The sequence below is a fragment of the Flavobacterium sp. KBS0721 genome, from assembly GCF_002007065.3.
In the GTDB taxonomy this organism is placed as follows: Bacteria; Bacteroidota; Bacteroidia; order Flavobacteriales; family Flavobacteriaceae; genus Flavobacterium; species Flavobacterium piscis.
In genome coordinates, this window is record NZ_CP042170.1 from 3229445 (window position 1) to 3287115 (window position 57671).

Annotated in this window: 51 protein-coding genes and 1 pseudogene (2 of these 52 running past the window's edge); 28 read left to right on the plus strand and 24 right to left on the minus strand. The window is 33.8% G+C overall.

Annotation, left to right across the window (positions count from 1 at the left end):
- Nucleotides 1-695, plus strand: partial view of a TerC/Alx family metal homeostasis membrane protein gene (locus tag B0M43_RS14100; protein WP_078008758.1) — the 3' portion only. 304 nt of this gene lie to the left of the window's left edge; the window shows 695 of its 999 coding nt (coding positions 305-999); the start codon falls outside the window, past its left edge; the stop codon is at nt 693-695.
- 61 nt (nt 696-756) lie between these two features.
- On the opposite strand, the gene B0M43_RS14105 is transcribed toward B0M43_RS14100, so the two are convergent.
- Together B0M43_RS14105 and mobC are read right to left on the minus strand one after the other, a co-directional pair.
- Nucleotides 757-2007 (minus strand): relaxase/mobilization nuclease domain-containing protein, encoded by a 1251-nt coding sequence (locus B0M43_RS14105; protein ID WP_078008756.1) that lies wholly within the window; start codon nt 2005-2007, stop codon nt 757-759.
- Nucleotides 1995-2384, minus strand: a complete 390-nt coding sequence (mobC, locus tag B0M43_RS14110) for a plasmid mobilization relaxosome protein MobC (protein ID WP_371295969.1) — start codon at nt 2382-2384, stop codon at nt 1995-1997. Before mobC ends, B0M43_RS14105 begins: the two co-directional genes overlap by 13 nt.
- A gap of 545 nt (nt 2385-2929) precedes the next feature.
- On the opposite strand from mobC, the gene B0M43_RS14115 reads away from it, so the two are divergent.
- The 4 genes from B0M43_RS14115 (at nt 2930) to B0M43_RS14130 (ending at nt 6569) form a co-directional block, all read left to right on the plus strand.
- A complete protein-coding gene (locus B0M43_RS14115) occupies nt 2930-3352 on the plus strand; it encodes a single-stranded DNA-binding protein (RefSeq protein ID WP_078008752.1) in 423 nt (140 codons plus the stop codon).
- Nucleotides 3353-3382: 30 nt separating this feature from the next.
- On the plus strand, nt 3383-4444 hold the full coding sequence (locus tag B0M43_RS14120) for a DUF932 domain-containing protein (protein ID WP_078008749.1): 1062 nt from the start codon (nt 3383-3385) through the stop codon (nt 4442-4444).
- A 227-nt stretch (nt 4445-4671) separates the two neighbouring features.
- Complete coding sequence (locus B0M43_RS14125; RefSeq protein ID WP_078008748.1) at nt 4672-6204, plus strand: DoxX family protein; 1533 nt, start codon at nt 4672-4674, stop codon at nt 6202-6204.
- Between the two features lie 89 nt (nt 6205-6293).
- Nucleotides 6294-6569, plus strand: coding sequence for a DUF6520 family protein (locus B0M43_RS14130; protein ID WP_078008747.1), 276 nt, complete (start codon nt 6294-6296; stop codon nt 6567-6569).
- A 64-nt stretch (nt 6570-6633) separates the two neighbouring features.
- Here the strand turns inward: B0M43_RS14130 and B0M43_RS14135 are convergent, their stop codons facing one another.
- On the minus strand, nt 6634-7179 hold the full coding sequence (locus tag B0M43_RS14135; protein WP_078008997.1) for a S9 family peptidase: 546 nt from the start codon (nt 7177-7179) through the stop codon (nt 6634-6636).
- On the opposite strand from B0M43_RS14135, the pseudogene B0M43_RS14140 reads away from it, so the two are divergent.
- The 21 genes and pseudogenes from B0M43_RS14140 to B0M43_RS14250 all read left to right on the plus strand — a co-directional run.
- Nucleotides 7139-7729, plus strand: a pseudogene (locus B0M43_RS14140) (conjugative transposon protein TraJ); the annotation flags it as partial. The gene B0M43_RS14135 and the pseudogene B0M43_RS14140 overlap by 41 nt on opposite strands.
- Before the next feature lie 17 nt (nt 7730-7746).
- On the plus strand, nt 7747-8367 hold the full coding sequence (traK, locus tag B0M43_RS14145; protein WP_078008745.1) for a conjugative transposon protein TraK: 621 nt from the start codon (nt 7747-7749) through the stop codon (nt 8365-8367).
- A gap of 5 nt (nt 8368-8372) precedes the next feature.
- Nucleotides 8373-8639, plus strand: coding sequence for a hypothetical protein (locus B0M43_RS14150; protein ID WP_078008743.1), 267 nt, complete (start codon nt 8373-8375; stop codon nt 8637-8639).
- Between the two features lie 4 nt (nt 8640-8643).
- Entirely contained in the window at nt 8644-9930 is a 1287-nt protein-coding gene (traM, locus tag B0M43_RS14155) for a conjugative transposon protein TraM (RefSeq protein ID WP_078008742.1), read from the plus strand.
- Nucleotides 9931-9942: 12 nt separating this feature from the next.
- Entirely contained in the window at nt 9943-10803 is an 861-nt protein-coding gene (gene traN / locus B0M43_RS14160) for a conjugative transposon protein TraN (RefSeq protein WP_078008740.1), read from the plus strand.
- A 15-nt stretch (nt 10804-10818) separates the two neighbouring features.
- On the plus strand, nt 10819-11958 hold the full coding sequence (locus tag B0M43_RS14165) for a hypothetical protein (RefSeq protein WP_078008738.1): 1140 nt from the start codon (nt 10819-10821) through the stop codon (nt 11956-11958).
- 5 nt (nt 11959-11963) lie between these two features.
- Entirely contained in the window at nt 11964-12284 is a 321-nt protein-coding gene (locus tag B0M43_RS14170) for a hypothetical protein (protein ID WP_078008737.1), read from the plus strand.
- A 1839-nt stretch (nt 12285-14123) separates the two neighbouring features.
- Entirely contained in the window at nt 14124-15212 is a 1089-nt protein-coding gene (locus tag B0M43_RS14185) for a hypothetical protein (protein ID WP_123921850.1), read from the plus strand.
- A 163-nt stretch (nt 15213-15375) separates the two neighbouring features.
- Complete coding sequence (corA, locus tag B0M43_RS14190) at nt 15376-16446, plus strand: magnesium/cobalt transporter CorA (RefSeq protein ID WP_078008735.1); 1071 nt, start codon at nt 15376-15378, stop codon at nt 16444-16446.
- A 48-nt stretch (nt 16447-16494) separates the two neighbouring features.
- On the plus strand, nt 16495-18588 hold the full coding sequence (gene pta / locus B0M43_RS14195; protein WP_078008734.1) for a phosphate acetyltransferase: 2094 nt from the start codon (nt 16495-16497) through the stop codon (nt 18586-18588).
- Between the two features lie 165 nt (nt 18589-18753).
- Nucleotides 18754-19938 (plus strand): acetate/propionate family kinase, encoded by a 1185-nt coding sequence (locus tag B0M43_RS14200; protein ID WP_065450247.1) that lies wholly within the window; start codon nt 18754-18756, stop codon nt 19936-19938.
- A gap of 99 nt (nt 19939-20037) precedes the next feature.
- On the plus strand, nt 20038-22782 hold the full coding sequence (locus B0M43_RS14205) for a LuxR C-terminal-related transcriptional regulator (protein ID WP_078008996.1): 2745 nt from the start codon (nt 20038-20040) through the stop codon (nt 22780-22782).
- Between the two features lie 244 nt (nt 22783-23026).
- Complete coding sequence (locus B0M43_RS14210; RefSeq protein ID WP_078008733.1) at nt 23027-26029, plus strand: SusC/RagA family TonB-linked outer membrane protein; 3003 nt, start codon at nt 23027-23029, stop codon at nt 26027-26029.
- A gap of 4 nt (nt 26030-26033) precedes the next feature.
- Complete coding sequence (locus B0M43_RS14215; protein WP_078008732.1) at nt 26034-27497, plus strand: RagB/SusD family nutrient uptake outer membrane protein; 1464 nt, start codon at nt 26034-26036, stop codon at nt 27495-27497.
- A gap of 69 nt (nt 27498-27566) precedes the next feature.
- Nucleotides 27567-28937, plus strand: a complete 1371-nt coding sequence (locus B0M43_RS14220; RefSeq protein ID WP_078008731.1) for a glucoamylase family protein — start codon at nt 27567-27569, stop codon at nt 28935-28937.
- Nucleotides 28938-28948: 11 nt separating this feature from the next.
- Nucleotides 28949-29662: a prolyl oligopeptidase family serine peptidase gene (locus B0M43_RS14225; RefSeq protein ID WP_078008730.1), complete on the plus strand. Its 714-nt coding sequence runs from the start codon at nt 28949-28951 to the stop codon at nt 29660-29662.
- A 10-nt stretch (nt 29663-29672) separates the two neighbouring features.
- Nucleotides 29673-31973, plus strand: a complete 2301-nt coding sequence (gene bglX, locus B0M43_RS14230) for a beta-glucosidase BglX (RefSeq protein ID WP_078008729.1) — start codon at nt 29673-29675, stop codon at nt 31971-31973.
- 127 nt (nt 31974-32100) lie between these two features.
- The gene (locus tag B0M43_RS14235) at nt 32101-32886 is read left to right on the plus strand and encodes a glycerophosphodiester phosphodiesterase family protein (RefSeq protein ID WP_078008728.1); all 786 of its coding nucleotides are present in this window, start codon (nt 32101-32103) and stop codon (nt 32884-32886) included.
- Between the two features lie 69 nt (nt 32887-32955).
- The gene (locus tag B0M43_RS14240; RefSeq protein WP_078008727.1) at nt 32956-34878 is read left to right on the plus strand and encodes a discoidin domain-containing protein; all 1923 of its coding nucleotides are present in this window, start codon (nt 32956-32958) and stop codon (nt 34876-34878) included.
- Nucleotides 34879-35027: 149 nt separating this feature from the next.
- Nucleotides 35028-36416, plus strand: coding sequence for a M20/M25/M40 family metallo-hydrolase (locus B0M43_RS14245; protein ID WP_078008726.1), 1389 nt, complete (start codon nt 35028-35030; stop codon nt 36414-36416).
- 7 nt (nt 36417-36423) lie between these two features.
- Complete coding sequence (locus tag B0M43_RS14250; protein WP_078008725.1) at nt 36424-37014, plus strand: PsbP-related protein; 591 nt, start codon at nt 36424-36426, stop codon at nt 37012-37014.
- On the opposite strand, the gene B0M43_RS14255 is transcribed toward B0M43_RS14250, so the two are convergent.
- From B0M43_RS14255 to B0M43_RS14325, 15 genes are all read right to left on the minus strand, one after another.
- On the minus strand, nt 37004-38104 hold the full coding sequence (locus tag B0M43_RS14255) for a PAS domain-containing sensor histidine kinase (protein ID WP_078008724.1): 1101 nt from the start codon (nt 38102-38104) through the stop codon (nt 37004-37006). The two genes, B0M43_RS14250 and B0M43_RS14255, sit on opposite strands and share 11 nt — an antisense overlap.
- A 187-nt stretch (nt 38105-38291) precedes the next feature.
- Nucleotides 38292-38975: a YiiX family permuted papain-like enzyme gene (locus B0M43_RS14260; protein WP_078008723.1), complete on the minus strand. Its 684-nt coding sequence runs from the start codon at nt 38973-38975 to the stop codon at nt 38292-38294.
- Nucleotides 38976-39198: 223 nt separating this feature from the next.
- Nucleotides 39199-40101, minus strand: coding sequence for a hypothetical protein (locus tag B0M43_RS14265; RefSeq protein WP_078008722.1), 903 nt, complete (start codon nt 40099-40101; stop codon nt 39199-39201).
- Nucleotides 40102-40120: 19 nt separating this feature from the next.
- Entirely contained in the window at nt 40121-40939 is an 819-nt protein-coding gene (gene kdsA / locus B0M43_RS14270; RefSeq protein WP_065449548.1) for a 3-deoxy-8-phosphooctulonate synthase, read from the minus strand.
- A 683-nt stretch (nt 40940-41622) separates the two neighbouring features.
- Nucleotides 41623-42075: a 2-dehydro-3-deoxyphosphooctonate aldolase gene (locus tag B0M43_RS14275; RefSeq protein WP_065449550.1), complete on the minus strand. Its 453-nt coding sequence runs from the start codon at nt 42073-42075 to the stop codon at nt 41623-41625.
- 247 nt (nt 42076-42322) lie between these two features.
- On the minus strand, nt 42323-43000 hold the full coding sequence (locus B0M43_RS14280) for a lysoplasmalogenase (RefSeq protein WP_065449551.1): 678 nt from the start codon (nt 42998-43000) through the stop codon (nt 42323-42325).
- Nucleotides 43001-43007: 7 nt separating this feature from the next.
- Nucleotides 43008-44279, minus strand: coding sequence for a sterol desaturase family protein (locus B0M43_RS14285; protein WP_078008720.1), 1272 nt, complete (start codon nt 44277-44279; stop codon nt 43008-43010).
- Between the two features lie 134 nt (nt 44280-44413).
- Complete coding sequence (locus B0M43_RS14290; RefSeq protein WP_078008719.1) at nt 44414-45925, minus strand: WG repeat-containing protein; 1512 nt, start codon at nt 45923-45925, stop codon at nt 44414-44416.
- Between the two features lie 85 nt (nt 45926-46010).
- Nucleotides 46011-46286, minus strand: coding sequence for an ATP-dependent Clp protease adaptor ClpS (locus tag B0M43_RS14295; protein WP_078008718.1), 276 nt, complete (start codon nt 46284-46286; stop codon nt 46011-46013).
- A gap of 281 nt (nt 46287-46567) precedes the next feature.
- The gene (gene prmA / locus B0M43_RS14300) at nt 46568-47401 is read right to left on the minus strand and encodes a 50S ribosomal protein L11 methyltransferase (protein WP_065449555.1); all 834 of its coding nucleotides are present in this window, start codon (nt 47399-47401) and stop codon (nt 46568-46570) included.
- 147 nt (nt 47402-47548) lie between these two features.
- Complete coding sequence (gene tpiA, locus B0M43_RS14305; RefSeq protein ID WP_078008717.1) at nt 47549-48301, minus strand: triose-phosphate isomerase; 753 nt, start codon at nt 48299-48301, stop codon at nt 47549-47551.
- A 90-nt stretch (nt 48302-48391) separates the two neighbouring features.
- Nucleotides 48392-48886, minus strand: coding sequence for a TlpA disulfide reductase family protein (locus B0M43_RS14310; protein WP_078008716.1), 495 nt, complete (start codon nt 48884-48886; stop codon nt 48392-48394).
- Between the two features lie 418 nt (nt 48887-49304).
- The gene (locus B0M43_RS14315) at nt 49305-49745 is read right to left on the minus strand and encodes a hypothetical protein (protein WP_078008715.1); all 441 of its coding nucleotides are present in this window, start codon (nt 49743-49745) and stop codon (nt 49305-49307) included.
- 248 nt (nt 49746-49993) lie between these two features.
- The gene (locus B0M43_RS14320) at nt 49994-51094 is read right to left on the minus strand and encodes a BT_3928 family protein (RefSeq protein ID WP_065449559.1); all 1101 of its coding nucleotides are present in this window, start codon (nt 51092-51094) and stop codon (nt 49994-49996) included.
- A gap of 71 nt (nt 51095-51165) precedes the next feature.
- The gene (locus B0M43_RS14325) at nt 51166-51705 is read right to left on the minus strand and encodes a DUF1599 domain-containing protein (RefSeq protein ID WP_078008714.1); all 540 of its coding nucleotides are present in this window, start codon (nt 51703-51705) and stop codon (nt 51166-51168) included.
- A 224-nt stretch (nt 51706-51929) separates the two neighbouring features.
- On the opposite strand from B0M43_RS14325, the gene folP reads away from it, so the two are divergent.
- Both folP and B0M43_RS14335 read left to right on the plus strand, forming a co-directional pair.
- Nucleotides 51930-52754 (plus strand): dihydropteroate synthase, encoded by an 825-nt coding sequence (gene folP / locus B0M43_RS14330; RefSeq protein ID WP_078008713.1) that lies wholly within the window; start codon nt 51930-51932, stop codon nt 52752-52754.
- A gap of 150 nt (nt 52755-52904) precedes the next feature.
- Nucleotides 52905-53537, plus strand: coding sequence for a hypothetical protein (locus B0M43_RS14335; RefSeq protein WP_078008712.1), 633 nt, complete (start codon nt 52905-52907; stop codon nt 53535-53537).
- A gap of 43 nt (nt 53538-53580) precedes the next feature.
- Here the strand turns inward: B0M43_RS14335 and rlmH are convergent, their stop codons facing one another.
- The 6 genes from rlmH to B0M43_RS14365 form a co-directional block, all read right to left on the minus strand.
- A complete protein-coding gene (rlmH, locus tag B0M43_RS14340; protein ID WP_029269532.1) occupies nt 53581-54054 on the minus strand; it encodes a 23S rRNA (pseudouridine(1915)-N(3))-methyltransferase RlmH in 474 nt (157 codons plus the stop codon).
- An 85-nt stretch (nt 54055-54139) separates the two neighbouring features.
- Nucleotides 54140-54442, minus strand: coding sequence for an antibiotic biosynthesis monooxygenase (locus B0M43_RS14345; RefSeq protein WP_078008711.1), 303 nt, complete (start codon nt 54440-54442; stop codon nt 54140-54142).
- Between the two features lie 152 nt (nt 54443-54594).
- Nucleotides 54595-56010: an adenosine deaminase gene (locus tag B0M43_RS14350; protein ID WP_078008710.1), complete on the minus strand. Its 1416-nt coding sequence runs from the start codon at nt 56008-56010 to the stop codon at nt 54595-54597.
- A 232-nt stretch (nt 56011-56242) separates the two neighbouring features.
- Nucleotides 56243-56527 (minus strand): GNAT family N-acetyltransferase, encoded by a 285-nt coding sequence (locus tag B0M43_RS14355; protein WP_078008709.1) that lies wholly within the window; start codon nt 56525-56527, stop codon nt 56243-56245.
- A gap of 6 nt (nt 56528-56533) precedes the next feature.
- Nucleotides 56534-56929, minus strand: a complete 396-nt coding sequence (locus B0M43_RS14360) for an OsmC family protein (RefSeq protein WP_078008708.1) — start codon at nt 56927-56929, stop codon at nt 56534-56536.
- Between the two features lie 3 nt (nt 56930-56932).
- On the minus strand, nt 56933-57671 hold the 3' portion of the coding sequence (locus B0M43_RS14365) for a pirin family protein (RefSeq protein ID WP_078008707.1). 143 nt of this gene lie beyond the right edge of the window; the window shows 739 of its 882 coding nt (coding positions 144-882); its start codon lies off the right edge, out of view — the gene reads right to left on this strand; the stop codon is at nt 56933-56935.

The window sequence follows — 57671 nt, forward strand, 5'->3', positions numbered from 1 at the left end:
CAAATCAAAATAAGCATAAGGTTTTATTTTGGGGAATTATAGGAGCATTGGTTTTGAGAGCAATTTTTATATTTTCAGGAGCATTCTTAATAGAACTTACATATTTAAATAAACTTTTGAATCTTGCTGGATTAGAAGGCTTTAAATATGATATTAATCTGATAATGACTGCATTTGGATTATTTCTAGTATATGCTGGAATCAAATCTTGGTCTGCAGGTGACGATAATGATGAAGAGGATTATAACAATACAAGAGGTGCAAGATTAATAAGAAAGTTTTTTAGTGTTAGCGATAAATATGATGGAGATAAATTCTTTACAATTGAAAACGGAAAAAAATTGGCTACACCACTTTTAGTAGTTGTAGCTGTAATTGAATTTACGGATTTACTGTTTGCTGTTGATTCTATTCCTGCAATTTTTGCGATTTCAAGCGATCCATTTATCCTTTACACATCAAATATTTTTGCCATTTTAGGATTAAGAGCATTGTTCTTTTTATTAGATAATTTTATTCATTTGTTTAGTAAATTACAATATGGACTGGCAATCATTCTTTCGTTTATAGGTGTTAAAATGATTATATCTCCATTCTATCATATTGAGTCTATTTATTCTTTAATCGCTATTGGAGGTATTCTTGCTATTTCTGTATTAGCATCAGTTTTATTACCTGAGCCGAAAGAGGCATAAAAAAAGTGATTGCTTAGCAAAAAAAAGAGATAAAGTTAAGGGTGTATTGTATAATACACCCTTAACTATTTTTTATTCCTTTGTGAATTCTTTTTTTCTTTTTTTGTTTAAACTGTTTCGAAACATAGTCATTTATTTTTTCCCCACGAAGCAAGATGTCTGCAAGATTTTCTTTTGCATACTCTTTTGATTCAAGATCTTGAAAGTTTTCAGAATTTGTTGAAACAGAATTTTGATGCTTTTTTTCAAATGCAAGAATGTTCAATGCACAGCTTTCCTGAATTCCTTTTGCACTGAATTCTTTTCCCAGACTGCTTCCATTAAAAACAGATCTGGTTTTGTGGTCAACGTAAGTTACTCCGTAAATCTGTCCTTTATTACTTTTTCTGAGTATCATATGAATGCTTTCTCTTTCTAATATCTTGGATAATTTTTCTGGAGAAGTTATCATTTGATGAAATAAAGCCTGTTTTATGGCAAGTTTTAAATGTCTTTTAGACGATTCTTTCTCTGTTTCATTAGATTTAAACTTTCCTTCCAGAAATTTTAAGGTAGGTCTACTGTAGAATTCGCTGGCTTTTATCGGCACGCCTATAGGTTTTGAGTTCTGGTCAAGTATCTTGTAAAGAAGTCCGTTGTTTTTTAAAACTCTCGAATCCTCACGTCTGTCAGCATGAACATTATGGAGGTTTAAAACGGCATTGAGTTCAGGCAGGCTGGAATACTTGTAATCAAATAAAACCTTATTCAAAACTGAATTGATCGCCTTTCTGGACTCTGCTTTTCCATAATGGACTCTTCCGACATTTATTGGTTTTAAAGTGAAATCTTCTTTCTGTTTTCTTCCTTCAGCTTGTACCAGTCCGAAAAGCTCTTCAATTTCTTTTCTTGCAGGTTCTGACTTTTTAACGCCTATTAAATGCAGATCAATTCTTTTTCCATCTCTCTGAATATTGTTTTTGACAAGATGTAGATGAGGATGTCCCGCATGATTGCGCTGATAAACTAGATAAGGCTGTTTTCCAAAACCTATCTTCTCCATATAAGTGTCTGCAATTTCAATCAGCTTTTCTTTACAATGATTTTCCGAAGGATCAAAATTGAGAGATATATGAACGCTGTTCCGCTTTACATTTTCATTCAATGAAGACAATTTTAAAAAACGGTTGAGCTTCTGGGTAAAGTTTAATTTCTCTAATTCAAGAGGGTAGTTCACGACACTAATGCACTCAGTAATTCCTTCCTTAACTTTATTTTCGTTATAATTCAGAATGCTGGTTATTGAATGGCTGGTTTTTATTACTGCAACCATTGTTCCGATATTTTCTGGGTGTGACTGCTGATTGCTTCTAATTTAGAAAGTGCTTTTCTTTCCAAATCAAACAAAAACAGCTGTGTCTTAAACTCAGGAATCATTTTCAGTGAATTTACCTTTCTGGCAATTTGGTTGATGTTGTTTCCAATTGCACGGAGTTCTGAAGATAGCATAATGGTTTCTTCCATCAGGTCATCTAATGACTGGTTGCGGTACTTGGTTGTGATCGGTCTGCTGAATAAGCTTTTTCGAACGTAGTCGCTCAGTTTTCTGCACGTGCTTGCCTTGAACAGGCTTTCAATTTTTGCGTACTCTTTCTCTGTCAGGCGCAGGATAATTCTGCGTGATCTGTTTGAATTTTCTCTTTCCATCATTTTTCCTTTTCATTGTTTCAAACTCTGCTCTTTTAAGTTTCTCCACCGCCGAGTTCCGAGGCAATGGGTGGCAAGATAGGCGGTTGTCAGACAACCGTACATCTTGTCGTGAGCTTTGACGCTGACTTAAATCATCCAGGCGCTTTGATTTTTTTTTTGGGATTTGTATGTTTTGCAGGATTCGGAAGGCCGCAGACTTGACAAGACTTGCTGACGAAAATTTTTAGTAGAGATCGGTTTTCATTCGAAACGGCTAAAAAGGGCAGCCAAGATAGCGCCATCCCTCTGCTGCATGCGCATAACGGACTCCATTTTCCTTTCGTCCGCCCCTTGGGACTTATAGCACTCCGCATTCTTTAGCTGGTGCTTGATCTGTGCTTTCTTTTTTTCCGTTTTTTCTTTTGAAAACAATTTTTTTTAAGGAGCGGAGCGGGGGTTAAGGAAGCAGGGATCAATAGCTATTGCTTAAGTATTTCATAAAAATATGCCTTAGGTATTGATCAGTGGTTAACGAATTATTCATTCATTTTTTAAATTTAAAGGTTATGGAAATTACAGGAAGAGTTACGGCAGATGCGGCAGTGCGCCGTGGGGGAGAAAAAGAAGTTTTGAGTTTCTCTATTGCAGTTAATGACCGCTATAAGGTGGCGGGAAGTTCAGAGTACAAAGAGGTGACAACTTTTATCAATTGTTCATACTGGCTTAGTATGAAAGCAGCGCAGTGGGTTAAGAAAGGAGCAGTCGTGCTTTTAAACGGCAGACTGGGTATGCATGTGTATATCAACAGCGAAGGAAATCCGATAGGCAGCATTGACTTTCATGTTAATGCAATAAATATTCTTGCTTTTGCAAAAAGAAGCAGTGATAAAGCTGCTGATAAGGAAAAGGCTGGAAGTGTACAGAAAGGGAACAGCAGCACTGCTGTTAAGAACGGGAAAGATAAGGCTGGGGAGGAAGTGCCTTTTTAATTGGATGTTTAACTTTAAAAATCAGAAATCATGGCACATAATATTTATTATAATGAGCAGACCCAGAAGCACAGTTTTTTCAGTGTAAAGGAAAAAGCATGGCACAATCTTGGGCAGATAGTGGAAGAATACCCTACAAGCGCTTCAGCAATAGCGCACGCCGGATTGGATTTTGAAGTGGAGAAGAGAAGGCTGTTTACACCTTCCTCTCCAATTGTAACGCATGACTTTATTACTGCAGGAAAACTTGACATTCCAGACTACTGCAGTACGGTGCGTACCGATAATGATACGGTGCTGGGGGTAGTAGGTAAGGATTACCATATTGTGCAGAACAGGGATGCTTTTTCTTTTTTTGACAGCATAGTCGGAGGAGACGGCATAATGTATGAGACCGCTGGCGCATTGGGCAACGGTGAGAAAATCTTTATCACAGCAAAGCTTCCTGATTATATCCGAGTAGGAAAAGATGATCTGATTGAGAAGTATCTTTTCCTGACTACCTCGCATGACGGAAGCGGCAGTATTACGGCAGCTTTTACGCCAATCCGCATAGTATGCGCCAATACACTTAATGCTGCGATGCAGTCTAAAACCAATACGGTGCGCATCCGCCATACCTCAAGTGCTAAAGACCGCCTTGAGCAGGCTCATAAAGTTATGGGTATTTCAGATACCTTATCCAGTAGTCTTGAAGCGGTTTTTAACTACTGGACAAAGACCCGTATCTCTGACAAGGAAGTTAAAAAGATTATCCAGCATGCTATGGCGCCAGGCAGGGAAGTATTGAAAAAACTTAAGGAGGGAAGAAACGAGGAATTATCAGCCTGCTTTAATAATATGGTAGATAATGCCTTTGAATATGCAATGAGCCATCCTACACAGCTCACTGATACGACTAAAGGAACAGTATTCGGTGCCTACAATGCCGTAACAGGGTATTTTCAGAATGTGAGAAAGTATAAGAATGACCAGGCTAAAGTATCTTCCATACTGATGGGAGGAACGGCGCAGTTAAGAGGTCAGGCCGCTTTTGACCTATGCCTTGATTTTGCTGTTAAGGGCTTTAGTTCTTATGTAGTGCAGAATTGATCTTTTTAAATGCAGGCAGTTTTAGACTGCCTGCATTTTTAATGCCTGCCGCGCTGCAAATCTAGCCGATTTACAGCGCGCTTTTATTTTAGAATGCAGTATGCATTATATCTGTTTTGGAAGAATTTTTGCCTGATTTGGATAGGATTTGCGTGAAAGTGTTGATTTACATTTGTTTATGTTCTTTTTGAATCATTTTACGTTTCATTTCTAATCAAATAACCGCTATGGATCTCAAACCTCAAATAAGAAATACTATAATTGAAATCATCAGCCTGCTGTATGTGCTGCTGTTTGTTTATGCCGCTGTAAGTAAAATGCTCGATTTTGAAAACTTTAGAGTACAGCTTGGGCAGTCTCCTCTTTTGAGTGCTTTCGCATCCTGGATGTCCTGGACAGTTCCTCTGGTGGAGCTGTTAATTGCAGCGCTACTGATTTTTCGCTCCACCAGATTATGGGGACTTGTACTGGCCTTTAACCTTATGGTGATGTTTACAGTATATATTTTTATTATACTCCATTACAGTTCTTTCGTCCCGTGTTCATGCGGAGGAATATTGGAAAAAATGAGCTGGAATGCCCACCTGTTATTTAATCTGGTGTTTGTTATATTAGCTTTTATTGCTGTAATAATAAAGGGAAACAGAGACAGGAACATAAAAAACAGCTGGGAATTTATTCCCTTTTTAAAAACAATGGTTTATTCCTGCTTTTTCGGTATAGCAGCTGTTGTAGTTTTGTTTATCTGGTCGGAGGAAATTATGCATTACAGCAACCCCTTCCAAAGGAGATACCCCAAGAATACCGCCGTCCAGCTTCAACAAACGGATTTGAAATTTAATTCATTTTACATTGCTGGATTTGCTGCCGGAAAATTATACCTGGGCAATTTCAGCAATCCGCAGATACTTGTGTCTTTTGACAGTAATCTGAGTAATAAAAAAATTGTAAAAATTGATTTTGATCCTGAAAATACAGCTTTCCAAAATGTTACGCTAAGTGTCAGGGGCGGCTATTTTTACTTGAAAGACGGTATGGTTCCGGCAATGTTCAGAGGCACTGTCAAAGATTGGAGGATTAACAGGAAACTCGAAGGAATGCCATATTTTACCCAGGCCGAAGCTGCAGACAGCACTACAATACTATTTCGAAACAACAGCGGGAAAAACCTTGCCAACAGACTGGGAATATTTAGATCTGAAAGCGAGAACAAAATAAATTATAATGATGCACTCCTGGTGAAACAAATCGATGGTATTTTTGATACAGACGGAATTTTGATGTACAGTGAACAGATGGAAAAGATGATCTATTTATATTACTATAGAAATGAGTTTGTAGTTGCGGGGAAAGACGGTAAAATTGATTATCGAGGACACACTATTGATACCACTTCAAAGGCAAAAATTAAGGTTACTTACGTAAAGCGTGGAACTGGAAGGACTATGTCCGCACCTCCCTTTATTGTTAATGCGCACGGCGCGGTTTTTAAAAATCTGCTCTTTGTCAATTCCAGGATAATGGGCAGATATGAGGATAAAAAAAATTGGGAACACTCCTCCGTAATCGATCTATACGATATTAATAAGCATTCCTATCTTTTCAGCTTTTCAATTTATAATATTGGAGGTGAAAAGGTAAAATCATTCATCGTTGCCGATACTTGTTTATATGCCCTTATAGGAAATAATCTTGTCGCTTATGAGCTGAAAGATATCATAAAAAAGGAATTAAAGAGCTCAGAGCGGAAATCGAACTGAGTTTATAAATTATACCGGCCGGTTTCAGGAAAAAAGATCGAACACCTGTAGAAAAAAGTAGATCATTGTTTAATATAATTTTGATTATTATGAAAACACTATTAAAAAATGTACTGCCGATTGCTGTTGTTGCACTGGCAGTATCCGGTGCCTTTGTAACAACTTCGATGCAGAGCGCATCTAAGCTTGCCGTACCAAAAATTGGCTATCCTAGGGATAATCAGGGCAATTGTATACTTAATATGCCGCAAAACTGTAACACAGTTCAGATTTCAACTTTGTGTTACGTAGGCGGCGGCACAAGTGGAACTCGAGCCTATGGTGAAGCACAGAACTGTCAAGAGGTTTTGTTTCGCAACCAATGATTGTAAAATTTGTAAACCTAAAAAGGGAATGCCGTTCTATTGAACGGCATTTTTATTTTAATACTTATTCCATTGCTTGTTTGATCCACTGAAACTTTTTTTCGTCTTTGAGGTAATAGTCCATCCACTGCAACACCCTTTCGAATATATCCTTTTGGTTAATTGGATTTGTCGGGACATGATGTTCACCGGGATATAATAATAAAACACTTTTTTTGCCAAGCCTTCTAAGAGCAAGATAGTATTCTATGCTTTGGTGCCAGTCTACCTGGGTATCTTTTTTTCCAGTCCACATCAGCAGGGGAGTGTCCAGCTGCCTGACAGATTCAAGGGGAGAATTTCGGTCAAAATCTGCTGGATTTTCAAACGGGGTTTTTCCAGAAAGTTTCCAGTCTTCAGTTCCAAAGCGCCACATATTAGGTTTTGAGTTGTTCCACCCTACAGAGAGATAATAGCTCCTCAGATCTGTGATAGCGCCACTGGCTACGGCGGCAGCAAACATCCTAGTGTGATTTATGATGAAAGAAGTCTCATACCCTCCGAAGGAATGTCCCAACAGTGGGATGAGCGAAGTACTAAGGGTTTTGTTTGAGGCTGCGGCATTGTGCATTGATACGCTCAGAACATTTCAATTGGTGGTTTTATCTATTTTGGGACCTCTTGTATTTGGAATAGCGGTCTTTGATGGCTTTCAGCATACACTCACGGTATGGCTGGCGAGATATATCAACATTTATCTTTGGCTTCCAGTGGCCAATATCTTTGGAAGCATCATTGGGAAAATTCAGGAACTGATGCTAAAACTTGACCTTTCTCAGGTACAGTCCACAGGAGATACTTTTTTCAGCAGGACCGATATGTCTTACTTGATTTTTATGATTATCGGAATCATAGGATATTTTACGGTTCCATCGGTTGCCAATTATATAGTCCACGCTGCCGGAGGAGGCGCCTTAGGTCAGAAAGTTACCGGACTCTTCAGTAATTCAACCAGTTCAGTGGTTTCAAAAACATCAATGGGAGCTGGTATGGTACTGGATGCAATGGGCAATGCGGCAGGGCGAATGTCCCAAAGTATGTCGTCATCTGCCGGAAGTGCTCCGTATTTTGAAGAGAAAGGAAACTATATGAGCGACAGGCTTAAAGGGAATTCTAAATAATCAAAAAAAATCTGCTCATGTTTACCAAAATGAAAAATATTGATACTGCATTCCGATATGTAAGAGGGTTTACGATGCTGGTTATTGTGGGATGTATTATGATAAGCTGTTATACACTTTACAAAAGTTTTGAGTCGGTAACCCAGATGCAGGATAAGGTTTATATACTGGCAAATGGAAAAGCGCTCGAAGCTTACGCGTCGGAGAGAAAAGATAATGTACCGGTGGAAGCAAGAGATCATGTAAAGACCTTTCACAAATTTTTCTTTACCCTTGATCCCGATGATAAAGTAATTAAAACCAACATTACAAAAGCGCTTTATCTGGCTGATGACAGTGCAAAACGGATTTATGATGACCTGAAAGAAAATGGTTTTTATTCCGGAATTATCTCCGGAAATATTAGTCAGACCATTCAGATTGACAGTATCGCAATCGATATCCGTGAATATCCCTACCGCTTTAAATGTTTTGCAAAACAGAATATCATACGAACGACCAGCATTGTGAAAAGAAACCTTGTGACAGAGGGAAGTCTTAGGAACGTATCGCGAAGTGATAACAATCCGCACGGTTTTTTAATTGAGAGATGGAATACCATTGAAAACAAAGATTTAGCTGTTGAGAATAGAAAATAAACATTATGAAATCACTATTCAAAAAACAGCAAACTCCTTTTGTGTATCACAGGTATTATCATTCTGCGCAGACAAAATGGGTTCAGAAAATGGATGTACTGATCAATGGTCTTTCCAGAAGAAAGCTTATCTGTCTGCTGATTTCATTTATCATTCTAACAGGAAGTTACTTTATCTATAACATTTATACAGCGTTTTCAGAAAGTGATTTTCCAATAGCTCAAAAGACAGCTGTCATTTCAAAAATTAGAACTATCAATTTTAAAAAGTAAAGTCATGGAACATAAAACAATATCACCCAAAGAATCCAAAAAGCGAAAAATGCTTTTGGTTCTGCCCCTTATAACACTTCCTTTCATCACGATTCTGTTTTACACTTTGGGAGGAGGGACGATGGAAGCGATGGGAGGTAAAAATGAAATTAAAAAGGGATTTAATTTTAATCTGCCTCTTCCAAAATTTAAAGAAGATTCAGCGCTTGATAAAATGAGTTATTATGATCAGGCAGCAGTGGATTCTATTAAACTTCAGGAACAGATCAAAAAGGATCCTAATTATTCCAATCAAAAAACAGTACAAGAATCCCTAGGAGAGTTTCCAGATACGGATTTTGAAGTTCAACGATTTCAAAAAAGCAAAATAGGTTTTAATTCATCGTTTCAAGACAGGAACGAGCAGAAGGTTTACGAAAAACTGCAGGCCCTTCAAAAAGCAATCAGCCAGCCCGCCATACCTGAAAATTACGGTCAGGATATGAGAGAATTTGAAAACTACGGCTCATCAAAAGGAGTTTCTGATGAGATACAGAGCTTAGAGCAAATGATGAGCAAGATGGGAGAGTCCCATGAACCTGACCCCGAACTAAAACAGCTTGGCGGAATGCTTGAAAACATACTGGATATTCAGCATCCATCGCGTGTGCAGGAAAGGTTAAAGCAGTCTTCAGATAATAAAAAGGGAAAAATCTTTACGGTTAACCGTAAAAAAGAAGAAGATAATGTGACTTCACTTCAGCAGGATAAAACTGATCTGAGTTCTATAAAGAACAACTCATTTTATACAGTAGATGAGCATATAGAGCAGGAGGTGCACCAAAATTCAATAGAGGCTGTGATTCACGAGACTCAGACTATTATCAATGGCTCTGTAGTGAAACTCAGACTAAGCAGTGATATATTTCTCCAAGGTACTATGATTCCAAAAAACACATTTTTATATGGAATAGCAACTTTAAAAGGGGAGAGGCTGGAAGTTAAAATCAACAACATTCAGTTTCGAAATTCAATTTTTCCGGTGGAATTAACGGTGTATGATATGGACGGTATTGATGGGATTTATATTCCCGGTGCTGTCAGCAGGGATGTTGCCAAGGCTTCGGCTGATCGTTCTATTCAAACATTAGGGCTTACAGGACTTACGGACTCCTGGGGTGCGCAGGCTGCCGGAATGGGAATTGAAGCGGCGAAAAGCCTGATGAGCAAAAAAGTAAAACTGATTAAAGTGGTTGTGAAAGCCGGTTATCAGGTTCTTCTGTATGATGAAAACAAAAGAATTAAACCTTAAAAAAGAGAAAAAATGAAAAGAATAAATCAATTGTTTTTAACATTAGTAATGCTGTTTTATGTCTCAGCTTATCCACAATTAAAAGAAAGAGAAACTGTGTTTTATGAAGAGCAGTATAAGAACCTTCAGATCGGGTACTCTAAAACAACAAGCATCGTTTTTCCTTACTCGATTAAAAGTGTAGATAAAGGAAGCGCTGATGTGCTGGTGCAAAAAGCCAAAGGAGTGGAGAATATACTGCTGGTAAAAGCCGCTAAACAGTATTTTTTCCAGACCAATTTGACAGTGGTCACTACCGACGCCAGATTGTACGTATTTGTACTGAATTATGATGACAACTGCCCCGACTTAAACATAAACGCGGAAAATGCTGTGGCTGCCAGTAAAGATGTTTTATTTTCAATGGAGCACGAAAATCAAAAGAAAATAGAACAGCTGGCCTCACTTGCCTTATCAAAAAAGAAAAAGACCAGCGGATTAAAAAAATCGAAGTTTCAGATTAGACTTGAGGTAAATGGTATTTTTATCCATCAGGATGTTTTGTATTTGAGAGTCGTATTGGAAAATAAATCTAAAATTAATTATGATATCGACCAGCTGCGTTTTTTTATAAGGGACCAGAGAAAATCGAAGCGGACTGCGTCACAAGAAATAGAAATCCTACCGCTGTATACCACTTCATCATCTGCTGTAATTCCCTATAAATCTGAGGTAATAAAAGTCTATGCAGTAGAGAAATTTACGATTCCTGAGAATAAGTATCTGACACTTCAGCTCATCGAAAAGAATGGTGGAAGGCATTTAGAGGTTAATATTAATAATCTAAGTGATAAAGCATTTCCAATTCCTGCATCCGGCAGTAATGACTTTTAAACTTTAAAATATATTATGACAATAAACTTAGCCGATACTGAAATTTTGTCGGGGCTTGCTAAAGAAATGGTGGCAGGTGGTTATCACTATGCAGCTTTTCCTTCAGATGAAATATCTGACAGCTACACGCTTGAGTTTTTTAAAACTTCATGGGAAGCAAAGGAATACTGTTATGAGATGACTAACGATGCAGACTATTTTGAGAGTCTGCCGACAACTTCGCTGATAAGCAACTTAAACATACTTATGAAGAGCGGAATTGATACTTCATGCAATGAGGCATTTGATCTTACTGGATTTGCCCGCTTGGAAAGAGAGAAAAATGAATTATTAGGAAATAACTTAAATATAAACATTATGAATGAGAAAAACTTAGAGTTCTTAAAAGACCAGCTGAAATATACTGGCTTTGGAGAAACGTTCGACCAGGACTTGAAAGAGAAAATGCTTAAAGGCGAGACAGAATTTAAGCTGATGAAAGAAGGTGTGTATGGAGCAGATTCCATGACTGCAGTGCTGAATTTTAAAAAATCAGATCAGACCGATTTATACTTTTTTAATTCATATCATGTGAACCTTAAAAAAGAGGATTCCAAAGAAGGGCTGAAACAGACTTTTTACATTAATAATAACAGCAGCAATATTACGCTCAAAGAAGCTTATAATTTAATGGAAGGCCGCTCGGTGAATAAGGACCTAAAAACCAGAGAAGGAGAAGTTTATAATGCTTGGCTGAAAATAGACTTTAAAAATTCTGATGATAAATCCAATTTTAAGCTGGAGCAATATCATCAAAATTACGGTTACGATCTGGAAGCAAGTCTTGAGAAACATTCCATTAAAGAACTGAATACTCCAAAATACAAAGAAGATCTTTTAAACTCGCTAAAAAAAGGAAACCTGCAGTCTGTAACTTTTGTTGTAGCTGGCGTGGAAAGCAAGATGTACGTCGAGGCGAACCCGCAATTTAAAACTTTGAATGTCTATGACGGCGATAAACAGCGCATTAACCACCGCGAAAGCAAGGAAGAGAAAAAGGAAAATGCCTTGGATAAAAAAGAGTCTAAAGAACAGCAGAAAGATCTTGATGGTGAGCCCGAAGGCGGGGGACAGAAAGAAGGTAAGAAAAGAAAGGTAAAATCACAGTCTATTTAGAACTGATGGAAAGTGTAAAACCCTTATCGGATTTCTTTTCTGTGATTGAAAAGGATTATCGGATCAGCAGCACCCATATTGCCATTTATGCGGCCCTGCTGCGATGCCGTTCCCTTAAGGGTTTTATCAATCCTATTGAAATCTTCAGGCATGAACTGGCACCTGTTGCCAAGATATCTTCTAAATATACCTATCATAAATGCATGCATGAATTGCATGAGTATGGTTACCTGCGCTATGAGCCTTCTTTTAAAAAAAACAGAGGTAGCAGGATCTATTTTTTTGATTTTGAACTCCGGAAAATTGAACTGTCATTAAATCTTTAATACTGAAGATCTTCCCAACATGTGACACGTTCTCGTTTTGGATGTAGAATATTGATCGTCTTTTAAAAGAGATGCAGCAAAACCAAGGATTAATAAAAAGACGCACAGATGACACAGAAAGTCTGATTTAAAAGGTTCCCGGTTCATACACTATAATAAAGAAGATTTACTAAAACTGTTCAAAGATTCATCAAGCTGATAATAAAACTGAAGGCCAAATCATAGATTACTTATCCATTTATATGGGCGATCCCCAACTAAACGTATGGCATCTGGCACTTTTAATAGCAATTTTAAGCTTGGGCTACAGACAAGGCGAGAGGCAGAAGATTAAAGTGAGCCGAAGTAAACTTATGAAGATGTCCCACATTAACACACTGCCTAAATATCATAAATATTTTAAGCAGCTTCAAGAAATCGGCTATATTAAGTACAGTCCGTCTTATCATCCAGGTTATAAAAGTGAGTTGAATTGTAGAAAAGAGGTTATCTCAATAAATGAGATAGCCTCTTTTTATTTTGCTTTGAAACAAATGAACTTAAGAAGATGAGGTATGTTATATTTTTTTAAATTTCATTTATTTCCATCTCTAGTCAAGTCAGTATAGCCAAATCTGATTTGGAAATACTGACATTAGTTTTATTAAGTCGTTTGTTGAGCAGGGACATTTCACGTCCAATAGTCTTTTGCTCTGTAATAGCATACGCTACGGTTTGTTTGACAGATGCATGACCTAGCATTTCTTCAACATTTATAGGAACATTATTGTTTACTTAAATGATCAATCCTTATTTATTTCGTGACTATGTTTTACGCTGATAGAGTATAATGAATATAACAGTAAGATTTTAGAAAAGATAAAAAGGGGAGATATAGTTTCCTTTTTTAATGATGAAGGAGGATTTCTTTCTAATTAAAAAAACTTAGTTTATTCACAAACTAATCCTGTCTAATAAAGTTTAAAAAGATTGATTTTTAGAAAGGAAATATGTTATTTTGTGAAATAAAATAAGCACTTTGTTCCATATTTGTACCATTGATTCATAAGTTGTTGGTTTTCAGTATTGGTTATTTTTGAAGAGGATAATAGATAGTCATTGAAATGAATTATACTGTATCTCGTTGTCCAATTTAAGGTTCGAAGCCCTCATCGACCACCATAATTTACAAACCTCCTAAAGTCATTTGATTTTGGAGTTTTTTTTGGTTATAAGTGCAGGAAGCTATTTTTCATTCTCTGCAGTAGCTGAATTTCATTCGGGTCGCCTTCCGGGCCTACAATGCCCATACAATAATCTGATAAAAATGAAGTATTAACTGCAAGGTGTCGGAAATCTGCCGGGAATCAATAATCTGGAACGCAAAGATCAAAAAATCAAAAGAAAAAGGAATTCGAAGCAATATCTGCAAGAAAGGATGTTAAGCAAATAAGATAGTGTATATATTATAAAAAAATTAAAACTGGTACTTTGGTTGTTGAGAACTTATAATAAAGGTCAGAGTTAAATTTTATATAATCTTCACTAAGGTTGTAAATGTAAATTTGAAAAACATAATATCTTTTTTATTTGACTCTTCTAAAGTGCAACTGAAATCAGGCAAGACCTTAAGTTTTGCTTCAATATTTCGGTATAATATACTAATAAAAAAGCGCAATTAAATATCTTATTTATTTGAAAATCCATGTACTAGAACTACTCTATTATGCAATAAAACCTTTATTTTCTATTTTAATATAGTATCGGGATAATCCTAAAGTTTAGTCTGAATCTATCTTTGCAGAAAGAATATCATACCTTATAATTTGTTTTAATTGTTTGATATACAAATAGATGGATATGAAAAAAATATTACCCTTTATTTTAGTTTGCTGCGGATTCACTTCGTATTCACAAGTTGGTATTGGTACTCCGTTACCCAATTCTTCTTCTCAATTAGAAGTTGTAGCAAAGGACAGAGGTATTTTAATTCCTCAAGTACAATTAACGAGTTCTACGGATAAAACCACAATAACGAATGGTAACGTTAATAGTTTATTAGTTTATAATACAGTTACACGTTCTGATGTAAAATCCGGTTACTATTATTGGACGGATGACCGTTGGAACAGAATGGTTGTTTCGAGTGAATTAGTAACGAATGAAGGTACTGTAATTTATAATCCAATTACAAATGAATTCACCTATTTAGATGATCATGGAGCAGTTCATGTAATTGATTTTTCTACAGTTGTTAAAGCTAATGAAACGTTGACATCAGCATCATTTGTACCTGCAACGGGAATCTTTACTTACAAAGACGAGAACGGAACTGCTACAGATTTAGATTTATCAGGATTTAATAACACGCCAGAAACCCTGACATCAATTTCACAAGATGTTACTGCTGGAACGATTACTTATGTAGATGAAAAAGGAGCTTCAACTGATTTGGATGTAAAACAAATTATTGCTGCAAATGAAACCTTGACTTCAGCCTCTTTTGTACCTGCAACTGGAATCTTCACTTACAAAGACGAGAACGGAAGTGCTACAGATTTAGATCTATCAGGATTTATTAATGCGCCTGAAACAATCACATCAATTTCACAAGATAGTGCAGCCGGAACAATTACTTATGTAGATGAAAAAGGAGTTTCAACAAATTTGGATGTAAAACAGATTATTGCTGCAAATGAAACCTTGACTTCAGCCTCTTTTGTACCTGCAACTGGAATCTTCACTTACAAAGATGAGAGCGGAACAGCAACAGATTTAGATTTATCAGGATTTATTAACACGCCTGAAACAATCACATCAATTTCACAAGATAGTGCCGCTGGAACAATTACTTATGTAGATGAAAATGGAACTTCAACTGATTTGGATGTAAAACAGATTATTGCTGCAAATGAAACCCTGACATCAATTTCACAAGATGTAAAATAAGTATTAAGTACTTAATACTAAATATTAAGAAAGCCGAGTCAGAAATGACTCGGCTTTTTTTATGCGTCATTTTTAAATATCTTCAGACCGATGCTGTCAAAATGATAAATGTCATTTATCGTTCGAATTCTTTTTCGTAATATTACTATGAAAATATTTTTGCATGAGAAAGATCAAATACAAGAAAGGGCGGAAGCTTCAACATATCACTTTAGAGTATACAGGCACACAAAAAGGACATGAAACTGAGATGCAGCTTTTTGTGTATGATAATGAAGATGTAGTTGAATATGAGAAGTTTACTGTTTTGGCATTGAATACCTGTATTAATTATACCAAAAATAACTGGATTAACATTCACGGATTAAATGATATTAACTTACTCAAAACAATTGGCGCTCATTTTAAACTTGATGATTTTTTATTAGCAGATATTTTAAATACAACCAAAAGAACCAAACTTGAGGAACAAAAAGATGTTTTGTTTTTTAATATAAAATCGCTTTTGCCATCTGAATATTCAGATAATATAAGTGTCGAACAAATAAGTTTTATCTTAAAAGACGGAATTTTGATTTCTTTTCAGGAAAAACGAAGCGATTTTTTTACTCATATCAGGGAACGCCTTCGTACACATGCAGGAATTGTAAGAACAAAAAAAGTAGATTACTTGCTCTACTTGCTACTAGATGCCGTAATGGAGAATTTTTACATTACGATTGAAGACGAAGAGGATAAAATTGAAGAATTAATCAATTTAACTAAAAAAGGAGCTGACCCCATTATTCTGGAAAAGATAGAAAATCATCGTGATAATTTTAATTTTTTAAAACGTTCGATTATTCCATTGAGGGATTCTTTGTATTATCTAAAAACAATTAAAGATGATGATACCTATAACGGAATTCAAAAAGAAACCTTTAGTTTTTTCATCCGTTTGCATCAAAAAAGCTTAGAACTTTTAGAACAAATTGATTCGGATATGAGTTCATTAGAAAGTGCCTCTAATTTTTATTTTTCGGAACAAAGCCGGAAAATGAATGAAATAATGAAGACACTTACGATTATTTCGGCTGTATTTATCCCGCTTACTTTTATTGTTGGAGTCTATGGAATGAACTTTGAATACATGCCGGAACTCAAAGCAAAAAACGGGTATTTTATTGTGCTGGGCGCGATGGTTTTATTGGTGATAGCCCTGATAATCTATTTTAAAAAAAGACGCTGGTTTTAGCGTTTATTATATATAATTAAAAATTTGTTAAGTTTCAAAATATGAATTATGAGTAAAGCAGTATATATTGCCACAAGTGACCACAATAGCGGAAAGTCGATTATCACGCTCGGTTTGATGAGTATTTTAATTGGTAAAACGGCAAAAGTGGGTTATTTTAGACCGATTGTAGAGGATTTTGTTGATGGAGAATTAGACAATCACATCGAGACCGTTTTGTCGTATTTTAATCTTGATATTAAGTTTGAAGATGCTTATGCAATAACGAAAAGTAAACTGATCAAGAAAAAAAATAAAGGAAAAATAGGCGAAGTCCTGGATTTGATTATAGAAAAATATAAAAAACTTGAAGAACGTTTTGATTTCGTTTTAGTAGAAGGAACAAGCTTTACCGGCGAAGGAACTTCGATAGAATTAGATTTGAATGTTCTTATTGCAAAAAATCTAGGTATTCCAACTATTATTATTGGGTCTGGAGTTGGAAAAACACTAGAAGAGTTAGTGGATAGTCTTTATTTGGTCTATGATTCCTTTAAAGTAAAAGAGGTTGAAGTACTATCTGTAATTGCAAATAAAGTACAATTCGAAAATATAGAACTTGTTACACAAGGATTACAAAAAAGCTTACCGGAGAATGTTTTAATCAATACAATTCCGTTGATTTCAAGTTTGAACAATCCAACAATGCAGGAAATTGTCAACCAGTTAGATGCAAAAGTATTGTTTGGAAGCGCTTACTTAAACAACGAAATTGGTCATTTTAGTGTAGGTGCCATGCAATTGCATAATTATTTAGTTCACTTGCATGACAATGCTCTGGTAATTACTCCGGGAGATCGTTCAGATATTATTCTGGGTGCTTTACAAGCTAACGAATCGGCTAATTATCCTACTATTTCCGGAATTATTCTAACAGGAAATATTGTTCCTGAACAAAGTATTTTAAAACTTATCGAAGGACTTTCAGCCATCGTTCCTATTATTGCTGTTGATGGAGGTACCTATAATATTACCAATAAAATTGGTGCTATTAAATCTGAAATTTATGCAAATAATACGCATAAAATTGAAACCTCTATTAGTACTTTCGAAAAATTTGTTGCCATGGATGATTTATCCGAAAGATTAATCACTTTTGAAGCTGAAGGCATGACTCCGAAAATGTTTCAGTACAATATGGTCAAAAGAGCCAAACAGCACCGCAAACATATTGTTTTACCAGAAGGAAGTGATGAGCGAATTATCATTGCAACATCAAGATTATTAGCGATGGATGTAGTAGATATTTCGATTATTGGAGACAAAAAACAAATTGAAAGCAAAGTAGCCGAATTAGGAATTTCATTTGATTTTTCGAAAGTAAACATCATCAATCCAAAAGAATCTGAACTTTATGAAGATTATGCCAATACATATTATGAGCTTCGTAAAGCGAAGAATGTAAGTATTACAATGGCAAGGGATTTAATGGAAGATGTTTCGTATTTTGGTACCATGATGGTATACAAAGGTCATGCTGACGGAATGGTATCAGGTGCTGCTCATACAACTCAGCATACTATATTGCCAGCACTTCAATTCATTAAAACAAAACCAAATTCATCTGTAGTTTCATCGGTATTTTTTATGTGTTTAGAAGACAGAGTTTCTGTTTTTGGGGATTGCGCTATTAACCCAAATCCAACAGCAGAACAATTGGCAGAAATTGCGATTTCTTCCGCAGAGTCAAGTTCAGCCTTTGGAATAGAGCCTAAAATTGCCATGCTTTCTTACTCATCAGGTTCATCAGGAAAAGGAGATGAAGTAGATAAAGTAAGAACTGCAACCGAAATTGTAAAACAAAGACGTCCGGATTTAAAAATTGAAGGCCCAATTCAATACGATGCTGCAGTAGATCGTGCAGTTGGTAAAAGTAAAATGCCCGATTCTGAAGTAGCAGGGCAGGCGAGTGTACTTATTTTTCCTGATTTAAATACCGGGAATAATACCTATAAGGCAGTACAAAGAGAAACAGGAGCATTAGCTATTGGACCAATGCTGCAAGGTTTAAACAAACCCGTAAACGATTTAAGCCGTGGTTGTACGGTAGATGATATTATAAATACAGTAGTTATTACAGCTATTCAGGCGCAAGGATTATAATCAATTATAAAATTTAGAATTAAAAATTAAAATAAAACTTAGTGGATTAGCAATCTGTGTAATCCGCGTTTGAATTCGGTTCTAAATAAATGTAAAAAGCTTTGAGCCTTTTAGTAAAAAAAAAACTTAGTGACTTAGTGCCTTTGTGGCAAAAACAGAAAAAAAATGAAAATATTAATTATCAATTCAGGAAGTTCATCAATAAAATACCAATTAATGGTTATGCCAACAAACGAAGTAATTTGTACTGGTATGATTGACAGAATTGGACTAGAAACTTCAAATGTAACGTTTAAAACTTCATCAGATTCAATAGAAGAATTGCTTCCAATTGCGAACCATAAAGTAGGTTTGCAAAAAGTGGCCAATATGCTTTTAGATCCTGAAAAAGGAGTTATAAAATCTACTTCAGAAATTGGTGCGGTTGGACATCGTGTGGTACATGGAGGAAGTTATTTTTCAGACACGACCATTATTACAGAAGAGGTTAAAGAAAAAATAAAAGAGCTTTCAGAATTGGCTCCGTTACATAATCCTGCACACTTAGTAGGAATAAATGTAGCCGAGGAAATTTTTGCAACGGCAAAACAAGTAGCAGTTTTTGACACCGCTTTTCATCAAACAATTCCTGTTGAAGCACATAAATATGCCATTCCTAATTATCTTTTAACAGAGAATAAAGTTAGAGTTTATGGCTTTCACGGAACAAGCCACAAATATGTTTCTGAAAAAGCAATAGATTATTTAGAGAAAAGCTCAAAAATAATCACCATTCACTTAGGAAACGGCTGCAGTATGACTGCAATCAAAGATGGAAAAAGTATCGACCATACTATGGGATTCTCACCTGCAAATGGTCTAATAATGGGAACCCGTGCAGGAGATATTGATCAGTCGGTAATTTTTTATATGATTAAAAATCTGGGATATTCTGCAGATGAAGTGAATTCAATTTTATTAAAACAAAGCGGAATGCTTGGTCTTACAGGATATAGCGATTTACGTGACATTCAGACAGAAGCGGCTAATGGAAATAAGGATTGCCAGCTCGCTTTATTGATGAATGCTTATCGTATTAAGAAATTTATTGGTGCGTATACAGCAGCTTTAAATGGTTTGGATGCTATCGTTTTTACAGCAGGAATTGGCGAAAACTCAGCGCATATGCGTCAATTAGTGTGTACTGATCTGGATTATTTTGGAATTGAATTAGACGATGAAAAAAATCAAATCCGTTCAAGAGAAATTAGAGAAATTAATACTCCAAATTCAAGAACAAAAGTTTTGGTTATACCAACTGATGAAGAATATGAAATTGCGAGTCAGGTATATCATTTACTTGAAAATTAAAACATACTAAAATTTACAAAAGCTCCTCGTTTGTGGAGCTTTTTTTATGCTTTAAGATTAAAATATTTGTCAGTATCTTTGAAGATAAAAACGAATATTTTGAAATCGATACTTTTAAAACTATTTTTCTTCTTTTTCATTGCTTCACAACTACAAGCGCAAGAATTACTTCCTTTCGTAGAAAATTACAATAAATCAGATTATCAGGGAGACAATCAAATCTGGAATGTCGCTCAGGGAAAAGATAATGCTATGTATTTTGCCAATAATCACTATTTATTACGATACGATGGCGTAATGTGGGAAAAATATACTTTACCTAATAAAACCATTATCCGTTCAATTATGATTGAAGGGGACAAAATATATTCGGGTTCTTATAAGGAATTTGGTTATTGGTATAGAAAAGAAGGACAAATGCATTATGTTTCGATTACTAAGAATCTGCGTTTGTTTGATGAAAAAGACAATGAAGAAATCTGGAAAATTTTCAGATTCAACGGATCAATTTATTTTCAGTCGTTTAATGATGTTTTTATTTATGATGGAAAACACATTCAGAAAATTAAATTTCCTTTTTTAATATCGTATTGCTTCGTAGTAGATAATGATGTTTATGTAGCCTCGGTAGAAAAAGGTCTTTTTAAAATGAATGGATCTGAAATTACAAATCCTCAAGGGTGGAATGTCTTAAAAAAGACAGTGGTACATGCCATAGAGAAATATGAAAATAAAACCTACATTTTCACACAAAAAAAGGGAATATTTATAGTAGAAAAAGACGGTTTAAGACCTTGGAATAATCCTTTAAATGAAACTTTAAAAGCCGCTACTATAAATGTCGCTAAATTTATTAAAGGAAATAAACTGGTAATAGGAACCGGAAACAGAGGCCTTTTTATATACGATTTCCCAACAAATACCTATAAAAATATAGATCGAAATAATGTTTTAATGAATAACTCTATTTTAAGCATTGGTTTTGATAAAGAAAATGATTTATGGCTAGGATTAGATAACGGAATTGCTCATGTAGAAGTCAATTCTCCAATTTCCTTTTTTTATGATAATTCAGGTCTTTTGGGTTCCGTTTACTCCGTAGCAACAACTAATAAAGGATATTTGATCGCCTCAAATCATGGCGTGTTTGAATTTGATTCGGGGAAATTTCATATGATGCCGAATACACAAGGGCAAGCCTGGAATATTACTAAAATTGAGGATAAGTATATCATCGGACATAATGATGGTACATTTTGTTATAGTAATGGAGCATTAGTAAAAACCAATAACGTTAGCGGTGGATGGAATTTGTCAAAAAGCATTATTGGGAATACTTATTTTCAGTCAACTTACAGCGGGGTTTTAGTTTATGATGACATTTCAAAATTAACAGAGACGAAAAAGATCGAGGATCTTTCGAAACCCATAAAATATGTAGCCCAAAATAAAAAGAATGAAATCTGGGCTGCAGATAATTACCGAGGATTGTATCGTGTTTTATACGATGATAATTATAAGACGAAAAAAGTTGAAAATATTACCCAACAAAGTAAAATAAGAAATGATTTTGGAGTCAAAATTTTTGAGTTTAGAAATGAAATTCTTTTTCTAATTAATAATTCATGGTATACTTATAATTCTATAACGAATAAATTGGAAGAAAATGAATTGTTTAATGTGAACTTCAAAGATATAACTGATGTTGTGGCTATTGATGAAGATCATTTTATGGTACTTCAAAATGGAATTTTATATCACATTCTGGCTACAGGAAATAAATTTGTCTGGAATATTATTCAGGAGAAATATTATAAAGGAAAATTAATAAACGATAATCTGAGAATTTTTAAAACCAATAATCATTATTTGCTGAATCTGGATGATGGATTTATTTCCCTTCAGTTGAAATATGAAAACAAACAGAATTCAGATGTTAAAATCGAAGCATTTAATGATCATAACCTGGTTTTTGATGATTCTACGATTAAATACAATACAGAACTGAAGATAAATGTAATCTCAGGTATTTATGGTGCCAGCAAGCCAAATTTATTTTACAAGCTCAACAATAATAAAGATTTTATTCAAATCTCAGACGGATTAATTGTATTAAATAATTTAAGTAGTGGCAGTCACTCTATGATAATTTACAAACATAATGGTGCCAGTTATGAGAAAGTTTCAGAGTTTGAATTTAATGTAGCGAAACCATGGTATTTTTCAATATGGATGGTCATTTTATATATACTTGTAATTGGAGCAGTATTATTTTTCTATTATAAATGGAACAAACTTCGCTATATGCAGAAATTAAAATTGCAGGCAGAAGAATTAAAGCATCAAAGGGAAATTCTTGAAATGGAATTAAAAGCGGAGAATGAAATAAATGTTCAGGAATATGAAAAGCATATTTTAGAACTCGAATTGCAAACTAAATCATCAGAAGTTGCCGGTAAATCTTTGTCTATAGCCAAACAAAGTGAAATGATTGAAAATATACAAAGCATTCTCGATTCCGAAAAAGATTTTAATAAGCTGAAAAGTGAAATTAAAAAAGCAATTAAAATAAACGAGGTAAACAAACACGAATGGGAAATTTTTGAAACTAATCTGAATCAAATTCATAATGAGTTTATAATAAACCTCTCTAAAAAGTTTCCTAATCTTACACCAAAGGATATAAAATTGTGCGTTTATCTGAAAATGAATCTCTCTTCAAAAGAAATTGCACCTATGATGAATATCTCTTTTAGAGGGGTAGAACTACACCGATATCGCTTAAGAAAGAAATTAAATCTCTCTCAGGAAGAAAATCTCTCAAAATTTTTATTAAGTCTATAAGATTTGTCTTTGATTTTTATCGATTTTATATTTTTGAATATCATTTTTTATATAATTCCAATACATCATTACTACATCATAACGTTATGTTAAAGTAAATGTTTTAACATTTATAATGTTCATTTTTAACACTATACAATATTATTTTAACATAATGATGTAGCTATGTTGTAGTGGTATATGATGTACTACAACGTTGTAATTGTTTAATTTGGCTCTACTAACTTAAATGATTACGAACTGTATGAAAAATTTTATTTTTAGCTTTTTAGCACTTTTGCTACTGCCAGCTTATATGTCTGGACAAGCAATTAAAGGAAAAGTCGTAGACAGTAGCGGAATGGGAGTTCCAGGAGCAGTTATTGCTTCCTCTGATGCTAAAGCTACAACTGACGCAGATTTTGACGGAAACTTTACAATCAATGCAAAACCAGGAGACATATTAAAAGTCTCAATGTTAGGCTTTGATGCAGTTTCTGTACCGGCAACTGCCGCGCCAATGACAATTACATTAAAAGAAGCTGAAGATACAGCCTTAAAAGAAGTTGTCGTTATTGGTTATGGAACCAGAAAGAAAATTGATAATACTTCAGCAGTAAGCTCAATTAAATCTGAAGAAATTACCAAAATGAAAGTCATGAACGCTTCTCAGGCTATTCAAGGTAAAGCTGCGGGGGTTCAGGTATCTAGTTCTGATGCTCCTGGAAGCACACCATCAGTTGTAATTAGAGGGGCTGGAACGGCATTAGGAGGTAGAAATCCTTTATATGTTGTAGATGGTATGCCAACTGAGAATATCAACAACATTAATACTAATGACATTACATCTTACGAAATTTTGAAAGATGCATCTTCATTAGCTATTTATGGAACCAGAGGTGCAAATGGTGTAATTATGATTACAACAAAAGCAGGAAAAGGAAAAATGAATGTTGAAGTTGAAAGTTTTGCAGGTTTTAGAACTCCTCTAAAAAATGTAAAAATGGCAAATGCTGATGAATATGTACGTTACAGTAATGCTGCTTACATAGGAGATTTTCCAAATGGCAGATTCTCGGCAAATCAACCTTATAATACTAATTGGTTTGATGCAATTACAAGAACAGGTTCTTTTACTCAAAACAATATTGCTATTTCTGGGTCTTCAGACAATGTAAAATACTTTTTTAGCGTTGGAAATTACGAAGAAAAAGGAATTTTGAACGGATCTGATTATGGACGTACTACTATTAGAAATAATAATGAGTTTAAACTTTCAGAGAAAGTTAAGATAACTCAAAACATGAGTGTAAGTACAGTAAAAAATAATCCAATGCCATTAAGTGCATTTACAAATGCTTACAGACAATCTCCACTAGTTCCTGTTCGTTATGCAGATGGAAAATACGGTGTGCCATTTGTTTCAAATGGAGTTGTAAGTGAAACTGGAGATTCATTTAATAATGTTGGAAATCCGGTAGCTCAATTAGATTATACAAATGAGAAGCAACAAAGTGTTACTTTGCAAGGAGGTTTGAAATTGGATTATGATATTATCAAATCATTAAAATTTACTTCACAATTTAATGGAGAATATTATACTTACAAACAATATAATTATGTTGATAATGTCGCGCTTTGGCTATCAGCAGATCCTACTCGTGTACAATCAAAATATCCTGGAGATTTGAATGTAAACACTTTGACAAGAACTAGAGATGAGTATTTTAATTGGAATTTGTCTAATTATCTAACATATAATAAAGTTTTTGCAGAAATTCATGATGTTGAAGTTACCGCAGGTATTGAGGCTAATGTTCAAGGTACGAGAGAGAAATTAACTATTGACAGAAAGAACGTAAATGCTAATGCTGACTATTGGTCTTTAAAAGATATCAATGTTGCCAGTTCAGTAACAGGTTATAAAGATGAGGCATTGAATCAAAGACGATTACAATCTTATTTTGCACGTTTTCAATATAAACTGATGGATAAATATCTGCTTACAGGTACTGTAAGACGTGACGGATCTTCACAATTTGCCGATGACAAACGTTGGGGAACATTCCCTTCAGTTGGTTTAGGATGGGTTGTGTCTAAAGAAAGCTTTTTAAGTAAAGTAGAAGTACTTAATTTATTAAAATTAAGAGGTTCTTGGGGTAAATTAGGAAATCAGAATGTACCATTGAATACTCAAACTTTTACTTCTGGATTAGATTATCCTAGTCTTGGATCAGGAACATCAATTAATTCGCAAGTAGATCCTAATTTATCATGGGAGATTGTAGAAGAACTTTCTGCAGGTTTTGATTTTGAGTTGTTTACCAATAGATTAAAAGGTTCTTTTGATGTATATGACAAAAATACAACAAACACAATTTTAAATGTTAAACCTTATTCAACTTCAGGAATTACTGTAGCTACGCCTTCACATATTGGAGAAGTATCTAACAAAGGTTATGAAATTGCATTGCGTTGGGATGATAAAATAAATGATAATTTAAGCTATTGGGTTGGAGGTAATTTTTCTCACAATAAAAATGAACTTACTAATCTTAAAAATGTTCAGTTGTCTCCTATTATTGGTGGAAGTTTAGGAAATGGTCAAAATACCAAAATACTTGATAATACCTCAGTAGGACAGCCTTTAGGAAGTTATTATATGTATGAATTTGCTGGAATTGATCAAACAAATGGCAATATGTTATATTACACCGCAAACGGGGATAAAGTAGTTCAGACAGCATTAAATGAGAGAACTGATAAAAAATATGTAGGGACACTTTTACCATCTTCTACTTACGGAGTAACTTTAGGATTAAATTATAAAAACATCGATTTTTCTGTTGATGGATATGGAACAGGAGGAGCTAAAGTATATAACGGTAAAAAGGCACAGCGTTTTGGTGGAGAAAATATTGAAGCTTCGGTAGCACGTGATTTCTGGTCACCAACTAACACAACTTCTTCTAATCCGGCCCCTTCTAACGTTACGCCTTACGCTTCTACTTTTTTCTTGGAGTCAGCAGATTTCTTTAGAATCAATAACATTACTTTAGGATATAAACTTCCACTTAAAGAAGACCAATTTATTAGTTCTTGCAGAATATATATAAATGCAATAAATCCGTTTATCACTCAAAAATTCTCAGGGTTCTCACCTGATGTTACTGGAGATGGTAAATTGGTTGAAGGTACTCAAGGAGTTGAGTTAGATGCTTATCCATCATTGAGATCATTTGTTATTGGTGCTAATTTAAAATTTTAATATTATGAAAAGAATATATATATCAATGTTTGTGCTTTCCGGATTGCTCTTTGCAGGATGCGCAGATGACTTCTTGGATGTTAGTCCGACAGAATCAATTCCGGTTGAAACAGAGTTGGTAAATACTGATGAGGGTGCAAATAGTTATGTAACTGCAATTTACAATCAGTTTTTAGGATGGGAAATGTCTTCTTTTGGTTGGAACGCAGTGTCAAGTATTATAACAGATGATGCAGATAAAGGTTCGGATCCTGGAGATGCCGGAGGAGATAAAGATATTATTGATGCTTTAACTTACAATGCTTCAACAGCTTCTTTTGAATCTACTTGGAATGCTAATTATGCAGGAATAAATAGATGTAATCAAGCTTTAGATATTTTTCCTAAACTGGACAAAGTTACACCGGCTTTAAAAGTAAGGCTAGAGGGAGAAGCTAAATTTATGAGAGCCTTTATGTATTTTACTTTAGTAAAAGGATATGGTGGAGTTCCTATTGTAGATCATTTGTCTGGTGTGCCGATATCAGATGCTGATAAACAAATGCAGTTAACTCGTAAATCAGCAGCAGAAGTTTATGCTTTTATAGAAAAAGATTTAACAGATGCTATTGCAAATTTACCAGAAAAATCTGCTTATGTAGGAAATGATAAAAAGCGAGTTTCTAAGGGGGCAGCATATGCTTTGTTAGCAAAAGTAAATTTATATCAAAAAAATTGGCAAAAAGTAATTGACAATTGTGATAAAGTTACAGGATATGCTTTAGTTGCAGATTACGCTGATCAATATAAAAAAGAAGGGGAATTTGGTCCTGAATCTATTTTTGAGATTGATGGAATTGGAGGAACATCTACTCCTGGTTTTGGAATTGGAAACTATACTGTTTCTCAGGCACCACGTGGTGCTGGAGGATGGGGTTGGGGATTCAACACGCCAACTCAAGGTTTAGCAAATGCTTATGAAGCTGGAGATGTTAGAAGAGCTGCAACCATTATTTTCAGAGGCTCAGTTTTATATGACGGTACTGCGGTACCTTCAACAGTAGCTAATGCAATGTATAATTATAAAGCATATTCATCAAAATTTTATAATCAGGAATTTACAGATACAAATCTTAGATATTTAAGATATGCAGAAGTAATCTTAATGAAGGCTGAAGCTTTGAACGAATTAGGACAAACATCAGAAGCTATTCCTTTGGTTAATGTAATTCGTAAAAGAGCAGGATTAGGAGATACTCCTTTTACTTCTCAGGATGATATTAGAAAAGCAATCTACAAAGAAAGAAGATTAGAATTTGCTTTTGAGCATGACAGATGGTTTGATATTGTGAGAACAGGACAAGCTCCAGCAGCTATGGCAGCAGATGGAAAAACTTTTGTTGTTGGAAAACATGAGTTATGGCCTATTCCAACTACATTCTTACGAGAAGCGGGTGGACTTTCGCAACAAAACCCAGGTGGTTACTAATTAAATTTTAAATCACTTCCTTCATAAATTGAAGGAAGTGATTATTTATAAATTACATAATTTTTTATAATGGTTAGAATTTCAGTTTTATTATTAGTTTTTAGTCTTTTTGGTTGCGGATCCAATTCTGAGAAATCAAAAGAAAATGAAAAAGAGAATGCAGTTGCTGTAAAATTAACAGATGAAGAACTTCTATCAACAGTTCAAAAACAAACATTTAAATATTTTTGGGATTATGCGGAGACTAATTCCGGGTTAGCAAGAGAACGTTATCATCCAGATGGAGTTTATCCTGAAAATGATTCGAATATTGTTACTACAGGAGGATCAGGTTTTGGATTGATGGCGCTTGTTTCAGGAATGTCTCAAGGTTATATCACAAAAGAACAAGGAGTTGAAAGACTTAACAAAATTGCTGATTTTTTAGGCAAAGCAGACCGTTTTCATGGAGCATGGTCACACTGGATTGACGGAAATACAGGAAAAGTAAAGCCTTTTGGAACCAAGGATAATGGTGGCGATTTAGTCGAAACTTCATTTTTGGTTGCGGGAATGATTACAGTTCGTGAATATCTTAAAGATGGTTCTGAGAACGAAAAAGCTGTCGCTCAAAAATATGACGCACTTTGGAAAGGGGTGGACTGGCAATGGTTTACAAATAATAAAAACGTACTATACTGGCATTGGTCGCCAACCTATGACTGGCAAATGAATTTTCCTCTTGAGGGATATAACGAATGTTTGATTACTTATGTATTGGCAGCATCATCACCAACACATTCAATTGATGCAAAAGCGTATCATGAAGGTTGGGCAAGAAGTGGAGGAATCGTTTCATCTAATACAAAATATAATCTTCCGTTAATTCTTAAACATAATGGAGCAGAAGAGTTTGGAGGACCATTGTTTTGGGCGCATTATTCTTATGTAGGATTAGACCCAAATCAATTAACAGATAAATATGCAAATTATTGGGATTTGAATGTTAATCAGACAAAAATCAATTATCAGTATTGTATAGAAAATCCAAAGAAAGGTTACGGACCTGAATATTGGGGATTAACAGCTTCTTATTCAAGAAATCCTGATGGATCAATTGGATATAATGCGCATATGCCAAGCAACGATCAGGGGGTTATGTCGCCAACAGCTGCAATTAGTTCAATTGTTTACACTCCAAAAGAGTCTATAGCCGTAATACGTAATTTATATGATAATCATAAAAAAGAAACTTGGGGAGACGCCGGTTTTTATGATGCATTGAGTTTACAAAACAATAATTGGGTTGCAAAACGATATTTAGCAATCGATCAGGGACCAGAAGTCGTAATGATCGAAAATTACCGCACAGGGTTATTATGGAAATTATTCATGAATGCACCAGAAGTAAAACAAGGTTTAGTTAAGCTTGGTTTTAAATCGGGGAAATACGGAATTTAATAGCATTTCGAATGAAATTTAAAATAGCATTAATAGCAATATTATTTTCTGTAATGGGTTTTGCGCAAAGCGAAACAACCGGAAAAATAAAAACAGTACAAGTAACCAAATATGAATTGGGTTATGCATTACACAAGCCGGTAAATACAAAAGATAAAAAGCCATTAATAGTTTTTATTTCAGGTGATGGAGAAAAAGGAACAGACATTGAAAAAGTAAAAATTAATGGGCCTTTAAAGTATCTGAAAACACATCAATTAGATGCTTATGTTTTAGCTCCTCAATGCAAACAAGATGAAAATTGGAATATTGAATCGATTAATGAATTGATTTTAAAAATTCAAAAAGAGAACAAAATAGATCCTGACAGAATATATGTTACCGGTTTAAGTTCCGGAGGTTGGGCAGCATGGAATTTGGCATTATCATATCCCGATAAGTTTGCGGCAATTGTACCTATTTCCGGTTTTGTTGATTTGATTGAATTAGAAAGTGCTTGTAAAGTTGCTAATATTCCAACCAGAATTTTCCACGGATTATTAGATGATGTAGTAAAGGTAGATTATGCGATCACCATTTACAAAGAATTAAAAAAGTGCAATGCCAAAGATGTTCAATTGACCATTTTTGATGATGCAGGCCACGATAGTTGGTCGAGAGTTTATGACAATCAGGAAATTTATGACTGGATGTTTAAACAAATGAAAATGAATACGAACAAATAAATATAATAGAATGAAAAACAAATTAGTCTTACTATTTTTAGGATGTGCTGTTTTGGGTTATGCTCAGAAAAAGAATACTAAAAATACAGTAAAAATTAAACCAAGGTCAGAGTTTGTAGCGGAATTAATGTCGAAAATGACATTGGATGAAAAATTAGGTCAGCTTAATTTACCAACTTCTGGAGATATTACTACAGGACAAGCAAACAGTTCTGACGTGGCGACAAAAATTGCTGAAGGTAAAGTTGGAGGTTTATTCAATATTAAATCTGTTCAAAAAATTAGAGAAGTACAAAAAATTGCTGTTGAAAAAAGCCGTTTAAAAATTCCATTGATTTTTGGAATGGATGTTATTCACGGGTACGAAACAACATTCCCAATTCCGTTAGGATTATCTTGTACATGGGATATGGGATTGATCGAAAGAAGTGCTCAAATTGCAGCTCAGGAAGCAAGTGCAGACGGTATCAACTGGACATTTTCTCCAATGGTTGATGTTTCTCGTGATCCACGTTGGGGAAGAGTTTCTGAAGGTTCGGGCGAAGACCCATACTTAGGAAGCCGAATTGCAACTGCAATGGTAAACGGATACCAACAACACGATCTTTCGAAAAACAATTCGATTATGGCGTGTGTAAAACATTTCGCTTTATACGGAGCTCCTGAAGGTGGTCGTGATTATAACACCGTTGATATGAGTCATATCAGAATGTTTAATGATTATTTCCCTCCTTACAAAGCAGCTGTTGATGCAGGAGTAGGATCTGTTATGGCTTCTTTTAATGAAGTTGACGGAATTCCAGCAACAGGAAACAAATGGTTAATGACAGATGTTTTAAGAAAACAATGGGGCTTTAAAGGTTTCGTAGTAACTGACTTTACCGGAATCCCGGAAATGATCGAGCATGGTATGGGAGATTTACAAGCAGTATCTGCTCAGTCTCTAAATGCAGGTGTAGAAATGGATATGGTGGGAGAAGGTTTCTTAGGAACTTTGAAAAAATCTTTAGACGAGAAAAAAGTAACTATCGAAACCATTGATAATGCTGTAAAACTTATTCTGGAAGCTAAATATGATTTAGGATTGTTCAGCGATCCTTATAAATATTGTGATGAAAAAAGAGCAAAAACTGAAATATTTACTACAAGCAGCAGAAAAGAGGCAAGATCAATTTCAGCACAATCATTGGTTTTACTAAAAAATCAAGGACAGGTATTGCCACTTAAAAAATCAGGAACTATTGCTTTAATAGGACCATTGGCTGATGCTAAAGAAAATATGCCGGGTACCTGGAGTGTCGCTACCAAAATGGAAAATGCTATTTCACTTTTAGCAGGAATCAAAGAAGTAGCAGGACCTTCTACAAAAATATTATATGCTAAAGGAAGTAACTTAGATTACGATGAAACTTTTGAAACCAACGCGACAATGTTTGGTAAAACATTACACCGTGATGGTCGTTCAAAAGAAGAGTTATTAGCAGAAGCTTTAAAAGTAGCGAATCAATCTGATGTGATTGTTGCAGCTCTTGGAGAATCTGCTGAATTAAGTGGAGAATCTAGCAGCCGTACGAATTTAGAAATTCCACAAGCTCAAAAAGATTTATTAAATGCATTATTAAAAACAGGAAAACCAGTTGTTTTAGTTTTATTCGATGGTCGCCCATTAGTAATCAAAGAAGAAAACGAAACTGTTCCTGCAATTTTGAATGTTTGGTTTGCAGGTAGTGAAGCAGGTTATGCTATTGCTGATGTTTTATTTGGAGATGTAAATCCTTCTGGAAAACTTACATCAACTTTCCCTAGAAGCGTTGGTCAGTTGCCAATTTATTATGCACACAAAAATACAGGAAGACCACTTTCTAACACAGAAGGTAAATTCGAAAAGTTCAGATCTAATTATATCGACGAAAGAAACGAGCCATTATTCCCATTTGGTTTTGGTTTAAGTTATACATCTTTTGAGTATTCAAACCTGAAAATTTCATCTGATAAAATGAACGCGACAGGAAAATTAAAAGTAACTGTAGATGTTGCTAATACTGGAAAATATGACGGAAAAGAAACAGTTCAGTTATATATCAGAGATTTAGTTGGTTCAGTAACAAGACCAGTTAGAGAACTGAAAAATTTCCAAAAAATTACACTTAAAAAAGGTGAAAAACAAACCGTGACTTTTGATATCACAGTTGAAGATTTAAAATTTTATAATTCTGATTTACAATTTGTAGCAGAACCTGGACAGTTTGATGTTTTCGTTGGTGGAAATTCAAATGCAGATAAGAAAGTTAGTTTTGAGTTAACTAAATAGTTGGTTTATTTATTATTGATCGGCCCTTCGTTGTTAGTTCGAAGGGCTTTTTTTTAGCTTTAAAACTCTATTTTGTAAGTAAATTCGATAGTACTAATTAAAAAATACAAATCTTAATTTCTATACAATGAATACAAATAAAACATTTTACGCATTTCTTATAATGCTGATCATAGTTGGTTTCTCTTCTTGTAATGCACAGAAAAATGCTATCGTAGCACATCGTGGAGCATGGAAAAAAAATAACTTACCTGAAAATTCAATAGCTTCTCTCAGGCATGCTATCGACTTAAAACTTCCCGGATCAGAATTTGACGTTTGGAGAACCGCAGATGATTCATTAGTAATCAATCACGATGCACATTATAATCAATTGCTTATTGAAGAAACAAATTATGCCGACCTAATCAAGTTTAAACTTTCTAACGGAGAAAAGCTTCCAACTCTGCATGAATATATTGTTGAAGGCAAAAGGAATAATAAACACACACTTTTGGTATGCGAAATAAAACCTTCGGAAATAAGTAAAGAAAGAGGAAAAGAAACGGCGCTAAGAACGGTTGAAACGATCAGAAAACTAAAGGCTGATAAAAATACCTGCTATATTAGTTTTGATTACGAAATCCTAAAAGAAATTAGAAAAGTAGATCAAAAAACAGTTTTGCAATATTTAGAAGGAAACAAATCTCCAAAAGAAGTAAAAGCAGACAATATCAATGGTGTCGATTATCATTATTCCTTCTTTAAAAAACATCCCGAGTGGATTAAAGAAGCAAAAGAGAATAATATTATTCTAAACGCCTGGACAGTTAATGAAGCGGCTGATATGGATTGGATCATTCAAAACAAATTTGATTACATCACCACAAATGAACCTGAATTATTGAGAGAAAGAATAAAGAATAAAAAATAAAGAATTGGAAGTTAAGGGTTGACAGTAACTCATAACAAATATCTTAACGAATAACGAAAATAAAAAGAAATGTATAAATTATCGTCTATATCGCTTTTGATGCTTTTGATAGGATTTAATATCAATATATCAGCACAAAAATCCAGTATTCCTGGAAAAACGGAATGGTTTGATCCTAATAAACCTGCATCAACTTATTGTAACCCAATTAATATTGGGTACAACTATACTACGCATAATCATAATGGAATACCTGAATCCCGTCGTTCAAGTGCAGATCCTGTTATTATTACCTATAAAAATGAATATTACTTATTTGCGACCAATCAGGCTGGTTTCTTTTGGAGTAAAGATATGTCTGACTGGAATTTCGTTTACGGAAGTTTTCAAAGGCAACCAGGCGATGATGATCAATGTGCACCTGCTGCATGGGTTGTAAATGATACTTTATTTTATGTAGGTTCAACCTGGAAAAAAGATCATCCTGTTTGGAAAACTGCCGATCCAAAATCAGGAAGATGGTTACGACATGTAGATAAAGCAATGTTGCCAACGTGGGATCCCGCTATTTTTCAGGATGATGATAAAAAAGTCTATATGTACTACGGTTCAAGCGGAAAACTGCCACTTGTAGGTACCGAAGTAGATTATAAAACATGGCTGCCGGTAGGAAATCAGGCAGATTATGCAAAATTGTACGCTGCAACCGAAGTAGAAGACATTCAGCGTCCGTATGGACAAATTAAAGAAGTAGTAGATTTGGATCCTAAAAACCACGGATGGGAACGTTTTGGGCCTAATAATGATATGGAACCTGCGCCTTGGGGCGATTTTATAGAAGGTGCATGGATGACCAAACATAACGGAAAATACTACATGCAATATGGCGCTCCGGCTACTGAATTTAAAGGATATGCAAATGGAGTTCATGTGGGTAATAGTCCGTTAGGACCTTTTGAGTATCAAAAACACAATCCAATGTCGTATAAACCGGGGGGATTTGTAATTGGAGCCGGACACGGAAATACTTTTGCCGATAATTACGGAAATTACTGGAATACCGGAACGTGTAAAATTTCGATCAAAGACCGTTTTGAGCGTCGTATCGATATGTTCCCGGCTGGATTTGACAAAGATGATGTCATGTATTCTATCACTTCTTACGGCGATTTTCCAATTGTATTGCCAACGCAGCAACGCGATCAGACGAAAGGCGCTTCATCAGGATGGATGTTACTTTCGTATAAAAAACCGGTAACTGTTTCTTCTTATGAAGAATGTATGGAAGTAGAAACTCATAGAGTAGATAATGGCGGTAAAAAAGTATACGAGAAATTTTGTTACGGTGCCGAAAACTTAACCGATGAAAATATTCAAAGTTATTGGTCTGCCAAAACAGCTGATCCGGGAGAATGGCTTCAAATGGATTTAGGCCGACCAATGGAAATTAAGGCACTGCAGATTAATTATGCAGACCATAAAGCGACTCAGTTTAATAAAGCAATGGATATTTATTATCAATATAAAATATACATGTCAGATGATGCTCAAAACTGGACTTTGGTAGTCGATAAATCTAAAAATGATAAAGATGTTCCTCATGATTATGTAGAGTTGACAAAATCAATAAAAGCACGTTACATCAAAATGGAAAACATTCATAATGCATCTGGATTGTTTGCGATCTCAGATTTCAGAGTATTCGGAAATGGATTATTAGAAAAACCAAAAGCGGTTACCTCGTTTAAAGTGGATCGAAATAAATCAGATTCAAGAAATGCTATGATCTCCTGGAAAAAACAAGCAGATGCAATTGGCTACAATATTTATTACGGAATTTCACCTGATAAACTATATAACAGCATAATGGTGTATGGCGATAATACTTATGATTTTAGAGGTTTAGATAAAGGAACAAAGTATTATTTTACCATTGAAGCTTTTAATGAAAATGGAATTGGAACAAAGAATAAGATTATTGAAATAAAGTAGTTTTATTTTATTAATATCATAAAAACTCTAATTGTAAACTACATGGTTTGTAATTAGAGTTTTTTTTATGTGAATAGTTGAGTAGAAACTCCGGCAGTTCTAAAGAATTTTGTTCCTTTGTGTAACAACCCAAAAACATTATGAACCCTATGAAAAAAACGATTCTTCTAACTGCTTTAGTTTTAAACGGATTGACATCTTTTGCACAATCAAATGATGAAAAAAATATTAAATTATTCTATAAAAAAGCCTTAACCGAAGCTAAATGTTATTCATGGTTAGAATATTTGTCTAACGACATCGGAAGTCGTTTGTCAGGTTCTAAAGGTGCCGCAGAAGCAGTAGAATATACCAAAAGACAGCTTGAAATATTAGGACTTGATAAAGTGTATTTGCAGGAAGTGATGGTTCCGCATTGGGTGCGTGGAGAAAAAGAAACAGCTTATATTTTAGATGGGAAAATAAAAACGAATGTTCCAATTTGTGCTTTGGGAGCTTCAGTCGCAACTCCAAAAGCAGGAATTACAGCAGAAATTATTGAGGTAAAGGGAATCGAAGAATTAAGGGGTTTAGGGGATAAAGTAAAAGGTAAAATTGTTTTTTTTAACAGACCAATGAATCCTGAAAATGTTGGAACTTTTGATGCTTATTCAGAAGCGGGAGATCAAAGGAGGATAGGAGCAAAAGAGGCCGCTCAGTTAGGAGCTGTAGGAGCAATTGTTCGTTCATTAAATTTACGATTAGACGATTTGCCTCATGCAGGAAATCAAAGTTATGGCGATTTGCCAAAAGAAAAATATATCCCGGCTGCGGCAATTAGTACAAATGGAGCCGAATTATTGAGTAGATCCTTGAAAGCAAATCCCGCTTTAAAGTTTTATTTTAAGCAATCATGCGAGACTTTGCCGGATGTCTTGTCGCATAACGTAATTGGTGAACTGACAGGAACAGTGACACCAGAAAATATAATGGTAGTGGGCGGACATTTAGATTCCTGGGATCTTGCTGATGGTTCTCATGACGATGGAGCAGGAGTAGTACAAAGTATGGAAGTAGTTCGTATACTTAAAAACCTAAACTACAAACCTAAAAATACGATTCGTGTCGTTTTATTTATGAATGAAGAAAATGGCGGAAAAGGCGGAGCAAAATATGAAGAAGTCGCCAAGCAAAAGAACGAGAACCATATTTTTGCCCTTGAAAGCGATTCAGGCGGATTTACACCCAGAGGTTTTTCTCTTGAAGCAGATGATGCTAACCTGAAAAAAATTCAAGGATTTGCTCCTCTTTTCGAACCTTATTTCGTGAATAGTTTTGTAAAAGGACACAGTGGGTCAGATATCGAACATTTAACGTCTAAAACGATCGTTAAAGCAGGTTTAATGCCAGATTCGCAACGTTACTTTGATTACCATCATGCTGCAAACGATAAATTCGACGCCATCAATAAAAGAGAACTTGAACTGGGAGCAGCCACAATGACCTCATTACTATATTTAATGGATCAAACGGGAATTATACTGCCAACGAAAAGTTAGATTTAAAATGAAAATAGTTTTTCAAATAGCCTTTTTAGCTTACGCTACAATTGCGTTTAGTCAGCAAAATTCTGAAAAGGCTTATAGAAAATTATATATTAGTGAGAAAAAATATTCGTTGCTGTTTCCTGAAAATTGGTATCTTAAAAGAACAGATTCACTTCAAAATTCATTTATGCTGCTGAGTGAAAAAAGTTCGTTACAGGATAACTTTACAGAGAACATTGGTTTATTAATTAAAGACCTTGGTTATGAAAACGTTAAACCAAAAGTGCTTAAAAAAATAATAGATAAAAAATTTAGTGTTAGCAGTGAAATTATTTCAAATCGAAAAGTCTTGAAAAATGGTTTAACAGGACAAGAAATCGTCTATAAGACAATGTTGGATAATGGATATTTTGCGACAATTCTTCAATATTATTTTATAAAAGGAAGAGACTTATACCTATTAACATTCTGTTCTAAACCTGAAGAGTTTTTAGAGTATATGCCAACTTATCAATATATATATACGATAATTTTGACATTAGGTAAGCAGTGTTATATAAAAGAGCCATTCGATTTCGCGAATGGTTTTTTTATGCAACTTAATCCTTAAAAGTAATCGTAAATTTTGCACCCTCATTAAGTTTACTTTCCAGGCAAATATGCCCGCCAAGATTGGTGACATGATTGTAAACCAAATACAATCCTATACCATTACTGTCTTTGTGTGAGTTGAATTTTTGATGCAGTCCAAAAATCTTATCCCTTACTTTTTCCATATCAAAACCAATTCCGTTGTCTGTGATAGTAAGTTGGGTACTTCCGTTAAAATGATGTGAATTAAAGTTAATGACAGGCAATGAACCCGGTTTAGCGTATTTAATTGAATTTGTAATTAAATTCAGAAAAATGCTTTTAAGAGAACTTTTATTAAAAAGAACTGTTTCTGCCTCAGAAAATTCAGTAGTAACTTTTGCTTTTGAATTATGAATTAAAGAGTTGATCGAAAACAAAACCTCTTTTAAAACAGCCTCAAAATTCAATAATTCCAATTGATTGTCTTCTTCATTTTTTTTATCCAGAAGAGCAACATGATCAACCAACGTCTTTTTTAAGCTTTGCGTTGCAATTTCAATAATCGAAATAAGCTCGAGCGTTTCGGGATCTGAAATAGTCGATGTATCCAGAAGATCAAAAACAGCCAGTAAATTATTTACCGGAGATCTCAAATCATGAGCCGTAGTATAAGTAAGCTGTTTAAGTTCGTTATTTATTTTAGTAAGTTCTGTTAAATGAGCATTTCGTTCTTGTTCCAGCTCTTTTTTAAACGTAATATTTTTAGCAATCGCAAAAATGAGTTTATCTTTTTGTATAGGGAACGAAGTCCATAATAACCAAACAACATTGCCGCTTTTTGTTACATAGCGATTTTCAAAATTAGACAACCCAATTTTCTTTGTTAGATTTTTTCTGGCGTGCGTTGTACTAATTCTGTCAGCTTCAAAAACAAAATCGTTTATGGGTTTCGAGAATAATTCTTCTTCGCTAAATTCGAGTAATTTCGATACAGACGGATTAACTCTCTTAAAGTATCCATCAAATCCTGCTACACATAATAAATCTGGTGAAGAATCAAAAAACTCCTCAAACTGATTGAAAAAATCAACAGTATTTTTAGTAAGGCTAGGTGCGCTATTGTTCATAGATTAAACCTAATTTTGAAATTACATTACTAAAATACTATTAAAATTTTACACGAATGTTGTAGTTTTAACATTACAGCGGGTTTTTCGTTTAAAACCGATTTAATTCGTTGAATAGCAATTTCGATTAAAATAATGCAGAAGTAAAATCTTATAAATGTTTTTTTGCATCATCATTTAAGAAGAATTAGTAAGTATCTATTACGGTTTTTAATAGATCAGAATCTACTAAATCTGATGGTGCAACCACTTTTTCATCAAACGGAATAGCATTCCCGTATCGCTCTTTTAATATTTTTTGAACTCTGACATCCGTTAAATTAAAATCCTTCAATTGCTTTAATTTAGATAATTCAATTCCAGCGCCATTTTTATAAATTTTCCAGATCAGTTCAGAGCAATAAATTCTTGTATCAGACCAATCAAAATAGGCATCATATTCTTTGCCCATAAAATTCTGACTGTAATCTTTCATTTTTTGCAATGTAGCAGGTTTTAATACTTCATTAGCATTTTTCAATCTTTTTACAAGATATTTATGGTCTTTTCCGTGTTGAATCCAATCCTCCAAGCGCGTCAGTTTTACAGGCTGAACAGCTTCAAAAACAAATAAACTTCCATTTATACTGTAAATAATTCCGCAATGCGAAAATTTAGAATTAGTTGCAATTCGAACCGCCTCGCATTGACTTGATTCCGAAGTTTGAAAAATAAGATCCCCATCCTGAATTTTGTTCTGTAAAGAAGCTTCTGTATTGTTTTTTGTATTAGAAAAAGGATTGTTCGGAAAAACCTTCATCGCAACAAACAAAGCGCAACCAAAACTCAGTAAAAATGTAACTATAGGAAATAAATATTTTGATTTTTTCATATTTAAGTTTAATGTTTTATAGCCCACAGATTTAGCTGATTAAACAGATTTACACAGATTCTTAAAAAAAAGTTTTTAAATCTTTATAAAAATTAAAAACTGCGAAAAACGGCTTAATCCGTATAATCAGTGGGCAAAATAATTGATTTCATAACAAATAAAGCGCAAAAAAAAATAGTTACCAAAATGATAACTATTTTTAAATATAATTTGAACAGAACTATTAGATTCTAAAGATTCCGCCTACAGCAATAATTCTTTGAAAAAAGAAGAAGTCCTGCGAAGCGCTATCATCATTACTTCGTGTAGTTTTAATATCCTGCATGTTAATGTAACCGCCTTTTAGCTCGCCTTGCAAGTAGAAATACTTGAAGAAAGTAAAGTTAATTCCCGCTTTTGCAGATAAACCATATCCGGAAACGTGAAAATCATCATGACGTTCTTTTCCTAAAAGAGTTGTATTCGTTTTAGGATATAAAAGTCCTGCACCTAAACCTTCAGTTAAATTAATCTGAACTTTATCTGTGTTATTGATACCAAACCATTTAGAAATATCATCATGTCGTGAAACCTCAGTATTAATGTAGTTCAAACCATCTGTATGTTCGTACATTAAAAAAGCAGGAGGGTTTCCCTGAGTACCACCCGCAATACCGCCTTCCTGAGCACCATGCTGAGACATATCTACAGGAGTATTATTATAATCTCCGTTGTAATAAGATCCAGCCTGATCTGCAGATAAATTAATATTACCCGTAACATTAGCGATTTGATTCTGAGTCATCACATACTTCATATGATCCCAACCAATAGCAACACTGTAATGATCGCTAAAGAAATATCCCATTCTAAAGTTCGTTTGCGGAATCGTCATGTTTGCCGGATTTACATAATCAATATGATATCCTTTTGGTTTATCATGAGCTTTCATATCGCTAACCGTAAAGTTGTAATCTTTCCCTCTAAAATTCACGTCAGATTTTGTATAACTATCTCTGTTACCTCCCCAGGAAATAAAGAACTTTCCTTTATTGTGAGCTGTATATCTTTGTACTGTGATTTCTTCCTGAGCAAAAGTGTTTAAAGAAACACACATCAGTAAGAAAAATAAAATTTTTGTTTTCAAAGAACTTAAGTATTATAAATTAAAATGCGTTAACTGTTTTTCTAATGGCAACCAACTTCGTCATTAGACCTTCAAAATAGTCCAGATGAAGCATATTAGCACCATCACTTTTTGCATTAGCAGGATCAAAATGAGTTTCGATAAAAATACCGTCTACACCAACTGCAATACCCGCTTTAGCAACAGTTTCGATCATATCAGGTCTTCCGCCTGTAACACCGGCAGTCTGGTTAGGTTGTTGCAGCGAATGCGTAACATCAAGAACTGTAGACGCATATTGTTGCATAGTAGGAATACCTCTAAAATCAACTATCATGTCTTGGTAACCAAACATAGTACCACGATCTGTAACCATAACATTTTCGTTTTGGCAATCCAAAACCTTTTGTACAGCGTGTTTCATACTCTCCGGACTCATAAATTGCCCTTTTTTAAGGTTCACTACTTTTCCGGTATTAGCCGCAGCCACAACAAGATCAGTCTGACGAACAAGGAACGCCGGAATTTGCAAAACGTCAACGTATTGCGCCGCCATATCAGCATCTTCATTAGTATGAATATCTGTTACAGTAGGAACATGAAAAGTTTCCGAAACTTTTCTTAAAATTTTCAATGCTTTTTCGTCACCAATTCCAGAGAAACTATCAATTCTCGAACGGTTGGCTTTTTTAAACGATCCCTTGAATACATAAGGAATCTGAAGTTTGTCGGTAATACCAACTAATTTTTCAGCAATTCTTAGAGCCATTTCTTCTCCTTCAATAGCGCAAGGTCCCGCCAATAAAAAGAAGTTACCACTTTCAGTATGCTTAATTTGTGGAATATGTTGTATGTTCATAATATGATTTTTTGACAGTGCAAAGGTAGTCATGATTTATGAATACGAGATGAAGATTTAAGATTATTTTAAGAAGCCAATCGTGCTATCCGCTGCAATATTTTTCTCTAAACCCTTTTTTTCTTGGTCTTTGCAGGAGCTTCCTCCGGTCGCTCTGCAAAAACCAGAAAAAATAGGCTTTCTCAAAAAATGATTTTCGCTCCTATCACGGCTAGAAGTGTAGTGGAATTATGTATTCTGCAAGGAATATTTCCTCAATTACGCTTTAATATTAAAACCGAAATCTTAATAGCTAAAAAAAAAGATCAATCTTCGTACGATTTTTTGATAAAGTATTGAATAACTATAACAATTACAAGAATAACAGTTAAGAGAAGAGAAAACATAATGAGACCAAGAAATCCCATACCGCATCTAAAGGAATTTGGATTTTGTTCTAAAAGTGTATTAAAATTATAGGAAGAAACACAGAATGCTGCGATCGATAATACTATTTGCGAAAAAAAACTAATCAAACAAACCGTTGCGAATTTTAAAGATATAGTTTCACCAATTGCTTTTCTGCCCGCTATAATCTGAAACAGTAATGGAAGAATAATTAAGATTAATGGAGTTGTTCCGTACATGGATTTATTTAATAGTTTATAATCAATTACATAACGATGAGGTGCATATGTAAATAGTTACTCCTTCTTCAAACTCAATCCCATCGGAACCATCAAAATACCTTTCTCATAAATGTTTAAATATAATTTGACAGGTTTCTTTTGTCCTTCCCATTTTAATTCATAGACATTCAGGAATCCAGCTCCCATGTCGCTTCTTTTAGTAGGGAAAGGACAACAGGTTTCTAAACGTATATAAGTAATTTTTTCACCGTTTGGGCCGGCTAAAGCATTCAAAAAACGAGTTTCGTTTATAGCTTCATCTCTTGTATTTCTAAAAAAAATATTTACCGGATAATCAGGATCATAACCGTATTTTTTATCAGTACTAAAAAGTTTTATTTCGAAAGTATTATTTTGTTTCAAAACCAAATCGGGAGCATTATCGTCAACATTTTTCAAAGTCGATCTCGTACTCACGCAAGACGATACAGTAATTATTAAAATGATATAAAAGGCTATTTTTTTCATGGTTTAAAGTATTGGTAGTACAAATGTAAAAGTGTTTTTTCTTTTTACTCCGAATTTCAATAATTTTCTCTAATTTTTCTTTTTTGCCACAGATTACAGAATTAAAAAGATTCAAAAAAACCAGCTAAATCTGCGTGATAAAATAATTTTCAATTCGTTTTATCTGCAAGCTATTTCGTTAAAAATTATTACGATTCAAAAAATCAGCGAAAATCAGTTTTATCCGTTAAAATCCGTGGGCTAATTTTTAATCTAATTTTTGTGCATTCAGTCTTATAATTCCCACTACAATCAGATATTGTGCCACAAGGTAAGATAGCATAATAAAAAAAGAGCTTTTTTCGATTGGAGCATGAAATTTGTCAAACGCCAGAATACTATCTGAAATGACAAATGTTATGGCACCCAGGAAAATGTATAAAGCTCCGGGTTTTTTCCAAATCAGGTAACCATTAAAAGCAAATAGTAACATAGTCGAAATTACAGCTGCGTAGACAATAACAGGAATTTTTAAATCGCCCAAATTAGGCATTAAAACTAAAATTATTGCTGTTAAATAAAAAGCAATTACAAGGCTTCCAAGTCCAAAAAGAACTTTGTTAATCTGAATTTCTCCTATAATTTGTTTATTAAAAAGAACACAATAAGTAATGTGTGCAATCAAAAAAGAAACCAATCCTAGGATGAAATAAATTTCAGCAATATCGGCAAAAATTAAAATCACATCTCCAATCCAGGAAAAAATCAAAGCATTCAAAAGGATTCTTCTGGAAAGAAATTTGGGATGAAAATAAACTCCAAATCCCAACAAAGGGATTAATGCCGGCTTTAAGTATAAATCCAGATTTTCATGTCCTGTAAACAAGACAATCAGATATAAGATACTAAAAACGATATAAATTTTAAAAAAAACAGCATTTCTCATAAGTACTTTATGATTTTATTATTTGGTTTGTTTGGGGTCTGAAATCAATGGTTACAAAGTATATCGTAATTAAAAACGATAAACTTAAATAACTTAAAATAATATAACTACTCATAGAAAAACTATGATTTAAGCCAAACCAACCTCCATAATACGCGATAATTGCAATCGCAATTGTTACACGTAAACCTTCCCAAAAAATGGCATATTTGTTTTTGTCCATCAACTCTGTGTAGCTATAAATAGTAACCAGAATAAATAAACCATAGATGAAAATATTGGGCAAACCAATTGTAGCAATATTATCAAATAAATAAGTGACAAACAATAGCGTAATTAAAACCTGTGCTACAGACCAGTAGATTAATTTCTGAGAGTTTTGTGTGCTGTATTTCTCAAAATCAAAAACGTTATCGATTTTATGTACAGGATATTTTTCTTCAAAATTTTCCGGTCGCCAGCCTGTAGGTTTAAACCAGATGGTGAATTTGTCTTTCCAGTTTTCGGCTCTCCAGGCATCTTTAATCAATAAACCCAAATGCTGGAAATTAATTCGGATAGGGTTCCAGGTTTGAGCAGGCCTTGTAATGCCAAATACGGGCGGAACATCGTCTAATTCGGCTTGAAAAGTGCCAAAAAGTTTATCCCAGAAAATAAAAATCTGCGAATGGTTTTTATCTAAATATTCGGGGTTTATTGCGTGATGTACACGATGATGCGAAGGAGTAACCAGAATATATTCCAGAATCCCCATTTTCTTAATATGTTTGGTATGATACCAAAATTGCAAAAACAAATGCAGCGGCAAAGTGATCGCGATTACTGTAGCCGGAACGCCTAATAACGCTGCAGGAATCAACAAAAAAGTAAATAAATTAACCAAACTCGCAATAGGCTGGCGCAGTGCACAGGCAAGGTTAAATTCTTCGCTGCTGTGATGAATTGCATGTTTATTCCAGAAAAGATTAATTTGATGTGCCCATCGATGACTCCAGTAACCATAAAAATCGATGACAAAAAAGGCGATGCAATAAGAGAGAACATTGGGTTCTAAATGATAAATGGCAATTTTAGAAACCATCCATTCGTAAGAAATAAAAGTCAGGCTTAATCCCAAAACATCTTTTACAGAATTTGTAATTCCGGAACTGATACTCGATACGCTATCGATCAAAGGAGCAGTGTCGTCCTTTTTATAAATGCCGTATATTTTTTCGATTATAATTAATACTAAAAAAATAGGCGTAGCGATAATCAATATCTTTCCGTATTCTTCCATAAAAAAAGCATTGTATTTTGTCCAAATATAGAATAAAATAGAATGTTTTTTAAATTATTAAGAAATTATAGCATTAATACAATCTAAATTTTTAATTAAGTCGAAATCTGCAATTTAAATTTGAAAGAAAATAATTATTTTTTTTCTTTAGAAAAATCAACCGGATAGAATTTTGGTGTTTTTTGATTTTTAATTCCAAATTTAATAACCTCTTTAATTATTTTAAATGAATCATATTTTAACTCTAAAAGGATTTTATTATCAGCGTTTACAATTCCGTATTTTTTGTTTTTTTGAACAATGAATTCTCCGGTAGCATAGATTTCGGTAATGAAATCAAATTCAGACGGAATTGCAATTTTGTTTTGATTGCTAATGACACCAAATTTATTTTCGTTTTTGAAAATTTGATAGTTGCTTTTTGAAAATCCGTCAAAGTTAAATTTATCTTTAACAAATTCACCAGCAAATATTTCGGTTTCATAGTAAGCGTTATCTCCAATTGTAAGAAGATATTTTCTTGAATTTTTTACGGCAAAAATTTTATTTTGAGACACATTATAAAAATCGTAATCTTCCGGAATTATAATTGCACCTTGAGATGAAAACATCCCATTTTTGTTTTCCTGGTTAGCTGAAATATAATAGTTAGAATGTTGTTCTAAGTGTCTATAAGTAATAGGAATTATTTCTTTCTCTAAAAATGGATTTATTACACCGTTTAAATCTCCTTTACGGGCAAAATATTGATTATGAAATGAAATACTATCTTTATAAAAAGCCGAAAAAATGTAGTCATAAATTAAAGGTTTTAATAAAGAATCCTTTTTAGTAATGAGACCACTTTTTTTATTATTACTTACAATATAAATTGAATTCGATGGTGAAATTTCGTCGTATTTGCATTGAATCTCATAGTGGCCTGAAGAATTTATTATACCTTTTTTCTTTGTAATTGTATTTTTGATAAGATAAGAATCGGATGCAAATACTCTTTCGAATTGATGATCTTTAATGGAGTTTAAAATTATATTTCCCTGATCATCAATTATCAAAGTGTTTTTGTTTGCAAGTGTTACAATAGATTTTTTATATTTAAAATACTCAATATCTGTCGCTTTAAAATTGGTAAACTGCTTTCCTTTAGCATCAAATAAATCAATTGCATTGTTAGTCTGAACAAATAAAATACCATTATCATTCATGATATAATCGTATTTTATAGGCAAAATGGTGCTGTTTTCAATATCAACAACACCTGTTTTGTTGTTTTTTGACACTCTGATGAGACCATTTCCTAAATAAAAAATATCATCGTGTTCAAATGGAATTTTTACATTGTTGTGTAAGTCAATAAAACCCCTTTTATATTTTTTATTTACAATTTTTGCAGCTTCAAAAAGGTTTTTAAGATCTTTTTTATTGTCAATATATTCATAAACAGGTTTAATGACTACGTTTCCTATGCTGTCTATCAATCCCATTTTATTATTGAAAGTTCGAAATACAGCATAGTTATTTTCGAATTTATAGACATATTCGTATGTTTTATTTTCGATTAGCTTTTTTCGAAGAGGCTCAAATTTTGATTGGCCTTTTGAAATAAAAGGCAATAATAACAAGATTAAAAGTCTTATGATTCTCATTTATTTCAGATGATTTGAAATAAAAACGCATTCTATTCAGTTTTAGTGTAAAACAAAATAGAATGCGTTTTAAGTTATTGGTAATTTAAACAATTTCGGCGCTAAGTCCAGCTTCCAGAAGTTGTGTGCATTGAGGTTTTAATTTGTCAATTGGACCTGTTTTTACAGTGCATTTTCCGTTGTAATGTACAATTAGGGAACATTGTTCTGCTTGTTCAGGTGTGTGACTGCAAACACGCATTAAAGTATCAATTACGTGATCAAAAGTGTTTACATCGTCGTTATAAACAATGATTTCGTTATTAAAAACCGTCGCTTCTTTTTCGCGAACTCTTTCTCTTACTTTTTCTTTAGTACTCATGTTTTTAGGTTTTTGTACTTTTTGTAATTATTAATTTTTGTTTATCAAAGATTAAAAAGGATTCTCAAAGAATATAAAATTCACGCAGATTTAAAAAGATTAAATCACCGCAAATTATTTTAATAAATCGAATTAATCTTCTTCAATCTGTAAAATCTGCGTAAACAAAATCTTTTTAATCCTTTGTCTGTGGATTTGTTTTTATTAAAACTTTCACAGATTTTGTAAGTTCGCTAAATATTTAAATTTCTGAGTTTGTTTATAGATAGAAAATCAACTATCTAATTTACGTATTTTAAGGAAACCCAGTTGTTTCTTTGAAACTTTTTAACATATGTTAGCCCTTTTTCTGTGCATGAAGCATCAATAAACGGAATGTCTTCTTCATAAAATCCGCTAAACAATATGATACCGCCTTTATTTAAACAATCAACATAACTCTGCATATCATTCAGCAAAATATTACGATTGATGTTAGCAATGATCAAATCATATTTTTTACCCGCTAATAAAGCCGCATCGCCTTCGTAAACCGAAATATGTTTACAATTATTGCGTTCCGCATTTTCGATAGAATTCAGATAGCACCAATTGTCAATATCAATTGCATCAATAGGCTGAGCGCCTTTCATTTCGGCAAGAATGGCTAAAATCGCTGTTCCGCAACCCATATCAAGTGTTTTAAGTCCTTCAACATTCATCTCTAATAAATGCTGAATCATCATATGAGTAGTTTCGTGGTGACCCGTACCAAAACTCATTTTTGGCTCGATTACGATATCATATTCAGCATTGGTTTTTGGGTGAAAAGGAGCGCGAACATGGCATTTTCCGTCTACATCAATTGCTTCAAAATTCTTTTCCCATTCTTCGTTCCAGTTTACCTGATCGATTTCTTCAACTGTATATTCAATTTTAAACTCTTCAGATTCTAAAATATAAATGCCATCAAGAATATTCTCATCCCATAAATCTTTTTTTACATAAGCTGAAATTCCTGTTTCAGTTTCTGTAAAAGTCTCAAACGCTTTCTCGCCTAATTCAGCAATTAAAATTTCTGAACCCGGTTCTTTTGGTTCAATCGTAAAATGGTATCCTAAATATATATTCGACATAAATAATTTTTTTGCAAAGGTAATAATAGAAAGTAGAAGTTGCTTATAATTATGGGAGAACATTATTAATTTAAGAATTATTTAATGCACAAAAAAAGCGTTCGAAAAACGAACGCTTTATATTATAATTAGCTGTTAAATCTAAATTTAGATAGCTGTTACGATAGCTAAGAAGTCATCTGCTTTTAAAGCAGCACCACCAATTAAACCACCGTCTACGTCTGGCTTACCAAAGATTTCTTTAGCGTTATCCGGTTTTACAGAACCACCGTATAAAATAGAAACTTCGTCAGCAATATCAGCTCCGTAAGCTTTACGAACAACTTCTCTGATGAATTCGTGCATTTCCTGAGCTTGTTCAGGTGAAGCAGTTTCTCCGGTTCCAATTGCCCAAACAGGCTCGTAAGCTAAAACCACTTTAGACCATGATTCTTTTGCAATTTGAAATAATCCGTCACGTAATTGGTTTTCAACAATATTAAAATGATTATCTGACTGACGGTCTTTTAATTCTTCTCCAAAACAGAAAATTACTGTTAAGTCATGTTTTAATGCAGTGTCTACTTTATTAGCGATTAAAGCATCAGTTTCGTGAAAAATTGCGCGACGCTCAGAGTGACCAAGAATTACGGTGTTTACACCAATACTAGTTAACATATCAGCAGAAATTTCTCCTGTAAAAGCTCCACCTTCAGCCTGGTGAACGTTTTGAGCGGCAACACCAATAGTTGTGTTTTTAACTTTAGCAACTGCTGCCTGTAAGTTTACAAATGTTGGAGCTACAATTACCTGAGCAGTAGTTTGAGCTGGTATTTTAGTAATTAATTCGCTTAATAATTCTTCAGTTTGCGCTGCGTTTTTATGCATTTTCCAGTTTCCTGCAACAATCTTTTTTCTCATTTTGGTAGTTTTTATTTTATTTTTTTATTTTTTGTTCTGCGTTATATAACATTGACATTGGATTTTGCAATTACCATTGTTATTATTTTTTTATTTCAGGCTTTTTAAAGTTTCATTGATTTTATCAAAATCCTTTTCAATGGCACGATACAATACAATTTTTCCTGTTTTATCAACGATGATATATCTCGGAATCCAATCCAGATCAATTGCTTTTCCAAAAAGGCCTTTCATACCGTCATTCATCATAAAATGATCACCTTTTAATTCGTGTTTTTCAATTCCTGCTTTCCATTTTTCAGCTGTTTTATCAGCAGATAGGAATAGGTACGAAACATTAGGATTATTGGCTTGTAACTCTTTTAATTGTGGCATTGCTTTTACACAATCTCCGCACCATGAAGCCCAAACTTCGATAACCAAAGTTTTACCTTTGTATTTTTTTAAAATATTTTTGAAAGTAACCTGACTTTCATCAGTTGCTAATAATTTTTCAGACAAAGCTTCTTTAGAAAAACTTGTTTTCTGAGCTTGTGAGCATGAAAATGTAATAAAGGCAATTACAACAAGGGCTAATTGTTTCATACGTAGATACTATTTGTTTTTTTTAATTCTAATCGAAGACCCTCTTTATACTATTAATTATTAGTTTTAAATCCTAATGATTTCAGGTAATAAAAGATCATCAACAAAGTTAAACAAACAAATTGAATGAGAAATGGAGATTAACAAAAATTGAACAGTCCTATATTTTATAACAAAAGATAAAAATTAGGTTAAAAAAACGAGAGTGAAATCGTAATAGTAGAGCAACAAAATACAAATTTTGATGTAATTTTTGATTTAATTAAAAAACAGATCACAAAAAAGTTTTGTTTTAATTTAAAATCTTTTCATTTTAGACCAAAAAAACGTCTGGAAAAAGTCTTTTTCAAGAAAAGGAATTCCTTGTATTTTTTTCGAAAAGAAGAATGAAAATAGTAATGTAGTTTACTTTATGAAGTTAGTCAAGAGAGGCCAGAACATTATAAACTCCTGACGTTTTATCCCGCTTAAATGTTGTATTGGTAATCTCAACATTTTTATATTCAAAATTTACACCTTTTTTTACCAAAATGGCATCTACATGAAGTTCAAAAATACTTTTGTCCCCCACATTTATCGAATAGTTGACATCTTCACTTTCTCGTCCCACATTTTCAAGAACGATTATGTTTAAATTGTTATCAGATACAAAATGATGTTTTACGACATCGTCAGAATCCAGATTTTTTACTGTGATTTTTTTCGCGTCATATGTTTTGTTGGAGAAGACATTTTCTCCCTTATGATCTAAAATTTGAAAAGCGAATGTTTCAGGTGCTGTTAGGTTATCCGTGATATCAGCTTGACTATTACATCCAATAAGTAAAAAAATAAATACGAGGCTCGACAATTGTTTCATAGTTATTGATTTAAATTAACAATTTCTAAGATTAACAAAAGGTACGGCTTAAAATTTATATTTTTTAGCAGAGAATGTTATTTTAACGTATTTTTTAGTTTAAATTATGATTGCATTTGGTTGCTTTTGCTGGGGATAATTCATTAATATGTGTTAGGTTAATATTCAATTCTGTTCGTTTTTAAATAAAAAAAAACACCAATTCAACTATAGAAGAATTGGTGTTTCTGAATTTTAGTTTTGATGTGTTATAACTTCAAATCCTTAATATCATTATAATGAACTTTTTGAATTATAGTTCCGTTTTGTATCACAACAATGCTAGGATTTGCTCTTTCTACCGTTTTTAGCGCTGTAGCATCACAGAAATAAAAATCAGTATCTAAGCCATATTGTTTCTTCGCTTTTGCAATTTCATCCGCCCCGGAAGCTGTCATTGCAATTACTTTGTATCCTTTTGCTTTTGCATCTTTGCTTAAGCTTTGTAATTTTTTCATTCCGTCAGGATTAGACAAGGCCAAATCATACGTTACAAAAACGAGTAATTTAGGTTCTTGTAATAATTCTTCTTTGTAATCAGAATCCTCTTTTACCATTGTAAAATCATGAATTGGCGGAATATAACCTTCAGTAATTACTTTGTCTTTTCTGTCTACAAAAGTTGCGCCTTCAGGAATATTGGCCAGATCTTTTTCTGTAAATTCTTTGTCAACTCCATTTACTTTGTAGATAAAAATCATTTCAACTACAGATTTTGGCGCGCCTTCAGGAATTTCCATTCCTTTTTCGATATTCGTTCCCACTTTGTAAGGACGGAAATCCTTTATAGGATTATGATTTAAAACCCAAACTGCCATGAAAATACACAATACAACACTTGCGTAAGTAATAATGTTTGTTACTGCACTTGAGAATAAAGGTTTTACTAGTTTTTTATTAATGAATAAAATCAGAATAAAGAATAGTAAAACAATGTCTTTTGTAAAGGATTGCCAAGGCGTTAAGTGCAAAGCGTCACCAAAACAACCACAATCTTTTACCACATCAAAATAAGCAGAGTAGAAGGTAAGGAACGTAAAGAAAACGATTAAAAGCAATAAAGCCCAAATCGTTAGTTTTGATTTGTACCCCACCAACAACATAACGCCCAAAACAACTTCAAGAATAACTAAAAAGATCGCTAATCCTAAAGCCAAAGGCTCTAAAAACGGCATATTGAAAACCGGTTCGCTAAAATATTCTGCCAGTTTATAAGAGAAACCAACTGGATCGTTCAATTTTATTAATCCGGAAATGATAAATAATACGCCGACAAATAGTCGGGAGAATTGAGTAATGATGTTTTTCATGGCATACAGTTTAAATTTAAATCCCAAATTATAATTTTAGACTTGGAATTTGGAATTTATCTTTTGGAATTTTATTTTATCGGTTCTAGTATCAATGCAAAAACAGCGTAATTAATCATGTCCTGATAATTAGCATCAATACCTTCAGAAACTAGAGTTTTACCTTTGTTGTCTTCAATTTGCTTTACGCGAAGTAATTTTTGCAGAATCAAATCGGTCAATGAACTTACACGCATATCACGCCATGCTTCGCCATAATCGTGATTTTTGGCTTCCATTAACTCTTTGGTTAGTTTTACTTTAGCATCATATAATTCAGTTGCTTGTTCAGCACTTAAGTCAGGCTGATCTACAACACCTAATTCTAACTGAATCAAAGCCATGATAGAATAATTGATAATTCCGATGAATTCTCCTTTTTCATCTTCATCAACTTTACGTACTTCGTTTTCCTGTAAACTTCTGATTCTTTGTGCTTTTATGAATATCTGATCAGTCAATGACGGAAGTCTTAAAATTCTCCACGCACTGCCGTAATCTGTCATTTTATTGATAAACAAGGTTCGGCAAACCGTGATTACATTATCAAATTCAAGGGAAGTATTCTTCATTTATTGCTGTATATTTGCTAAAATTTCTTCAAAAATAAGGATTAAATTAAAGAGTTTCAAGTTTCAGGTTTTCTTTGTTTCAAGTTTTTTCTAAACAAAGTGTTAACGGCGGTAACTTGAAACTAAAAAATAATGTTTCAGGTTTCAGATTTAAAGTTGCAAGTTCGAGAACTTACGCAATCTGAATCAACTTGAGACTGGAAACAAATAAAACTTGAAACAAAATGTTTATTAACTGCAAAGGCGAACTTATAGATTTATCGATTCCTAAAGTAATGGGAATTTTGAATGTTACGCCAAATTCCTTCTTTGACGGAGGAAAATATAAAAACGAAGACGAAATTATTTCTCAGGTTGATAAAATGTTTTCCGAAGGCGCTACATTTATAGATATTGGTGCCTATTCAAGCAAACCAAGCGCTGAATTCATTACTGAACAAGAAGAAATTGATCGAATTGTTCCTGCAATCGAATTGATTTTAAAACATTTTCCTGAAGCGTTATTATCGATTGATACTTTTAGGGCTTCCGTTGCAAAAGCCAGTATAGAAAGTGGTGCAGCGATTATAAACGACATTGCAGCAGGAGAATTAGACGATAAAATGTTTGATGTTATTGCCAAATACAATGTTCCATATATAATGATGCATATGCGAGGAAATCCGCAAACGATGCAGAGTTTGACTCAGTATGAAGATATTGTAAAAGAAATGCTTTTTTATTTTTCAGAGAAAGTTAGAAAAGCAAGAAGTTTTGGAATCAATGATTTAATCTTAGATCCAGGTTTCGGATTTGCTAAAACAACCGATCAGAATTATGAGGTTTTGCAAAAAATGGAACTTTTTAATGTATTAGAATTACCAGTTTTAGCGGGAGTTTCAAGAAAATCAATGATTTATAAAACACTTGGTAATACAGCACAAGAAGCCTTAAACGGAACAACAGTTCTGAATACAATTGCTTTGACAAAGGGCTCGAAAATTCTTCGTGTTCATGATGTGAAAGAAGCTGTGGAATGTGTTACTTTGATGAATAAAATAGGTTTATAAAATAAATAATCGTTTAGTTTGTCATTCCGAGGAACGAGGAATCTCCATGAGTTGCTCGACAAAGATTGGCGATTTTCTTTACGGAGTTTCTTGCGGAGATTCCTCGTTCCTCGGAATGACAAACTAGATGCTGAAAAAACAATAATAAATATGAAATACTTTACTCTAATTATCATTTTTCTTTTATTTTCCTGTGAAAAAAAAGAAGACGTTTTACTTCCAAAATCAAACATAACAATTGTGAAAGACGTAGAAGATCATTCACCAATTTATATCTTTTTTAAAATAGAAGGAAAAGATACAATTGCAGATGTAAACCGTAAAAACAGTATTATTTCGACCAATTGGCTTTTCAATATCGACAAACGTTTACCATTAAAATTGGTTATTCCCGAAGTAATAAAACTACAGGAGAAAAAACGAGCTGATAGTGCACACAAAAACGAAAACGCCGAAAACTACTATTCCTACGCAGATTCTATCGGGAAGAATTTAGCCTTTTTGCCTTTCACGAAAGTGTATTATAAAATTGGAAAACCAGAAAGTAAATTTGACATAATTTCATTCAGAAAAGGAAGTGATTTAGTTTCTTCAAATGGTTTGCAAATAAAGAAAACTGAATTTATAAAAGAATTTTATGCTAAGAAATATGAAGTAACACCAAACGTTGTCTTTTTATTTGATAAAAACATGAGTTACCAGGAATATATTCAAAACAAAATCTTAATTGGAAAATTTAAAGGCTATAATGTTGATGAACTTCCAATAGAATTTATTTTTTAGATAATTTTCAATTAGACAATTTCAACAAATTAACGATTAATCATTACTGATGATGATAAGGTTCATTTCGTAGAATAGTAAAGCCTCGATACAATTGTTCGATAAAAAACAATCGAACCATTTGGTGCGAAAACGTCATTAACGAAAGCGAAATTTTTCCTTGTGCTTTGCTATAAACGGTATCTGAAAATCCGTAAGGCCCGCCGATTACAAAAACAAGCGTTTTGATTCCGGAATTCATTTTCTTCTGCAATTCTTCAGAAAAACCAACGCTTGAGAAGTTTTTTCCGTTTTCATCCAACAAAATCAACTGATCGGTTGGGGTTAATTTCGACAGAATCAATTCGCCTTCTTTTTCCTTTTGCTGGCTTTCAGATAAATTCTTTACGTTTTTGATATCGGGAATAATCTCCAAATCGAATTTGATGTAAAACGACAAACGTTTGGTATAATCATCAATCAAAGTTTGAAGTGATTTGTTATCTGTTTTGCCTATGGCGATAAGTTTGATATTCATTTTAATGTTTTTTTGCCACGAATTTCACGAATGAGCACGAATTAAAAAATCTGTGGTAATCCGTTTGATCCGTATAATCTGTGGGCTATTTTTTATTCTCAAAAACGGTTTCGAAATGTTCTACAACAGGAAACGGTTCGTAATAATGATGTAAAATCTTTTTCCATTCCAGATACGCTTCAGAGTTTCTGAAACCTACTGTGTGATCTTCAAGCGTATTCCAGTCGACTAGTAAAAGATATTTGTTTTCGACTTCGAGACATTTCTCTAAACGATGACCTAAATAGCCATTAATAGAGGAAATGTATTGACTTGCTTTTGCAAAATCAGTTTCAAATTGATTTGATAAATCAGTTTTTACGTAAAGGAATGCGGCTTCTAAAATCATAATAATTATATTTTTTATCTGCTAAATCTGCGAGAAAAAATTAGCTCCAGCAGATTTAGCAGATTTTTTTTGATATTTCGAAATAAAGAATCTGCGTGAATCCGTTTTAACCTGTTTAAATCCGTGTGCCATCTTTACTCACAGAGAAGTTTTTAGTTCTTAGAAAATTTATCTTCAAAAGTTTTAAATCTTGTATCCAAATCTTTCAATAATTGCTTTTTCACAGCTGCATCCTGAATAAAACTATAATTAATACTGTTGTAAACGTATTGTTTTATTGTAGCGTACGAAACATCAGGATATCTTTTGGCTAATAAAACATATTGCTCTGTCATATTGGTTCTTAAAATTCCAGCATCGTCTGTACTGATTACGATTGGCACATTAAATTCTTTGTAAAGTGTAAACGGATGTCTGTTTTCTTTTACTTTCAAAATGAATTCGTTACTCGTTAAGTTAATCTCAATCGGAATGTTGTTTTTTGCCATATAGCGCAATAAGTCGTATGAATTGGCTTCGTACGCAATATCAACTCCGTGACCAATTCTGTTTGCTCCTGCAACGTAAATCGCATCGTTTATGTGCCACGTTAAATCCTCCGGTTGCACTAAACCAAGAGTCAATTCGCCTGCATGAAGCGTATATTTTACATCTGGATATTTTGAGTGGCAATATTTGAACATTAACATATGCAACCAATAATCTTTCATAGAATTTTCGCCGTGTTCCGGAGAAACAATGTTTACACCAGCAACCAGTTTACTATCGTTTGCAGAGAGAAAAGCAATGGTAAGATTCTTGAATAAATCAACCGGATCCATAAAACGAAGTACAAAATTTTGATAACGCATGGTAAATTTGTCGTCGTCAATTTTTAAGTCTTTATGCAATTTTGCTATAAAATTGTTGTTGAAATCTGAGGCGTATTTTTTAGCATCTTTCTTTTGAATCGATTTATACAATTCGTCTAAAAGTTTCAGAACTGCTTTTTCATCTCGTTGACTTGCTGCCTGACGCAATTTCGAATTAAAATCGGTTAAATCAGAAACATTCATATCGCACGGAATCGTTGATAATTGTGTTTCGATGTAACTCACATTTTCAGCAATGGCACGTTTTTTTAGTTCGAGCATTCCTTCTGCAAAATGTCCTTGAATAGTAGGTTCAAATTTTTGAAAAGAATCAAAAAACTGATCGTCAGAAGGAACAGAACCATTATAGTCTTTAACCGACCAGGTTTGCATGATTTGCTGTTCGTAATAATCCAGTTTTTTGAGTTTTTTTATACTATCGAAATTTATCCAGTTTCCTTTTTCAGGTTTGGTTTCAGAAACTGCCAGAGTTTCTAAATTCAAATAAAAATTTTTTGCAATCGCTCTTTCTAAAAGAGGTTCTGCATAAACTGATCCTGAAAAATGATGGTGTAAATCGCCGCCTTTTGGCATTTGTTGAAAGAAAGCTGTTAAGAGAGCTTCGTTATTTCTGATTTTATTTAAATAATTTTCAGCCGTTTGAGAAAAGCCGATTTGTGCTATGAAAAAACAGAAAAGTGTAATTATCCTTGACATACTCTAAGTTTAAATTACATGCAAATATAATGGTTTTTGAGGAGATTTTAAAATTTGATTTTCTGGATGGGATTTTACCGCAAAGAACGCAAGGTTTTTTATCTGTAAGATTTAATATAAACGCAAAGTTCGCAAAGCTTTACCTAAAAACTTTGCGAACTTTGCGTAATTCGTTGCGAACTTTGCGGTTAAAAAAAACTTAGCACCTTAGCATCTCAGAAACTTAGTGTCTTTAAGAAAAAAGCACATCGTGAATTTCATCTGTTTTATCAAAAACGCTTTTTGCAAAAGGACAAAGCGGAATGATTTTTAAATTATTGTTTCTCGCATAATCAACGGCAGCTGTAAGCAGTTTTTTCCCAACTCCTTTTCCGTTGTATTCTTCACTTACTTCTGTATGGTCAATTATGAATTTAGAATCTCCAGCCCAGGTGTAGGTCATTTTTCCGGCTTCTTTTCCTTCTTCTACAGCTTCAAAATGGCCTCTTCTTGTATCGTTTATTTGTTTGATTTCCATGATTATTTATACTAATGAGGTTTCTATTTTAATTGTATTTACTAGAGTTTTATGAACAGGACAGCTGTTCGCAATTTTCAAGATTCGTTGTTTTTGTGCATCGTCTACATTCCCTGTAATTAGGATTTTCGTTGCAAACAAAGAAACGGTATGCTCTTCATTTTTTTCAAAATCTACCCAAATACTAAGTTCTGAAACATCCCAGCCTTTGCGGTCAATATACATTCGTAATGTAATTAAAGTACAAGAAGCCAGAGACGAAGCCAGAAGTTCAAAGGGACTAAAACCTAAATTTTTTCCGCCCATTTCCTGTGGTTCATCTGAAATAAGAATGTTACCCGTTTTAGAGGTTATTTCGGTACGATATTTTCGTGTATCAATGGTTGCTTTAATGGTATCCATAATTTATTTGATTCTAGGTTCAGGTAATGGAACAAATTCAGTTTCGCCGGGAACTTTCGGGAAAGTTTGTTCGGTCCAGTCTTTTTTAGCTTTTTCGATTAGGCTTTTATCTGAGGAAACAAAATTCCAAAAGATAAAATGTTCTTCAGGAAACGGTGTTCCTCCAAAGATGTATACCGTAGAATTCTCGGCTATTTCAAACTCGCATAAAGTGCTGTCGTTTGTAATAAGAATTTGTTTCGGATCATAAACATGTTCGCCACTTTTGATACTTCCTTCAAGAATATATAAACCGCTTTCGCCGAATAAATGATTGCCGATATTTATTTTTTTAGCCTCTTTACTTTTTATTTCTATAAAATATAACGGACTGTAAACAGGAACGGGAGATTTTTTACCAAATGCTTCTCCGGCAATCAATTTGTATGAAACACCATCTTCTTCCCAAGCCGGAATATCATCTGCTTCAACATGTGTGAAATTCGGCTCCATTTGCTCTAATTCTTTTGGCAAGGCTACCCAAATTTGCAATCCGTGAAGGATTTTATCTGAATGTCTTAAGTATTCAGGTGTTCTTTCAGAATGTACGATTCCTTTTCCGGCCGTCATCCAGTTTACGGCTCCGGGTTTTATTTCCAATTCGGTTCCTAAACTGTCGCGGTGCATAATGCTTCCTTCAAACAAAAAAGTAAGAGTCGAAAGTCCGATATGCGGATGTGGCGGAACATCCATATTTTCATGA

Coding starts and splice junctions, on each gene's coding strand:
- B0M43_RS14105 (WP_078008756.1), bottom strand. CDS start 2,007: ATGGTTGCAGTAATAAAAACCAGCCATTCAATAACCAGCATTCTGAAT.
- mobC (WP_371295969.1), bottom strand. CDS start 2,384: ATGATGGAAAGAGAAAATTCAAACAGATCACGCAGAATTATCCTGCGC.
- B0M43_RS14115 (WP_078008752.1), top strand. CDS start 2,930: ATGGAAATTACAGGAAGAGTTACGGCAGATGCGGCAGTGCGCCGTGGG.
- B0M43_RS14120 (WP_078008749.1), top strand. CDS start 3,383: ATGGCACATAATATTTATTATAATGAGCAGACCCAGAAGCACAGTTTT.
- B0M43_RS14125 (WP_078008748.1), top strand. CDS start 4,672: ATGGATCTCAAACCTCAAATAAGAAATACTATAATTGAAATCATCAGC.
- B0M43_RS14130 (WP_078008747.1), top strand. CDS start 6,294: ATGAAAACACTATTAAAAAATGTACTGCCGATTGCTGTTGTTGCACTG.
- B0M43_RS14135 (WP_078008997.1), bottom strand. CDS start 7,179: ATGCACAATGCCGCAGCCTCAAACAAAACCCTTAGTACTTCGCTCATC.
- traK (WP_078008745.1), top strand. CDS start 7,747: ATGTTTACCAAAATGAAAAATATTGATACTGCATTCCGATATGTAAGA.
- B0M43_RS14150 (WP_078008743.1), top strand. CDS start 8,373: ATGAAATCACTATTCAAAAAACAGCAAACTCCTTTTGTGTATCACAGG.
- traM (WP_078008742.1), top strand. CDS start 8,644: ATGGAACATAAAACAATATCACCCAAAGAATCCAAAAAGCGAAAAATG.
- traN (WP_078008740.1), top strand. CDS start 9,943: ATGAAAAGAATAAATCAATTGTTTTTAACATTAGTAATGCTGTTTTAT.
- B0M43_RS14165 (WP_078008738.1), top strand. CDS start 10,819: ATGACAATAAACTTAGCCGATACTGAAATTTTGTCGGGGCTTGCTAAA.
- B0M43_RS14170 (WP_078008737.1), top strand. CDS start 11,964: ATGGAAAGTGTAAAACCCTTATCGGATTTCTTTTCTGTGATTGAAAAG.
- B0M43_RS14185 (WP_123921850.1), top strand. CDS start 14,124: ATGAAAAAAATATTACCCTTTATTTTAGTTTGCTGCGGATTCACTTCG.
- corA (WP_078008735.1), top strand. CDS start 15,376: ATGAGAAAGATCAAATACAAGAAAGGGCGGAAGCTTCAACATATCACT.
- pta (WP_078008734.1), top strand. CDS start 16,495: ATGAGTAAAGCAGTATATATTGCCACAAGTGACCACAATAGCGGAAAG.
- B0M43_RS14200 (WP_065450247.1), top strand. CDS start 18,754: ATGAAAATATTAATTATCAATTCAGGAAGTTCATCAATAAAATACCAA.
- B0M43_RS14210 (WP_078008733.1), top strand. CDS start 23,027: ATGAAAAATTTTATTTTTAGCTTTTTAGCACTTTTGCTACTGCCAGCT.
- B0M43_RS14215 (WP_078008732.1), top strand. CDS start 26,034: ATGAAAAGAATATATATATCAATGTTTGTGCTTTCCGGATTGCTCTTT.
- B0M43_RS14220 (WP_078008731.1), top strand. CDS start 27,567: ATGGTTAGAATTTCAGTTTTATTATTAGTTTTTAGTCTTTTTGGTTGC.
- B0M43_RS14225 (WP_078008730.1), top strand. CDS start 28,949: ATGAAATTTAAAATAGCATTAATAGCAATATTATTTTCTGTAATGGGT.
- bglX (WP_078008729.1), top strand. CDS start 29,673: ATGAAAAACAAATTAGTCTTACTATTTTTAGGATGTGCTGTTTTGGGT.
- B0M43_RS14235 (WP_078008728.1), top strand. CDS start 32,101: ATGAATACAAATAAAACATTTTACGCATTTCTTATAATGCTGATCATA.
- B0M43_RS14240 (WP_078008727.1), top strand. CDS start 32,956: ATGTATAAATTATCGTCTATATCGCTTTTGATGCTTTTGATAGGATTT.
- B0M43_RS14245 (WP_078008726.1), top strand. CDS start 35,028: ATGAAAAAAACGATTCTTCTAACTGCTTTAGTTTTAAACGGATTGACA.
- B0M43_RS14250 (WP_078008725.1), top strand. CDS start 36,424: ATGAAAATAGTTTTTCAAATAGCCTTTTTAGCTTACGCTACAATTGCG.
- B0M43_RS14255 (WP_078008724.1), bottom strand. CDS start 38,104: ATGAACAATAGCGCACCTAGCCTTACTAAAAATACTGTTGATTTTTTC.
- B0M43_RS14260 (WP_078008723.1), bottom strand. CDS start 38,975: ATGAAAAAATCAAAATATTTATTTCCTATAGTTACATTTTTACTGAGT.
- kdsA (WP_065449548.1), bottom strand. CDS start 40,939: ATGAACATACAACATATTCCACAAATTAAGCATACTGAAAGTGGTAAC.
- B0M43_RS14275 (WP_065449550.1), bottom strand. CDS start 42,075: ATGAAAAAAATAGCCTTTTATATCATTTTAATAATTACTGTATCGTCT.
- B0M43_RS14280 (WP_065449551.1), bottom strand. CDS start 43,000: ATGAGAAATGCTGTTTTTTTTAAAATTTATATCGTTTTTAGTATCTTA.
- B0M43_RS14285 (WP_078008720.1), bottom strand. CDS start 44,279: ATGGAAGAATACGGAAAGATATTGATTATCGCTACGCCTATTTTTTTA.
- B0M43_RS14290 (WP_078008719.1), bottom strand. CDS start 45,925: ATGAGAATCATAAGACTTTTAATCTTGTTATTATTGCCTTTTATTTCA.
- B0M43_RS14295 (WP_078008718.1), bottom strand. CDS start 46,286: ATGAGTACTAAAGAAAAAGTAAGAGAAAGAGTTCGCGAAAAAGAAGCG.
- prmA (WP_065449555.1), bottom strand. CDS start 47,401: ATGTCGAATATATATTTAGGATACCATTTTACGATTGAACCAAAAGAA.
- tpiA (WP_078008717.1), bottom strand. CDS start 48,301: ATGAGAAAAAAGATTGTTGCAGGAAACTGGAAAATGCATAAAAACGCA.
- B0M43_RS14310 (WP_078008716.1), bottom strand. CDS start 48,886: ATGAAACAATTAGCCCTTGTTGTAATTGCCTTTATTACATTTTCATGC.
- B0M43_RS14315 (WP_078008715.1), bottom strand. CDS start 49,745: ATGAAACAATTGTCGAGCCTCGTATTTATTTTTTTACTTATTGGATGT.
- B0M43_RS14320 (WP_065449559.1), bottom strand. CDS start 51,094: ATGAAAAACATCATTACTCAATTCTCCCGACTATTTGTCGGCGTATTA.
- B0M43_RS14325 (WP_078008714.1), bottom strand. CDS start 51,705: ATGAAGAATACTTCCCTTGAATTTGATAATGTAATCACGGTTTGCCGA.
- folP (WP_078008713.1), top strand. CDS start 51,930: ATGTTTATTAACTGCAAAGGCGAACTTATAGATTTATCGATTCCTAAA.
- B0M43_RS14335 (WP_078008712.1), top strand. CDS start 52,905: ATGAAATACTTTACTCTAATTATCATTTTTCTTTTATTTTCCTGTGAA.
- rlmH (WP_029269532.1), bottom strand. CDS start 54,054: ATGAATATCAAACTTATCGCCATAGGCAAAACAGATAACAAATCACTT.
- B0M43_RS14345 (WP_078008711.1), bottom strand. CDS start 54,442: ATGATTTTAGAAGCCGCATTCCTTTACGTAAAAACTGATTTATCAAAT.
- B0M43_RS14350 (WP_078008710.1), bottom strand. CDS start 56,010: ATGTCAAGGATAATTACACTTTTCTGTTTTTTCATAGCACAAATCGGC.
- B0M43_RS14355 (WP_078008709.1), bottom strand. CDS start 56,527: ATGGAAATCAAACAAATAAACGATACAAGAAGAGGCCATTTTGAAGCT.
- B0M43_RS14360 (WP_078008708.1), bottom strand. CDS start 56,929: ATGGATACCATTAAAGCAACCATTGATACACGAAAATATCGTACCGAA.